At 37.5% G+C, this 57,671-nt stretch carries 60 protein-coding genes, 1 pseudogene and 1 riboswitch (1 of these 62 running past the window's edge); of the genes and pseudogenes, 17 read left to right on the top strand and 44 right to left on the bottom strand.

Features of this window, described 5'->3' with window-relative positions; all coding sequences use genetic code 11:
* Positions 1-393 precede the first annotated feature (393 nt).
* On the bottom strand, positions 394-1,281 hold the full coding sequence (locus ACIQVU_RS14940) for a nucleotidyltransferase-like protein (RefSeq protein WP_340807483.1): 888 nt from the start codon (positions 1,279-1,281) through the stop codon (positions 394-396).
* 149 nt (positions 1,282-1,430) lie between these two features.
* On the opposite strand from ACIQVU_RS14940, the gene ACIQVU_RS14945 reads away from it, so the two are divergent.
* Positions 1,431-1,784 (top strand): YgzB family protein, encoded by a 354-nt coding sequence (locus tag ACIQVU_RS14945; RefSeq protein WP_340807484.1) that lies wholly within the window; start codon positions 1,431-1,433, stop codon positions 1,782-1,784.
* 24 nt (positions 1,785-1,808) lie between these two features.
* On the opposite strand, the gene perR is transcribed toward ACIQVU_RS14945, so the two are convergent.
* From perR to bcp, 3 genes are all read right to left on the bottom strand, one after another.
* A complete protein-coding gene (perR, locus tag ACIQVU_RS14950; RefSeq protein ID WP_340807485.1) occupies positions 1,809-2,252 on the bottom strand; it encodes a peroxide-responsive transcriptional repressor PerR in 444 nt (147 codons plus the stop codon).
* 119 nt (positions 2,253-2,371) lie between these two features.
* The gene (locus ACIQVU_RS14955) at positions 2,372-3,316 is read right to left on the bottom strand and encodes a D-2-hydroxyacid dehydrogenase (RefSeq protein WP_402896174.1); all 945 of its coding nucleotides are present in this window, start codon (positions 3,314-3,316) and stop codon (positions 2,372-2,374) included.
* Entirely contained in the window at positions 3,313-3,789 is a 477-nt protein-coding gene (bcp, locus tag ACIQVU_RS14960; RefSeq protein WP_340807487.1) for a thioredoxin-dependent thiol peroxidase, read from the bottom strand. The genes ACIQVU_RS14955 and bcp overlap by 4 nt, the downstream gene beginning before the upstream one ends.
* A gap of 132 nt (positions 3,790-3,921) precedes the next feature.
* Here bcp and ACIQVU_RS14965 point away from each other — a divergent pair, with 132 nt between their 5' ends.
* The 3 genes from ACIQVU_RS14965 to ACIQVU_RS14975 all read left to right on the top strand — a co-directional run bounded on the left by ACIQVU_RS14965 (position 3,922) and on the right by ACIQVU_RS14975 (position 7,191).
* Positions 3,922-5,208, top strand: a complete 1,287-nt coding sequence (locus tag ACIQVU_RS14965; protein ID WP_340807488.1) for a glutamate-1-semialdehyde 2,1-aminomutase — start codon at positions 3,922-3,924, stop codon at positions 5,206-5,208.
* A gap of 141 nt (positions 5,209-5,349) precedes the next feature.
* Positions 5,350-6,438 carry an FUSC family protein gene (locus ACIQVU_RS14970; protein WP_340807489.1) on the top strand — a complete coding sequence of 363 codons (1,089 nt, stop codon included), beginning with the start codon at positions 5,350-5,352 and terminating at the stop codon, positions 6,436-6,438.
* Positions 6,439-6,558: 120 nt separating this feature from the next.
* Positions 6,559-7,191, top strand: a complete 633-nt coding sequence (locus ACIQVU_RS14975) for a TerD family protein (RefSeq protein WP_340807491.1) — start codon at positions 6,559-6,561, stop codon at positions 7,189-7,191.
* 66 nt (positions 7,192-7,257) lie between these two features.
* Here ACIQVU_RS14975 and ACIQVU_RS14980 read toward each other — a convergent pair whose 3' ends face one another.
* The 18 genes from ACIQVU_RS14980 to mutY all read right to left on the bottom strand — a co-directional run bounded on the left by ACIQVU_RS14980 (position 7,258) and on the right by mutY (position 26,785).
* The gene (locus tag ACIQVU_RS14980; RefSeq protein ID WP_340807492.1) at positions 7,258-8,277 is read right to left on the bottom strand and encodes a toxic anion resistance protein; all 1,020 of its coding nucleotides are present in this window, start codon (positions 8,275-8,277) and stop codon (positions 7,258-7,260) included.
* A gap of 26 nt (positions 8,278-8,303) precedes the next feature.
* Positions 8,304-9,935: a YceG family protein gene (locus ACIQVU_RS14985; RefSeq protein WP_340807493.1), complete on the bottom strand. Its 1,632-nt coding sequence runs from the start codon at positions 9,933-9,935 to the stop codon at positions 8,304-8,306.
* A gap of 71 nt (positions 9,936-10,006) precedes the next feature.
* Positions 10,007-10,819: an HAD family hydrolase gene (locus tag ACIQVU_RS14990; RefSeq protein ID WP_340807495.1), complete on the bottom strand. Its 813-nt coding sequence runs from the start codon at positions 10,817-10,819 to the stop codon at positions 10,007-10,009.
* A 12-nt stretch (positions 10,820-10,831) separates the two neighbouring features.
* The gene (locus ACIQVU_RS14995; protein WP_340807496.1) at positions 10,832-11,920 is read right to left on the bottom strand and encodes a cysteine protease StiP family protein; all 1,089 of its coding nucleotides are present in this window, start codon (positions 11,918-11,920) and stop codon (positions 10,832-10,834) included.
* The gene (locus ACIQVU_RS15000) at positions 11,917-13,272 is read right to left on the bottom strand and encodes a phosphoribosyltransferase family protein (protein ID WP_402896176.1); all 1,356 of its coding nucleotides are present in this window, start codon (positions 13,270-13,272) and stop codon (positions 11,917-11,919) included. Before ACIQVU_RS15000 ends, ACIQVU_RS14995 begins: the two co-directional genes overlap by 4 nt.
* The gene (locus tag ACIQVU_RS15005) at positions 13,253-14,446 is read right to left on the bottom strand and encodes an HpcH/HpaI aldolase/citrate lyase family protein (protein ID WP_340807500.1); all 1,194 of its coding nucleotides are present in this window, start codon (positions 14,444-14,446) and stop codon (positions 13,253-13,255) included. The genes ACIQVU_RS15000 and ACIQVU_RS15005 overlap by 20 nt, the downstream gene beginning before the upstream one ends.
* A gap of 176 nt (positions 14,447-14,622) precedes the next feature.
* Complete coding sequence (locus tag ACIQVU_RS15010; protein WP_340807502.1) at positions 14,623-15,198, bottom strand: TerD family protein; 576 nt, start codon at positions 15,196-15,198, stop codon at positions 14,623-14,625.
* 34 nt (positions 15,199-15,232) lie between these two features.
* Positions 15,233-15,814: a TerD family protein gene (locus tag ACIQVU_RS15015; RefSeq protein ID WP_340807503.1), complete on the bottom strand. Its 582-nt coding sequence runs from the start codon at positions 15,812-15,814 to the stop codon at positions 15,233-15,235.
* A gap of 27 nt (positions 15,815-15,841) precedes the next feature.
* The gene (locus ACIQVU_RS15020) at positions 15,842-16,459 is read right to left on the bottom strand and encodes a TerD family protein (RefSeq protein ID WP_340807505.1); all 618 of its coding nucleotides are present in this window, start codon (positions 16,457-16,459) and stop codon (positions 15,842-15,844) included.
* Positions 16,460-16,731: 272 nt separating this feature from the next.
* Complete coding sequence (gene nikC / locus ACIQVU_RS15025) at positions 16,732-17,628, bottom strand: nickel transporter permease (RefSeq protein ID WP_340807506.1); 897 nt, start codon at positions 17,626-17,628, stop codon at positions 16,732-16,734.
* Between the two features lie 12 nt (positions 17,629-17,640).
* A complete protein-coding gene (locus tag ACIQVU_RS15030; RefSeq protein WP_340808623.1) occupies positions 17,641-18,645 on the bottom strand; it encodes an ABC transporter permease in 1,005 nt (334 codons plus the stop codon).
* Positions 18,646-18,869: 224 nt separating this feature from the next.
* Positions 18,870-20,486, bottom strand: a complete 1,617-nt coding sequence (locus tag ACIQVU_RS15035) for an ABC transporter substrate-binding protein (RefSeq protein ID WP_340807507.1) — start codon at positions 20,484-20,486, stop codon at positions 18,870-18,872.
* Between the two features lie 30 nt (positions 20,487-20,516).
* On the bottom strand, positions 20,517-21,497 hold the full coding sequence (locus ACIQVU_RS15040) for an ABC transporter ATP-binding protein (RefSeq protein WP_340807509.1): 981 nt from the start codon (positions 21,495-21,497) through the stop codon (positions 20,517-20,519).
* Positions 21,472-22,485 carry an ABC transporter ATP-binding protein gene (locus ACIQVU_RS15045; RefSeq protein WP_402896179.1) on the bottom strand — a complete coding sequence of 338 codons (1,014 nt, stop codon included), beginning with the start codon at positions 22,483-22,485 and terminating at the stop codon, positions 21,472-21,474. Before ACIQVU_RS15045 ends, ACIQVU_RS15040 begins: the two co-directional genes overlap by 26 nt.
* Before the next feature lie 271 nt (positions 22,486-22,756).
* On the bottom strand, positions 22,757-24,481 hold the full coding sequence (locus ACIQVU_RS15050) for an ABC transporter ATP-binding protein (RefSeq protein ID WP_402896218.1): 1,725 nt from the start codon (positions 24,479-24,481) through the stop codon (positions 22,757-22,759).
* 184 nt (positions 24,482-24,665) lie between these two features.
* Positions 24,666-25,214 carry a nucleoside tri-diphosphate phosphatase gene (gene ntdP, locus ACIQVU_RS15055; RefSeq protein WP_274794505.1) on the bottom strand — a complete coding sequence of 183 codons (549 nt, stop codon included), beginning with the start codon at positions 25,212-25,214 and terminating at the stop codon, positions 24,666-24,668.
* A gap of 291 nt (positions 25,215-25,505) precedes the next feature.
* Complete coding sequence (locus ACIQVU_RS15060; protein WP_340807513.1) at positions 25,506-25,679, bottom strand: gamma-type small acid-soluble spore protein; 174 nt, start codon at positions 25,677-25,679, stop codon at positions 25,506-25,508.
* 62 nt (positions 25,680-25,741) lie between these two features.
* Positions 25,742-26,785 carry an A/G-specific adenine glycosylase gene (gene mutY / locus ACIQVU_RS15065; protein WP_340807514.1) on the bottom strand — a complete coding sequence of 348 codons (1,044 nt, stop codon included), beginning with the start codon at positions 26,783-26,785 and terminating at the stop codon, positions 25,742-25,744.
* A 189-nt stretch (positions 26,786-26,974) separates the two neighbouring features.
* Here mutY and ACIQVU_RS15070 point away from each other — a divergent pair, with 189 nt between their 5' ends.
* On the top strand, positions 26,975-27,961 hold the full coding sequence (locus ACIQVU_RS15070; protein ID WP_340807516.1) for a metal-dependent hydrolase: 987 nt from the start codon (positions 26,975-26,977) through the stop codon (positions 27,959-27,961).
* A gap of 52 nt (positions 27,962-28,013) precedes the next feature.
* Here the strand turns inward: ACIQVU_RS15070 and ACIQVU_RS15075 are convergent, their stop codons facing one another.
* Genes ACIQVU_RS15075 through recX form a run of 3 tightly spaced genes read right to left on the bottom strand, consistent with a single transcriptional unit; the run spans position 28,014 to position 29,413 of the window.
* Positions 28,014-28,283, bottom strand: coding sequence for a YfhJ family protein (locus tag ACIQVU_RS15075; protein ID WP_340807517.1), 270 nt, complete (start codon positions 28,281-28,283; stop codon positions 28,014-28,016).
* Positions 28,284-28,613 carry a YfhH family protein gene (locus tag ACIQVU_RS15080; protein ID WP_340807518.1) on the bottom strand — a complete coding sequence of 110 codons (330 nt, stop codon included), beginning with the start codon at positions 28,611-28,613 and terminating at the stop codon, positions 28,284-28,286.
* Positions 28,610-29,413, bottom strand: coding sequence for a recombination regulator RecX (gene recX / locus ACIQVU_RS15085; RefSeq protein WP_340807519.1), 804 nt, complete (start codon positions 29,411-29,413; stop codon positions 28,610-28,612). The genes ACIQVU_RS15080 and recX overlap by 4 nt, the downstream gene beginning before the upstream one ends.
* A 254-nt stretch (positions 29,414-29,667) precedes the next feature.
* Between recX and ACIQVU_RS15090 the strand changes: the two genes are divergently transcribed.
* Genes ACIQVU_RS15090 through rlmD form a run of 3 tightly spaced genes read left to right on the top strand, consistent with a single transcriptional unit; the run spans position 29,668 to position 32,889 of the window.
* The gene (locus ACIQVU_RS15090) at positions 29,668-30,573 is read left to right on the top strand and encodes a TIGR01777 family oxidoreductase (RefSeq protein ID WP_340807520.1); all 906 of its coding nucleotides are present in this window, start codon (positions 29,668-29,670) and stop codon (positions 30,571-30,573) included.
* Between the two features lie 56 nt (positions 30,574-30,629).
* Positions 30,630-31,454, top strand: coding sequence for a polysaccharide deacetylase family protein (locus ACIQVU_RS15095; protein WP_340807522.1), 825 nt, complete (start codon positions 30,630-30,632; stop codon positions 31,452-31,454).
* A gap of 37 nt (positions 31,455-31,491) precedes the next feature.
* Positions 31,492-32,889, top strand: coding sequence for a 23S rRNA (uracil(1939)-C(5))-methyltransferase RlmD (gene rlmD / locus ACIQVU_RS15100; protein ID WP_340807523.1), 1,398 nt, complete (start codon positions 31,492-31,494; stop codon positions 32,887-32,889).
* 274 nt (positions 32,890-33,163) lie between these two features.
* On the opposite strand, the gene ACIQVU_RS15105 is transcribed toward rlmD, so the two are convergent.
* Positions 33,164-33,355 (bottom strand): hypothetical protein, encoded by a 192-nt coding sequence (locus tag ACIQVU_RS15105; protein WP_053995525.1) that lies wholly within the window; start codon positions 33,353-33,355, stop codon positions 33,164-33,166.
* 412 nt (positions 33,356-33,767) lie between these two features.
* On the bottom strand, positions 33,768-34,943 hold the full coding sequence (locus ACIQVU_RS15110) for an MFS transporter (protein WP_402896186.1): 1,176 nt from the start codon (positions 34,941-34,943) through the stop codon (positions 33,768-33,770).
* A gap of 370 nt (positions 34,944-35,313) precedes the next feature.
* On the opposite strand from ACIQVU_RS15110, the gene ACIQVU_RS15115 reads away from it, so the two are divergent.
* The gene (locus ACIQVU_RS15115; RefSeq protein WP_340807526.1) at positions 35,314-35,499 is read left to right on the top strand and encodes an SE1561 family protein; all 186 of its coding nucleotides are present in this window, start codon (positions 35,314-35,316) and stop codon (positions 35,497-35,499) included.
* 42 nt (positions 35,500-35,541) lie between these two features.
* Here the strand turns inward: ACIQVU_RS15115 and ACIQVU_RS15120 are convergent, their stop codons facing one another.
* Positions 35,542-36,345 carry a YwqG family protein gene (locus tag ACIQVU_RS15120; protein WP_402896189.1) on the bottom strand — a complete coding sequence of 268 codons (804 nt, stop codon included), beginning with the start codon at positions 36,343-36,345 and terminating at the stop codon, positions 35,542-35,544.
* A 228-nt stretch (positions 36,346-36,573) separates the two neighbouring features.
* Here ACIQVU_RS15120 and ACIQVU_RS15125 point away from each other — a divergent pair, with 228 nt between their 5' ends.
* Together ACIQVU_RS15125 and ACIQVU_RS15130 are read left to right on the top strand one after the other, a co-directional pair.
* A complete protein-coding gene (locus ACIQVU_RS15125) occupies positions 36,574-38,112 on the top strand; it encodes a fumarate hydratase (protein WP_402896191.1) in 1,539 nt (512 codons plus the stop codon).
* Positions 38,113-38,376: 264 nt separating this feature from the next.
* Complete coding sequence (locus tag ACIQVU_RS15130; protein ID WP_402896193.1) at positions 38,377-40,281, top strand: heavy metal translocating P-type ATPase; 1,905 nt, start codon at positions 38,377-38,379, stop codon at positions 40,279-40,281.
* 56 nt (positions 40,282-40,337) lie between these two features.
* Here ACIQVU_RS15130 and ACIQVU_RS15135 read toward each other — a convergent pair whose 3' ends face one another.
* Both ACIQVU_RS15135 and ACIQVU_RS15140 read right to left on the bottom strand, forming a co-directional pair.
* The gene (locus tag ACIQVU_RS15135) at positions 40,338-41,255 is read right to left on the bottom strand and encodes a YihY/virulence factor BrkB family protein (RefSeq protein ID WP_340807531.1); all 918 of its coding nucleotides are present in this window, start codon (positions 41,253-41,255) and stop codon (positions 40,338-40,340) included.
* Between the two features lie 24 nt (positions 41,256-41,279).
* The gene (locus tag ACIQVU_RS15140; RefSeq protein WP_340807533.1) at positions 41,280-41,606 is read right to left on the bottom strand and encodes a YtxH domain-containing protein; all 327 of its coding nucleotides are present in this window, start codon (positions 41,604-41,606) and stop codon (positions 41,280-41,282) included.
* 177 nt (positions 41,607-41,783) lie between these two features.
* Here ACIQVU_RS15140 and ACIQVU_RS15145 point away from each other — a divergent pair, with 177 nt between their 5' ends.
* On the top strand, positions 41,784-42,005 hold the full coding sequence (locus ACIQVU_RS15145) for a DUF1128 domain-containing protein (protein WP_340807535.1): 222 nt from the start codon (positions 41,784-41,786) through the stop codon (positions 42,003-42,005).
* 53 nt (positions 42,006-42,058) lie between these two features.
* Here ACIQVU_RS15145 and motB read toward each other — a convergent pair whose 3' ends face one another.
* Together motB and motA are read right to left on the bottom strand one after the other, a co-directional pair.
* Positions 42,059-42,823: a flagellar motor protein MotB gene (motB, locus tag ACIQVU_RS15150; protein ID WP_340807536.1), complete on the bottom strand. Its 765-nt coding sequence runs from the start codon at positions 42,821-42,823 to the stop codon at positions 42,059-42,061.
* Positions 42,807-43,610 (bottom strand): flagellar motor stator protein MotA, encoded by an 804-nt coding sequence (motA, locus tag ACIQVU_RS15155; protein WP_402896196.1) that lies wholly within the window; start codon positions 43,608-43,610, stop codon positions 42,807-42,809. Before motA ends, motB begins: the two co-directional genes overlap by 17 nt.
* A gap of 193 nt (positions 43,611-43,803) precedes the next feature.
* Between motA and ACIQVU_RS15160 the strand changes: the two genes are divergently transcribed.
* From ACIQVU_RS15160 to ACIQVU_RS15170, 3 genes are all read left to right on the top strand, one after another.
* Complete coding sequence (locus ACIQVU_RS15160) at positions 43,804-45,045, top strand: aminopeptidase (protein ID WP_340807539.1); 1,242 nt, start codon at positions 43,804-43,806, stop codon at positions 45,043-45,045.
* 140 nt (positions 45,046-45,185) lie between these two features.
* Positions 45,186-45,320 (top strand): hypothetical protein, encoded by a 135-nt coding sequence (locus tag ACIQVU_RS15165; protein WP_340807541.1) that lies wholly within the window; start codon positions 45,186-45,188, stop codon positions 45,318-45,320.
* Positions 45,321-45,557: 237 nt separating this feature from the next.
* The gene (locus tag ACIQVU_RS15170) at positions 45,558-46,127 is read left to right on the top strand and encodes a beta-class carbonic anhydrase (RefSeq protein ID WP_340807542.1); all 570 of its coding nucleotides are present in this window, start codon (positions 45,558-45,560) and stop codon (positions 46,125-46,127) included.
* Positions 46,128-46,177: 50 nt separating this feature from the next.
* On the opposite strand, the gene ACIQVU_RS15175 is transcribed toward ACIQVU_RS15170, so the two are convergent.
* Together ACIQVU_RS15175 and ACIQVU_RS15180 are read right to left on the bottom strand one after the other, a co-directional pair.
* Positions 46,178-46,765: a GNAT family N-acetyltransferase gene (locus ACIQVU_RS15175; RefSeq protein WP_340807544.1), complete on the bottom strand. Its 588-nt coding sequence runs from the start codon at positions 46,763-46,765 to the stop codon at positions 46,178-46,180.
* Positions 46,766-46,931: 166 nt separating this feature from the next.
* Positions 46,932-47,747, bottom strand: coding sequence for a polyphosphate kinase 2 family protein (locus ACIQVU_RS15180; protein ID WP_340807546.1), 816 nt, complete (start codon positions 47,745-47,747; stop codon positions 46,932-46,934).
* Positions 47,748-47,938: 191 nt separating this feature from the next.
* On the opposite strand from ACIQVU_RS15180, the gene ACIQVU_RS15185 reads away from it, so the two are divergent.
* On the top strand, positions 47,939-48,652 hold the full coding sequence (locus tag ACIQVU_RS15185; RefSeq protein ID WP_340807547.1) for a hypothetical protein: 714 nt from the start codon (positions 47,939-47,941) through the stop codon (positions 48,650-48,652).
* Between the two features lie 28 nt (positions 48,653-48,680).
* On the opposite strand, the gene map is transcribed toward ACIQVU_RS15185, so the two are convergent.
* The 7 genes and pseudogenes from map to thiT all read right to left on the bottom strand — a co-directional run bounded on the left by map (position 48,681) and on the right by thiT (position 52,024).
* Positions 48,681-49,436, bottom strand: a complete 756-nt coding sequence (map, locus tag ACIQVU_RS15190) for a type I methionyl aminopeptidase (RefSeq protein ID WP_340807549.1) — start codon at positions 49,434-49,436, stop codon at positions 48,681-48,683.
* Between the two features lie 136 nt (positions 49,437-49,572).
* A pseudogene (locus ACIQVU_RS15195) lies at positions 49,573-49,806 on the bottom strand (DUF3169 family protein); the annotation flags it as partial.
* Between the two features lie 30 nt (positions 49,807-49,836).
* Complete coding sequence (locus tag ACIQVU_RS15200) at positions 49,837-50,022, bottom strand: hypothetical protein (protein ID WP_340807551.1); 186 nt, start codon at positions 50,020-50,022, stop codon at positions 49,837-49,839.
* 232 nt (positions 50,023-50,254) lie between these two features.
* Positions 50,255-50,458: a helix-turn-helix transcriptional regulator gene (locus ACIQVU_RS15205; RefSeq protein ID WP_340807554.1), complete on the bottom strand. Its 204-nt coding sequence runs from the start codon at positions 50,456-50,458 to the stop codon at positions 50,255-50,257.
* A 141-nt stretch (positions 50,459-50,599) separates the two neighbouring features.
* The gene (locus ACIQVU_RS15210; RefSeq protein ID WP_340807556.1) at positions 50,600-51,031 is read right to left on the bottom strand and encodes a hypothetical protein; all 432 of its coding nucleotides are present in this window, start codon (positions 51,029-51,031) and stop codon (positions 50,600-50,602) included.
* Positions 51,032-51,107: 76 nt separating this feature from the next.
* On the bottom strand, positions 51,108-51,410 hold the full coding sequence (locus tag ACIQVU_RS15215) for a hypothetical protein (protein ID WP_340807558.1): 303 nt from the start codon (positions 51,408-51,410) through the stop codon (positions 51,108-51,110).
* A 59-nt stretch (positions 51,411-51,469) separates the two neighbouring features.
* Positions 51,470-52,024, bottom strand: a complete 555-nt coding sequence (thiT, locus tag ACIQVU_RS15220) for an energy-coupled thiamine transporter ThiT (RefSeq protein ID WP_340807560.1) — start codon at positions 52,022-52,024, stop codon at positions 51,470-51,472.
* 134 nt (positions 52,025-52,158) lie between these two features.
* Positions 52,159-52,266: riboswitch (TPP riboswitch) on the bottom strand.
* A 128-nt stretch (positions 52,267-52,394) separates the two neighbouring features.
* On the opposite strand from thiT, the gene ACIQVU_RS15225 reads away from it, so the two are divergent.
* Positions 52,395-52,715 (top strand): magnetosome magnetite crystal formation protein family, encoded by a 321-nt coding sequence (locus tag ACIQVU_RS15225; protein ID WP_340807561.1) that lies wholly within the window; start codon positions 52,395-52,397, stop codon positions 52,713-52,715.
* Between the two features lie 218 nt (positions 52,716-52,933).
* Here ACIQVU_RS15225 and ACIQVU_RS15230 read toward each other — a convergent pair whose 3' ends face one another.
* The 3 genes from ACIQVU_RS15230 to ACIQVU_RS15240 form a co-directional block, all read right to left on the bottom strand.
* A complete protein-coding gene (locus ACIQVU_RS15230; protein WP_402896202.1) occupies positions 52,934-56,014 on the bottom strand; it encodes an AAA family ATPase in 3,081 nt (1,026 codons plus the stop codon).
* Entirely contained in the window at positions 56,011-57,168 is a 1,158-nt protein-coding gene (locus ACIQVU_RS15235; protein WP_340807564.1) for an exonuclease SbcCD subunit D, read from the bottom strand. Before ACIQVU_RS15235 ends, ACIQVU_RS15230 begins: the two co-directional genes overlap by 4 nt.
* Before the next feature lie 150 nt (positions 57,169-57,318).
* Positions 57,319-57,671 carry the 3' end of an SGNH/GDSL hydrolase family protein gene (locus ACIQVU_RS15240; RefSeq protein WP_340807565.1) on the bottom strand. It continues 547 nt past the right edge of the window, so 353 of the gene's 900 nt are visible here — the last part of the coding sequence; its start codon lies beyond the right edge, outside the window; it ends in the stop codon at positions 57,319-57,321.

Below are 57,671 nucleotides of genomic sequence, written 5' to 3' on the forward strand. Positions count from 1 at the left end.
GCGTTCGTCCTGAGCCAGGATCAAACTCTCCATAAAAAGAAATTTGATTTGCTCAAATTGTTTTGCTGGCATCTCATCTTCATTCGATGTCCAAATTTATTTCGTTCACTTACCAAAGTAAGCTACTAAAATTTATTGATTACGTTTTGCTTGTTCAGTTTTCAAGGTTCATATTTTGCTTCAGTCGTTTTTCAGCGACTTCTTCATATTAACATTTCACTCAAATCATGTCAATCACTTTTTTTAAAAAAGTTATTTGCATTTTATTATTGAGTTTTCCGTTATGTCTTAGCGACAATTAATATAATACAATACCAAGATAGTATTCGTCAACTATTTTTCTAAAAAAATATCGAGGCATTTTTTTATACCTCGATTACAAGCATACTACAATCATTGCCCTATTTCTAGAGCATCTTTATTTACCTTGTAGTGACGATGAAAAATCATATCATTTTTCGCAACAACTGGTTCTACTTGAATATAGCCTTTATCCACCAAATACTCTACAAACACTTCTAAATCTACTGAATAATTTACAAGCTCATGATGATCATGTAGCTCTTGAATTGACCATGTTTCCTTCGATTGCATAACCTCTAGTATATGTTGTGCACCATCTCTTGTGCGAGAGTGAATTAAAAACTCACTTGCTAAAAATAATAGCTCTAGTCGCTTTTCAATTGGTTCATTACTCGTTATAAGCTCCTCGTACAGCTTATAGATCGCTGGCTCAATTTTTTTTACCTGTGCCCAAACAGTTACTTCTGGATAAAGTCCACTATCAATGATTGATAAACGCCCTAAATGATGTAAGGAATCAACTACATGATTATAAGCATCTAAGTAGCTTCCTTTATCAAAGTATTCTTTCCCCTCTAAATAACGTCGAATAAGCTTTGAGAATTGAATACCTGTTTTTATTTTACGACCATTGAAAGGGAATTCCTGTAACTCTATTTTTAACTTATGCAAAAATTCATTGCGATCAAATAATACTCTGCCAAAGAATATCCAATCGACTACCTTCTTATTAGAACCAATGAGTAACCATTTTCTTATCAATTTCTCCGTAACAGTATGTAGAGCGACTTTATTTCCTTCATATAAGTAATGTTTCGAAAAAACTGGCTGCTCTGCTTCTTTTACAATAATCAGCAAAACTGTATCGAATGTATCTGTAACATTACTTTGCTCTTCACGCTTTTCCACTAAAATAACGCCTAACGTATTCGACTGACTTGCACGCTCTTGATAGATTGGACGCAATACTTGTTCCACGCTCAGCCCTCCTTTATTTCTTTAGCTCCCTGTGTTCCGTTAAAAATTCGACATACTCTAAAAGTATTCCTGCTTTCATCCATCTCAAAGCTAAAATACTTTGTCCTTATATGTTATAGTAGATTTTAGATTGGGAGGCAAGATGAAAAATGAAACCTTATAAAAGTAAAATTAATAAAATTCGTTCATTCGCATTAGCGTTAATCTTCATCGGCTTTGTTGTGATGTATGGGGGCATTTTCTTTAAAAATAGCCCGATACTCGTGCTAATTTTCATGACATTAGGGGTACTATGCATTATTGGTAGTACAGTTGTTTACGCTTGGATTGGCTTGCTATCAACAAGAGCTGTGCAAGTTGAGTGCCCTAATTGTCATAAACATACAAAAGTTTTAGGTCGCGTAGATATGTGCATGTACTGCAATGAACCGTTAACGCTTGATCCTACTCTTGAAGGTAAAGAGTTTGACCAATCCTATAATAATAAAACAAAAAAATCCTAGCCCTTTTTTAGGAGCTAGGATTTTTTATTGTACCTTAGCAATAGCACCTTTACATGATGGACAAGTGCCGTATATCTCTAAACGATGCGAATGCACATCAAAGCCTGTAACCTGTGATGCAAATTGCTCAATTTCGTCGAGTCCAGGATAATGGAAATCAACAATCTTACCGCAACATTCACAGATCATATGGTAATGATCATTTGTTACAAAATCAAAGCGGCTTGAGGCATCTCCATAAGTAAGCTCTTTTACAAGACCTACCTCACGAAATACACGTAGGTTGTTATAAACAGTTGCTACACTCATATTAGGAAACTTTCCTTCAAGTGCTTTATAAATTTCATCGGCAGTAGGATGTGCCATTGATTGAATCAAATATTCCAAAATAGCATGACGTTGAGGGGTAATACGTACACCAGTTGTTTTTAACGTGTCAAGTGCATCTTGTAAATGCGTTGCAGACATCGTCATGCACCTCTTCCATAAGTATTATTAATTTATAATTGTTATAAATAGTGTATCGAATTCCCCCTGCTTCGTCAACAATCATACATTTCTTCTTCCCACTCAATCTTAAAAATTTCTTAGTATCCTCTTGATAAATCCATGACATTTTCTAAATCGGTTTCTCCCTTTAACCATTTAGCTAAGCTTGGTTTAAAAATCTCTAAACTGCGCTCCACATAACGAGATGAATGGCTTGATATATGTGGGGATACAACAACATTTGGGAATGTCCATAATGGATGATCCGCTGGCAAGGGTTCTTCCTCAAAAACATCTAACACAGCATAGCCAAATTCTTCCGCCTGAATAGCTTGAATCAATACCTTTTCATCAACTAAGTTACCTCGGCCAAAATTCATAAAAATAGCATTGTTTTTCATAGCTACAAAATGCTCTTCTTTTAATAAATGTGTCGTTTCCTCTGTTTTCGGTAGTACCGAAATAACAATATCCGCACTTGGCAATGCTTCGATTAATTGTACAAAGCTAACCATTTTATCCATATAAGGTGCTTCTTTACCGGAACGATTACAGCCCACTGTTGCTACACCAAAGGCTTGCAATAAGCGACCAACCTCTGAACCAATCGCACCTGGTCCTAAAATAAGCGCTGTGCTATCACGTAATTCTGTTTGTTTTGCTTTTTTTGACCATTCACTCATTTTTTGTTGCTCATATATCCAAGGCAATGCACGCTTAATAGCTAAAATATGTGCTAGCATCGATTCTGCCATTGGTGTTTTATGAATACCACGAACATTCGATACTAAAATTCCTCGCTCCATAATGGCTTGCGCAGGCATTTTTTCAATGCCTGCGGATGCTACAAAAATCCACTTTAAGTTAGTTGCATATTGGATATTATTTTCTGTTAAATCTTCACCATATGTAACTAACACATCTGCTTTAGCTAGCTCTTCATTCGATAAACCATTTTCAAAAATAAAGTCCACCTGTGGAAATTGTGCTAGCAATGGCTCACGTAAATCAGGTCTTGGTTCAAACGTAAAATAAATTCTCATGTTGTCGCCTCCTGCTCTGCTAAATAAGCATACACTTCTTCAATATGATTTTTCACGCGTACTTTGCGCCAAGCTTTCTCTAGCTTTCCTTCCGGATCAATCAAAAATGTTGAGCGCTCAACCCCCATAAATTCACGTCCATACATTTTCTTGAGCACCCAGACACCATAAGCTTCAGCCACCTTATGATCCTCATCTACCAACAATGAAAATGGTAGCTTATGCTTATCAATAAACTTTGTATGTTTGTTAGCATCATCTGGACTTACGCCGAGAATAACAGCATTCAACTGGCTGAAATCCTCAAATTTATCACGAAAATCACATGCCTCTGTTGTACAGCCTGGTGTCATATCCTTTGGATAAAAATATAAAATCACATATTGTCCTATGAAATCTGCTAAATGCACTAACTCCCCTTTTTCATTTATTAAAGAAAAGTCTGGTGCTTTTTGTCCTTCTATTACAGTCATGTTCATCTCCTCCTTTGTAGGTTCTATTTTACTCTAAGTCATAAATCAAGTCATATCTCTTCATTTTTTTTGGATTTCTTACACTGATAGGTCTACAATAGATAGCAGATAAAATTTTAGGAGGCAATACTTATGAATCATGCAAAATCCGAAGCACTACATGCAGAGGCACTACAACATATCGTTGGTGGGGTAAACAGCCCCTCACGTTCATATAAGGCAGTAGGTGGCGGTTCTCCTGTGGCAATGGCTCGCGGGAAAGGCGCTTATTTTTGGGATGTAGATGGCAATCGTTATATTGACTATCTTGCAGCATATGGACCTCTTGTAACTGGACATGGTCATCCACATATCGCCAAAGCAATTGCACATGCAGCCGAAAATGGTACATTGTTTGGAACACCAACTGAATATGAAGTGACATTTGCTAAAATGCTGAAAGAGGCAATTCCCTCAATGGATAAAGTGCGCTTTAACAACTCAGGTACAGAGGCTGTTATGACAACTATTCGTGTTGCGCGTGCCTATACAGGACGTACGAAAATTATGAAATTTGCGGGCTGCTACCATGGGCACTTTGATTTAGTATTAGTAGCTGCGGGCTCTGGACCTGCTACATTAGGAACACCAGATTCAGCAGGTGTTACAACTTCTACTGCGGAAGAAGTAATTACTGTGCCTTTCAATAATCCTGAAGCCTTTATAGAGGCAATGGATACATGGGGAGAGCAAATTGCGGCGATCCTAATAGAGCCAATTGTAGGGAACTTTGGTATTGTTGAGCCAAAGCTAGGCTTCCTAGAGCTTGTTCATGCGACTGCAAAGGAAAAAGGTGCTTTAACAATTTACGATGAGGTGATTACAGCATTCCGCTTCCATTATGGCGGTGCTCAAAATTTACTTGGCCTAACACCTGACCTGACAGCACTTGGAAAAGTTATTGGTGGCGGGTTGCCAATCGGTGCATATGGCGGTCGTAAAGATATTATGGAAACAGTTGCTCCACTCGGTCCAGCATACCAAGCCGGGACAATGGCTGGAAACCCTGCATCTATGCAAGCTGGTATCGCCTGCCTTGAAGTGCTACAAACACCGGGTATTTATGATGAAATGGATCGCCTTGGCGGTATTTTGGAGCAAGGCATTTTAGCTGCGGCAAAAAAGCATAATATCACAATAACGGTTAATCGTCTGAAAGGAGCATTGACTGTTTACTTTACCGATGTGCAGGTAGAAAACTATGAGCAGGCAGAAAATACGGATGGTGAAGTATTTGGCCGCTTCTTTAAATTAATGCTTGAACAGGGTATTAATTTAGCACCTTCCAAATATGAGGCATGGTTCTTAACAACTGAACATACAGAGGCAGATATTCTTGAAACGATTAAGGCTGTAGATCACGCTTTTTCCCAATTGTAATTAGGTGACAGTTTAAAGGCGGCTTGCTAACGGAAGTCGCCTTTTTTCATTCCCGCATGCAAATCTATGTATTTTATAAGCACTTCCTTCTATAATGTAAAGAAGCTTAAAAATTTTAGACAGAAAGGACATCCATTTTCTATGAAATTAGGTGCCCGCGTATTTAAAACTGGTGTAGCTATTGTATTAGCACTGTTTATTGCAGAATTGTTAAATCTACCTTCACCTGTTTTTGCTGGGATTGCAGCAATTTTTGCGATTCAGCCTTCTATTTATCGCTCTTATCAAACCATTGTAGAACAAGTACAAGCAAATATTATAGGCGCTGCTATTGCTGTTGTATTTGGTCTACTTTTTGGTCATCACGTTGTTGCTATTGGTATAGCTGTTATTATAACAATTGGTGTCATGTTAAAGTTTAAACTTGAAAAATCGTTGTCACTGGCACTCGTATCTGTTGTTGCTATTATGGAGTTTCAAAGGGATGACTTTCTAACCTTTGGATTGATACGCTTTTGCACAATATTAATTGGAGTATTGGCAGCATTTGTTGTCAATCTTGTGTTTTTACCACCAAAATATGAGGTAAAGCTATTCCGTAAAATTTATATTTTACAGGATGATATTATTCGCTGGACACGACTTGCTGTACGCCAAGCTTCTGAGCATACATCCACAAAGGGAGCATTAAGTAAATTTAAAAGTCGTATGCTGCGAGTGGATGCACTTTATGAATTATATAAAGAAGAGCGAAACTACTTTAAAAATAAAAAATATGTAAAAGCACGCAAGCTAGTTGTTTATCGCCAAATGATTTTAACCTCTAAACGAAGCTTAGAGCTGCTACAACGCTTGCATAAACATGAAAATGAATTAGCTCAACTACCAACGCAATTTCATTTAATGATTCAGGAGCGGCTTGATTCCTTGCTCACATACCATGAGCAACTGCTGTTAAAATATACAGGAAAATTAAAGCCTGAGCATTCGGAGTGGAGTAAAAGCATTGACTATGTCCAAAGAAATGAACTGATGGAGATTTTTATTAAGCAAATTAACTTTGCGCGCGAGGAAGGCGATACAGAGTTTTCAAGCTACCACTTGCTCTATATTTTATCGCGAATTTTAGATTACGAGGAAAACTTAGAGCATCTTGATACGCTCATTGTATCTTATCAAAATCATCACGGACATGAAATTAATGTGGAGTTTGAGGAAGAATTTATCTAATTATAGAAAACGACAGATTGGGAAAATCCAATTTGTCGTTTTTTTATATTTTATCTATAAAATTGTGAATATTTCATCAATTAAGTATAATGTATATAACAATAGGAGGCGATATAGAATATGGTGAATTTAGGGAAAATAGAGTTAACGAAAAAAGGGCAATCAGTAAACTTAACAAAATCACAACAGCAGGAAATTGGGGAAATTCTAATTAACTTAAATTGGAATCAGCAAGCAGCAAAACCCTCTGGCGGGTTTTTATCTTCTTTATTTGGCGCAAAATCAAATGGTCAGATTGATTTAGATTTAGGCTGTTTATATGAATTAACGGATGGTAGCAAAAGCTGTGTACAAGCTCTTGGTAATTTATTTGGTAGCTTGCATACCCCGCCTTTTATTGAATTAGACGGTGATGATCGTACGGGTATGGTAAGTGGTGGAGAAAATTTACGCATTAATGGAAATAAGGTAAGCGATATTAAGCGTGTGCTAGTCTATGCCTTTATTTATGAAGGGGTAGCAAATTGGTCTGAAGCAGATGGCGTTGTAACCGTCAATTACGGAGCAGGCCCTAATATTGAAGTGCGTTTAAATGAACATCGGAATGGCAAAAATATGTGTGCGATTGCTATGATTGAAAATGTCAATAATGAAACCTTTAAAGTGGAACGTCTTGTTGATTATTTTAGTGGACATCAGGATATGGACAAAGCCTATAATTGGGGGCTTTCTTGGCAGGCTGGTAGAAAATAATAAGTGATTTATATATAAAAGCCAGCATCATTTAGGAAAAGCCGATGCTGGCTTGGTGGATAGTGGTTAATGACGTAATGCTATTAGCTGCTGTTCTGCCTGCTGACGCTGGGCTACCTGCTTATCGCGCAATTTACGATAGTTAGTAATACCTGAAATAATTGTATCCCATACTTCTTCAAGTGTTTGTGTTGTAGCTGGCTGCTGTGCCAAAGAAGTGCTTAATTGAACTGCATCATTATTTGCGCCTCCATATTGCTTCATCCGATTTTCAAAGGCCGCTGCTGATTGATTTTGTAATTGCTGACGTTTTTCATTCATAGCATTGATAATACTCATTTTAAAAACAGGGATAGTCTTTACAAAGGCTCCATTAATTTGCTCAATCAGCTCACTATTCCCATTACGCAGCATCTCAATTTGTGGAGCCGCTAAAATTGCAACCATACGTGACTTCTCCAGCTCATCTATCTTCTGTGCCAGCATTTCAGCAATGGCTTGTAGATTATTTAACTCCATCTTAGCCATCTGGTTGCCTGCTGTGCTCTGCTTTTCATACATTGGTATAAGCGTAGTTGTTACTTCCTGTAACTTTAGCTCTGCTGCTACAATATATTTCTCAAGCTCCAGATAAAACGTTAAATCCTCATTATATAAGCGAGCAAGCATCCGATTATCCTTCGCCAATTCCTCTTCCATCAGCACAAATTGATAATGAATCTTTTCAATATCTCTACCAAGTGTATTATATTTTGCAAACAAATCTTCGTCGTTTTTAGGTTTCTGTTTAAATAGCTTTCTAAAAAAGCCTCTCTGCTCAATCACTTCTTTTTTATCGAATTTTGCCATTAAGGCTTCAAGCTGCTTTAATAATTCACCTGACTCATTCACTTTCGAATTTCCTATCATCTTTAAAATTTGATCTGAGAAATGGGATAGCTTCGTTGCAGGCGCTTTTCCTAGTTCCATTAGCTCTAGCTGGTTTTTTATATTAATGCCATTAGCAATTTGCTGTACTTCAGCACTCTCTTTTAATTGCTGCTTCACGGTTGCTGCAGTTTCTGCTGTTAGCTGCTCCAACATCATTATTTTGTAAGCCTCCTTTCTATCTATTAAAAAAATCGATTAAAGAGCTTTTTAATAATAGTATCAGGTGCATTTTTATCTTGCTTTGGCTCTTCATATTGCAGATCAAATAGCATATGCTCTAGTCGATGTATATCGTAGCAATCCTCCTGTAAATGCTTTTCTAAATCAAGCTTGCCTGTTGGATTATAAAAAATAATATCCACACCGAAACGATTTAAAAATGCTAGTAATACAATATCCTCACGTGACAAGGCTGGCTGTTGCGGTGCTTGGTATAAGACAAGTTTAGGTACTTCCTGTGCGTAGTCAAAGCCTTGCAGTAGGCGCAAGATCTCCTGTGGAATCATCGTTAATTGTTTAAAGATAAATAGCTGTAAATGATACAATGTTTCATTTGGCTCTTGCTTGAGCATCGGCTGTTCACACGAAGTTTTGATTGTATGGGCAATGGCACGCTGTAACTCCAATGTTAACTCATCATACTGCCACCAATCACTTTGCATAATACGCTCTATCGATAGCTCACCATTTACTAAGCAGTGTTGATAATGAAAATGGTAATTGGCTTTGCTTGTTTTTGTATATGGAAATTCCTTGATAAAAACAGTTTGTGGATTCGCTAGTAGCTGATGCATATAATACCAGTATTCTTCACGTTGACTTGAAACGCCACTAACCTTTGCAAAGATAACAGGAATCACAACTTCATTCCCTATCACTTCAAATTGTGGACGAACAAGTGCCTTTTCCTTTGCATAGATAAAAATATCATCATAGGTCATTCTTAATGTCAATGAACGTGGCATAAAATCTTTAAATTGCCAAGGCTTATAAACACCTGATTGCTGATCGTGCATCAATTGTTCAAAATGCTGACTAGAACGATAGCCAACAGTTGCTTGCCGATCACGCAGCTTATCAGGGAATGGCTGTAACGTTGTGTGATTTGCATATGAGTATGTAATCGAAAATGTATCTGTTGCATCAATTTCTGCAAATTCATCTATTTTCGCTGGATGGAAAATTAACACATCACATCCAAGCTCCATTAATAATAATAAAAAATAACGTTGACTAATGGTCGTTTCACCATACCAAACCACTTTAGGAAAGTCATCTGTTGGCTTCATTGATTTTGTCCATTGAATCCAATGGTTTTTCAGCCATTTCACCATATCAATTAAAAAGCGGCGAAATTCATTGGCAAGTAGCCCCAATGCCTGCTGCTGTTGAAAAAGCTCCACAACTTTAATGGTTGCTAGCTGTAAATGTCGATTCATGGTACTATCATCATGCTTAGGAATTAACTGATAGCCATACATCATCGCAACTAAACGATTAATTGACAGCCCTTTAGGTGCTTGCTGATGTTGCGCTAAAATCGCTTGGATAGCCTGAAAGTCTTTTTGCTCAATATATTTATTTAATTCTTCACTTAAAATATGGATATGCTCGTTTTGTGATAAATTAAATAATGAATTAAAATAGTCATCTTCTTCGATAGGTACACCTAAAACGCGCACAGCAATTCGGCTAAAGCTTATTTGCTGAGCTGTTTCCTCATAAAATGCACGATTCTTTGGTGAATCTTGAAATGCCTGCAGCCAATCATCAGGATGACGCTCCAACACTGGTTTAATTGTGATTGCTTGCATACAAACGCCACCTCCTCAAAAATCATCCTTCACATCGTTCTTGTGCTATTAAGCAGCTGTTTTTTAATGATCTATACAATCGTTTGTTTTACTGCTAGTTGTAACACGGTTTCTAGTAAATTCTTTGTAAATGCTTCACCAGTATATGTGGAATACGTTGTATTTGCTAGTACAGCTGGCTGCTTATCCTTTAAATCACCATGATATGGCGTAAATGCTACATCAGCCATTGCTAGCATTCCATAATCCATCATTGAATCGCCCGCTGCTATATGCATATCATATGTACAAAATTGTTTGATATATTCTATTGCCGCTTCCTTTGTCAGCACCTTTGGCATTATATATAATTTTGTCCCTTGCAGTAGCACAGACCAACCATATGCATCAAACTCTTGAATCATTGCTTGTAGTTCATCCTGCTGAAAAACATCAATATCTACATGATGTACATAGAAAAGATTATCAATATACAATGAACGCTGCAGCCAAATATCGGATTTTACCGCATCGAAATGCTTTAACATATCCTCACGCGGTATGGAAGAATCCTCAATACGCTGTGCTAACAATGCAGCCCATTTTTCACTCGGCTGACCCTTTTCTAATATTGTACCCCCATTACTTGTAATAGCAAAGGCAGGACATAGCTCGGCAATAAAATGAATTCTCTTATATTGATGCAATGCTCTTGTTGTCACTGGTACAAATAATGTTTGCTGATGTACTTGCTGTAATAGGGGGACCGTGGCATCGGTCATCCTACTCTTCGCTTCATTCCCCTTATGTTCAACAATAACAGGTGCTGTTGCTGGTGGAAACATTTCCAGCATGCGTTGAGAATAAATCAATGTTCGATCTAAATCTGATGTAAATAGTATCATAATTGGACTCCTCTATAATTCTTTGATTAAGCCACAGCATGCATAAGACATATTTGTATATTCTTCAATGGCTACATTTTTTTCCTGTGCTAATAATAAAATATGTTCCAGTTCAACCGTATGCTGCGGATTAATTAAAATTTTCCAAGGTATGCGTCGCAGTAAAACTCTTGTCGTTTCTCCAACACCAGGCTTAATAAAATGAATATTTTCAATATCGAAATCTTGTTGAATTCTTTCAACCGATTGCATGCCCTCCCATGTAATTGGTAAGGGTGGTGGTAATGTAATGTTTTCCTGTACTGCCTCAAAGCAGGCTACAATACGCTCTATATATAAATTTGAAACATCTACAGCCTCTAATTCCTTATAGTATTTTGCACCATGAAAATCATCCTTATCCATAAACTGCAAATTTAATACTGTTCTGCTCACTAATCCAGATACCGTTGAATTTAAACATGCCGATGGAATGAGAAAATCCTCACGCGTACCATAGATGGACGCACAATGTCCAGGGTCAGCTAAGACAGCTAAATCAGCATTTAGCTGTGTGTTATATAGGGCATTAAATTTTTTGCAAGATTGTTGTAATTCATTGGTAATAGCACCTTTACCTGTCCAGCCATCAATAAATTGAAGATAGCCTAAAGGATGCTTTGCTAATATATAACGAATCGCTACTGTATCAAAACCACGACCACGCAAAATCGAAATAGAATAATGAGGTATCTGCACCTGATAGCGCTTTTCAATATAGCGTTTTATTAAAATTCCAATCGGTGTACCTGCTCTTGCTAAGCTTACAAGCACTAAATTTTCTAATCCTCTGCTTTGCACAATTTGCTCTGCCACTACACCAACAGCTAGCGCTATTCTTGCTGCATAAGCATCTAGCGCTTTGTAAAAAAGATTCATATATGTGGCTGATGGCTGCACTTCCACTGGTAGCATTTCAGAATAATGTGTGCCTGATTGAATAAGTTGCTCTCGTCGATCATTCTCTAGCTCAAGTAGTCGATGACCAATATCACGCAATAAAAAAACAACATCCTCTTGTGCATAGCTGCCCATTTGATCTGGCTGTAAAGTTGATATCATTGTGCTACTACCTCCCACTCATGCATACAAATTACATAAATCTTTGCAGTGCTGACTGCTTGCAATGCTGCTACTGCTTGCGCCACAACCTCTTTCTTTGCTATACGTTCCACCATCACGAAAAGTTCCGAATATGGCTGACTTTGCACATTGTATAAATAATTCGTTACACCGTTATTTTCCAGACTATCAAAGGCTAGTTTTTCTGTAATTGTATAGCTATCTTCACCTGTACAATAAATTGGACTACGTGTTGTTGATTGAACATAAACATCCTCACCTAAGTAGGTGGCTATTTGCATAGGAATATACATAAACTCACCTGTTCCAATAACAAGTGCTGGGCCACCTGTTCGCAAGCTTGTTAATTGCTGACCAATTGCCTGCAAAGCTTCCTTTTGTTGAAAATGCTGCTCTGATGTTAGCATAAACCTTCCTGTAGCTGCTAGATAAGGTTGCTGATTCACAAGACCATTTTCAGCAATCGAACGATAAAGCTTCTGCTCCATAGTTTGCTGAATAGGTAACAATGTTATCTCTTGCGCCATATCTGTTGCTATTTCAGGCTGCCTTTTTGTTAAAGCTGGTGTGCCATTGCAGCTAAAATGCCCACACATAATTGCTAGAAAATCAATCGTAATGCCCCATTGCTGCTCTAATTGCTGAAAGACCATTTGCTGCTGCTCAGACCGCCAATCTAAAATAGCTAGCACGGCATAGTGCTTGACGGAAGGGAATTTCTTGCGTAACGTATCAATAATATTAATGACCGTGTTGCCAGTCGTAAGCTCATCATCAATGAGCACAATACGCTGTGCCTGCATAAAAGCTTCAGGCTGCTCTGTATAGATTCGGTGGCTTGTCGCATGTGAATGCTCTTCCTCAAATGTTACAAATGGCTCCAAATCAGGCAGCACCTCACGTGTTGTATGAATATATATAGCATTTGATTGGAATGTATTAAATACGGCATGCCCTAGCGCAGTCGCTGTTTCAGCAAAGCCAATAAATAATGTTGTTTCATCTAGCTTTACATAACCATCCATTCTATTTTCCAGCCTCGTGCCTTCTTTTAAAGCTGCCACAACGTTTGGTGTAGCATCTGCTTGTTGACCTGTAAGATGCTGATGATACATAAGAGCTAACAGACTACCTGTTAATAACGGCACCTGTGGACGGACAGCTAGATGCTTACCAAGAACGGTACTAACAAATAAAAATTGTCTTTTTTTATTGATACGAGCTGCCATTTTAAATAAATCTGTAAGAGCAAAATTATAAGGATTATGGCTGATTGCAATATCGATTGTATAATTTGGTAAAATATTAAGCCTACTCATTGGTTGTTGCATACATACTACCACCTATTTCAGAATTTAATAATAATGAGGCAAAATCAACAGTTTCATGATAAACACCATAGACATGTGCCTGTTGTAAAATTCGCTTTGCCCATCTCATATGTGGTTTAAATTCATTCATTTTATTGGCATAATGACTTTTCATCACACCTTTATGACCATCATTATTTTCAACAATACTTAGTGCATCTAAATACTCCTCATATGAAATGGCATAAAGTGCATGGACAACTCGAATATGACTAGGATGAATAATCGTTTTCCCCATAATGCCATTTTGTTTATCCATTAACACTTCCTTTATTAAGCCATCTAAGCATTCATCGAGCAATGCTTTTCGAGTATTGAGCGCTCCCTTCTCACTAAACGGTGTCACTCTTAACGCAGGCTTTAAAACGCGTGGATGACTAAAATATTCCCACACAGGTCCAGATATAATAAATCCGTCCTCCTCACGTCCTAAAATATTAACAATATCGGCAATACAATCTCGAATAACACTAATATCATAAATGGTCGAATCTATTCTTCGACGAATCCCATATATCCCGCAGAAATCCGTTGCACCTATACGCACATTTAAGACACGCGTCTGGTATTGCTGCAAAATAGCTTTAATCGCTAATAATGCAGCCAGGCGAGATTCTTTATATAATATTTCACGGCTTTCTAAAATGGGCATACCGTATAAAGTTACATTATGTTCTAAAATTGTTTGTTCTAGCAGCTCAAAATAACGTGCTCCCTCCGTGGCTGTAAATTTTGGAAACACATAGCCTGTTAGTATTTCTTGCTTTTTACCTAATGTCGTTGTTAAATGCCTTAATTGCTCTGGATGACGCACCCGTATAAAAATTAATGGTAAGTTTTGTGGCAATAGCTGTTGATCGCTATAGAGTGTATATAATTCACTAATATCATCAATTAGCTTTGCTTCACAAGCTTGCAATTCTGCATCTCCTACAGCATCCTCTAAATCAATGACAAGCGAAGTTAGCTCTTTATATTTTTGAGATTGGATTAAGCTCACAATATTTGGCTTGGAAGCAGGCATATACAATGTTGCCCCTAAGGCATACGCCAAAATATCAGATGTTTCCCATTTCGTAAATGGCTGCGGTTTCTTATAAAAAATTGCCTTGGTGTCTGTTGCAAAATGTTGCATTAAACCCTCTCCTCAGTGGTAGTATGCCTTCTTTGAAAAAAGCACTGTATCAGTCTGTTTTTCCACAGACCAATACAGTGCCTTGTTTACACTGCTGTTTTCTTATTTATTTTGTATACAACAAATATCAATAAGAATGCAGCAATTAAAATCCTAAAAACTATGTCATGTAATAGTTATTGCAGACCGTATGCATTAACCAATGCCCCTAGCCCACCTTGATAGCCTGAGCCTACTGCTGCAAATTTCCATTCGCCATTATGACGGTACAGCTCACAAAATACAACGGCTGTTTCAATGCTAAAATCTTCACCTAAATCATAGCGTAATACCTCTGCTCCTGACTCCTCATTTGTCAGACGAACATAAGCATTTAGCACTTGTCCAAAGTTTTGATGACGACCCTCTGCATCATAGATTGTAACTGTTACAACAATTTTTTCAATTTGAGGAGATACTTGCTTTAAGTTGACAAGAATTTTTTCATCGTCCCCATCGCCTTCTCCTGTACGGTTATCACCCGTATGTACAACAGATTGGTCAGCGCTTGATAAATTATTATAGAAGATAAAATCTTGCTCATTACGACATTTGCCTGATGCATCTAGTAAAAACACAGAGGCATCAAGGTCAAAGTCTTGTCCGCCATCAAATTGCTTAACATCCCAGCCTAAGCCAATTCCAACACTATTGAGGCTTGGATCCTGCTTTGTTAAATCAATACGTTGCCCTTTACTTAATTGTATAGCCATTCAAAATCTCCCTTTCTATGTCAAAGATGAAATTTTAGTTTACACTTAAGCCATAATCATTACATAAAGCAGCTAAGCCACCTTGGTAGCCAGCACCAATTGCATTAAATTTCCATTCTCCATTATGACGGTATAATTCACCTACAACGATCGCTGTTTCAATACTGAAATCTTCACCTAAGTCGTAGCGAATTAATTCTTCATTGGAGGAAGCATTCACAATACGAATGTAGGCATTTGAAACCATACCAAAGTTTTGATTGCGTGTTTCTGCATCATGAATTGTTACCGTAAATGCTAATCGTTGAACATGCGCAGGTACTTGTGATAATGCAACCTTTACAACTTCATCATCGCCTTCTCCTACACCTGTTAAATTGTCACCTGAGTGTTCTACTGAACCGTTGCCGCCTACTGTATTATTGTAGAAAATAAAGTCATTTTGATCTGCTACTTTACCTGTATCTGCAAGTAAAAATACAGATGAGTCTAAATCAAAATCATTTCCGCCATCATATTTATTTGTATCCCAACCTAAACCTACAATTACATTTGTTAACCCTGGATTTGTTTTTGTTAAATCTACCTTTTGCCCTTTTTGTAATGAAATAGCCATTATCTTTATTCCTCCTAGTAATTTTATTTATTGATATCTTCGAACAACGTCGCCAAGCTTCATATCATTTGTGCCTGTACCAACTGCTGCAAATTTCCAATCATTATTATGACGGTAAATTTCACCACAGATTAACGTCGTTAAGTTCGAATAGTTATCTGTTAAATTATAGCGAATTAATTCATTGCCAGTTCTGTCATCATATACGCGAATATATGCATTTTGAATCATGCCAAAATGTTGATTGCGTCCTGCTGCGTCATATATATTTACAACAAACGCAAGCTTATTATATTGTGCTGGCACAGACGATAGCTCAATTGTAATTACTTCATCATCACCATCGCCATCCCCTGTCAAATTATCGCCTGAATGCTGAACAGAGCCACAATTACTTTTTAGCTTACCAAAATAGATAACATCATCACCAGCTAAAATCTTATCATTTTGTAGCATTAATACAGAGGCATCACAGTCAATGTTTCTACTGCTGCCACTATTTCTATTAGAAAATAAACCGCCTAAGAAGCCACCGCTTTTTTCTTGGCTAACAGGGTCCCAGCCTAAGCCTACCTTGATTTTATTTAACCCTGCATTTCCTTTTGTTAAATCGACACGCTGTCCTTTTTGTAAATTAATCCCCAATTAAATCCCTCCTAAATTATGTGTTATCAACTGAAAGATTATATGTACAGAAATAATCTACTAGTAATGTCGAACCTTTTTTAATTTTCGAACTATAAAAAGATAATGGTTTTATCAACATTATATTAAGTCTAAAATAATGTTACATAAAATTCAATAAATGGCTCCGAAAAGGTTTTCACTATTTTTATAAGACGTTTTCTCTTGAAAAGTGTTCCTTTATCTTTATCGTAAAAAAACCTTCTAACTTGTAGAAGGCTATTGGTTGTATACTAGCTTTTCATCTTTGGATCAAGCGCATCACGTAGTCCATCACCCATTAGGTTAAAGCCTAGAACTGTCAGCATAATTGCCAAGCCTGGGAAAATCATTGTCCACGGAGCATTTAATAAAAACTGGCGAGCATCTGCTAGCATTTTCCCCCACTCTGGTGCTGGTGCCTGAGCGCCTAGCCCAAGGAAGCCAAGTGCCGCTGCTTCAATAATCGCTGTTGCAATAGCAAGTGTGCCCTGTACAATAATCGGTGTGATGGAATTCGGCAAAATATGTGAAAATAAAATCCTTGAATCGCGCATACCGATTGCTTTAGCTGCAACAATATATTCTTCTTCTTTTACACTTAATACTTTAGAGCGAATGAGTCGCCCAAAGTTTGGGATATTAATAATCGCTATTGCAATTAATGCATTTTGCAATGATGGGCCTAGCACCGCTACTACTGCAATTGCTAATAAAATACTAGGGAAGGCAAGCATAATATCAAAGATACGTGAAATAATTGTATCTGCCCACTTACCATAATAACCCGCGATAATTCCAAGTAAGCTACCTATAACAACAGATAAAATAACTGCAAAAAATCCTACCCATAGCGATATTCGTGCACCATGGATAACTCTGGAGAAAATATCTCGTCCAAAATCATCTGTACCAAACCAATGCTCTTTAGATGGTGCCAATAAGCGTTTAGTTAAATCTTGCTCATTAATACCTTGCGGTGCAATTAATGGGCCAAATATAGCAAGTAAAATAAAAAATATAACAATCCCTGCACCTAATAGAGAGATTTTGCTTTTTTTGAAGCTACGCCACCCTTCTAGCCATGGGCCTGCCACACGCTCACGACTTGGCGCTGTTTCCTTTTTTACATCCATTGCTCCAGTCATCATTGCAACTCCCTTCTATTTGTATTTAATGCGCGGATCAATCACTGTATAAAGTAAATCCACGATTAAGTTAATCATGATGAAAATAAATGCAACGACAAGAATACCTGATTGAATAACAGGATAATCCCTGAAGCCAATCGCGTCATAAATATAGCGGCCAATTCCCGGCCAACTAAAAATAGTTTCTGTTAAAATAGCGCCACCTAGCAGCAATCCCGTTTGCAAACCGATAATCGTTAATACTGGAATTACTGCATTTTTTAGTGCGTGTTTATAAACAACAATAAACATTTTTTGTCCTTTTGCGCGTGCTGTTCGAACATAATCAGAGCGCATTACTTCTAGCATTGAAGACCTTGTAATTCTCGCAATAATCGCCATTGGAATTGTTGCAAGCGCCATTCCTGGCAAGATAAGCCTTTTTAATACTTCAAAAAATTGGTCAAAGCGCCCTTGTATAAGGGTATCCAGTAAATAAAAATGGGTTATCGAATTGATCGGATTTCGAACATCCTCTCGTCCAGAGGTTGGGAACCAGCCAAGCTGATTTCCAAATACCCACTGCTCCATTAAACCTAGCCAAAATACTGGCACCGATACACCGATTAAAGCAATAATCATCGCTGTATAATCAAACCAAGAATTTTGGAACCATGCAGAAATAATCCCTGCATTCACGCCAATAATAATGGCAATAATCATAGCAAATAGTGCAAGCTCTGCTGTAGCAGCTAAATAAGGAAAAATTTCTTCTGCTACAGGCAGCCTTGTTCGTAAAGATACGCCTAAATCCCCCTGAAAAATACCTGCTAAATAACTAAAATATTGTGTATACCAAGGCTTATCTAATCCTAAACTTGCGTTTAATGCCTCGACCGCCTCTTTCGTTGCCTGTTGTCCTAAAATTACTTGTGCTGGATTTCCAGGAATAGCACGGATCAACATAAAGACGATAAAAGTCATTCCAAGCAAAACTGGGATTAATTGTAGTAAACGTCTTCCCATATAGTGAAGCATTGTTGTCACCTCTCTATTATTTTCATAATATACTTTGAAGTCTTTCATCTACTGTTGAAAGGTTGAGCCTTCACCAAACGGTTTTCATGGTTAAATGATCGTTCTTTCATACAGAAATTCTTTGAAAAATACGGATACTTGAAAAGAATCTGCAAGATTTCTACGGCTTACCCGCAGAAAAGCAAGCAGATTCTTTCAATTTTCACTCATAAATTAATGTAAAACTATTGTATATCTACCTCTACTAAACGATCTGAGCCTTTAGGGTGTGCACTATAGTTAATAACCTTCGCACTAGCACCTAAGATTGGTGTTGAGTGAGCAAGTGGAACCCATGGTGCGTCTTCAGAGATGATAACTTGAGCTTGCTTATAAAGCTCATTACGCTTGTCCTCATCAATTTCTGTTTGAGCAGCTACTAAAATTTTGTGTAGCTCTGGATTATCATAGAATGTATAGTTGTTTGAACCAATATTATCTGCATCTAATAATGTGTATAGGAAGTTATCTGCATCTCCGTTATCGCCTGTCCAGCCAAGTAAGAATGCATCAGCTTCACCATTCTGTGCTTTTTCTAAATAAGTAGCCCATTCAAATGATACAATCTCAGACTTGATACCAACATCTTCTAAGTTCTTTTGAATGGCTTCTGCAATTTTACGACCATCTGGCATATATGGACGTGGCACAGGCATTGCCCATAGCTCAATTTCCTTACCATCATAGCCCGCTTCAGCAAGTAATGCTTTCGCCTTTTCTGGATCATACTCATAGCCTGTAACTTCATCGTTATAGCCAGCAATTACTGGTGGCATTGGGTTTTTCGCAGGCTCTGCTAGCCCTTCATAAAATGCATCAACAATTGCTTGTTTATCAATTGCATAGTTTACTGCTTGACGAACCTTAACATTATCAAATGGAGGGCGTGTCACTGTTAAACCAAGATAACCAATATTCATAGAAGGACGTTCGATTAATTGTAAATTTGCATCGCCTTCAATTGTTGCTCTATCAGACGGATTAATACCATCAGCAACATCAATATTACCTGCTACTAATTCATTTAAGCGTGCTGAGTTTTCTGGAATTGAACGATAAATAACTTTATCTAATTTTGGTAAGCCCTCAATATGGTAATCTGGGTTTTTCTCAATTGTGATCGCATCATTACGCACCCAGCTTACAAACTTAAATGGACCTGTTCCTACAGGATTTGTTGATAAACCTTCGTCATCTGCTTCAAATGCTTTTGGAGAAGCAATCGCAAATGGAGACATTGCAATATTTTTTAAGAAAGGTGCTTGCGGCTGGCTTAGCTTGAAGACAACTGTATAATCATCTTCAGCCGTTACAGATTCAATAATTTGCTCTCCACCAACTGTAAATTGAGAGCTAAAGTATGGGAATTTATCAGTGCTTGATTTCCAGCGTTCAACGTTCTTTACAACAGCTTCAGCATTGAAATCTGTGCCATCATGGAACTTCACGCCTTCTTTTAGCTTAAATGTATAAGTTAGCCCATCCTCTGATGGCTCCCATGATTCTGCTAAACCAGGGTTGATTGTCATATCCTCTTTACCAAAGCTTACTAATGTTTCATAGATATTGCCTGTAATCGAGAACGATTCACCATCTGTTACAACGGCAGGATCTAGTGCTACAGAGTCACCTCCGCGACCATATACTAATGTCTTTTCTCCACCGCTGCTAGCTGAATCGCCACCAGACGAGCTATCCTTGCTGCCTGAATCTCCACTCTCTGAGCCACCGCATGCAGCTAAGACTGTGGAAAGAATAAGGAGCAGCATAACGCCTAAAGTTAAAAACTTCTTGTTCTTCATTGAATTTCCCCCTATATGTTTTTATATCATTTAATGTTGCATTGCCTCATAAAGGTGGCAGGCAACATAATGACCCGGTTTCACTTCTTGCATTTTTGGTACAACCTGTGAACATTGCTCCTTTTTAAAAGGACATCTTGGATGGAATGCACACCCGCTTGGCGGATTTGATGCACTTGGAATATCTCCGGAAATAATAATTTGTTCTCGTTCAAACGTAGGGTCTGGAACAGGAACAGAGGCTAAAAGCGCCTGTGTATATGGATGCAGCGGTTCAGCATACAAATCCTCACTCGCTGTCAACTCTACTAATTTACCTAAATACATCACACCAACACGATTACTAATATGACGTACTACACCCAAATCATGAGAAATAAAAATATATGTGAGCTTTAAATCTTTTTGCAGCTCCTGTAATAAATTCAATACTTGTGATTGAATAGATACATCTAATGCAGATACTGGCTCGTCCGCAATAATTAAACGTGGATTAGTCATTAAAGCTCGGGCAATTCCAATACGCTGTCTTTGGCCACCACTAAACTGATGTGGATAGCGCTTAATATGATATTCATTTAAGCCAACAATCTCCAGTAGCTCCAATACCTTTTGCTTACGCTCTTTTGCACTCCCCATTCCATGCACAATAAGAGGCTCCTCTAGTATTTTGCCAATGCTATGTCTTGGATTTAGAGAAGCGTAAGGGTCTTGGAAAATCATTTGAATATCTCTACGTGCCTTCCTCATCTCATCTTTAGATAATTCTGAAATTTGTTGCCCTGCGAATTCTACTTTACCTTCAGTTGGCTCTAGTAAGCGCATTAATAAACGACCTGTTGTTGATTTACCACACCCTGACTCACCAACAATTCCTAATGTTTCTCCTTCAAATACTTCAAAGGAAACATCATCTACTGCCTTTACATAGCCAACTTGCTTATTAAGAACACCTTTCCGAATCGGAAAATATTTTTTTAAGCCTTCAACTTTCAATAACACTTTCGACACATTGCTCTACCCCCTGCTCCTCTAGTAAAAAACATCTTGATTTATGCTGCTCTGTTGCTACAAATAAAGGAGGTGTTTCCTGTAAACAACGTTCCATTGCATATTCACAGCGTGCCGCAAAACGACAACCGACTTTAATGCTTCCTGGCTTTGGTACGGTTCCAGGAATTGAATATAAATTTTCTTTTTTATACCGCATATCAGGCACTGATTGGATAAGCCCTTGTGTATACGGATGCTTTGGATTGGAAAATATCTCTTGCACAGGAGCCTCTTCTACAATTTGTCCAGCATACATCACAATCACGCGCTCACACGTTTCTGCTACAACGCCTAAGTCATGTGTAATAAGCAATACAGCCGTGTTTAAGCGTTTGTTCAAATCTTTCATCAGCTGTAAAATTTGGGCTTGAATTGTTACATCCAATGCAGTTGTAGGTTCATCGGCAATTAACACTTGAGGATCACAGACAAGTGCCATCGCAATCATTACCCGTTGACGCATTCCACCTGATAGCTGATGTGGATAGTCTTTTAATAATTCCTCAGCACGTGGTAACCCTACTAGTTTCATAATTTCTACCGCTCTTGTAAACGCTTCCTTTTTTGACCACTTTGGATTATGAATTAAAATAGCTTCCTTCAGCTGATCCCCAATTGTAAACAAAGGGTTTAGGGAAGTCATCGGCTCTTGGAAAATCATTGCAATATCTTTTCCGCGTACTTTTTGCATTTGCTTATCTGTATATTTCGCTAAATTTTTCCCATCTAGTAGAATCTCTCCACCTGTTATTTTCCCTGGTGGTGATGGAATAAGTCCCATAATAGATAATGATGTAACACTTTTCCCACTTCCCGATTCCCCTACTATCCCTAATATTTCCCCTTCATGAACAGAAAAATCAATATTGTCTACAGCAGGAATTTGGCCATTATCTGTGAAAAAGGTTGTTTCTAAACCTTTTATTTCTAGTAGCTTTTTCCTCATGTGCAACTTCCCACCCTACCTATTTTTTACTTAAAATATATAATTTATTGATATGATAACATAACTTTCGTTCAATTCCCTATTTTCAAATAATTCTAACAAATTACTATAACTCTTTCAATCACTAATATTCTGTAATTTTCATGTATTTTCTACATGTATCGACTTTGGTATGCATTATATCTTATTAAGCAATACCTTTTATAAATATCAAAAAAATAGCCTTTCATTTAGTACTAAATGAAAGACTTTTGTTAAATAATTAATATTTTTAATCTAAATGCTGTACTTGGAATAAATTATGATAGGTTCCTTGCTTATCCATTAATTGCTCATGTGTACCACTTTCAATTAGTTGTCCATGGTCAATGACAAAAATCTTATCAGCATGTGTAATCGTTGACAGACGGTGTGCAATAATAATCGTTGTACGCTCATGGGCAAGGATATCCAAGGATTCTTGAATCAATGCTTCACTTTCTAAGTCTAATGCAGAAGTAGCTTCATCCAGAATTAAAATCGGTGGATTCTTTAAAAATACACGTGCAATGGCAACACGTTGTTTTTGTCCACCCGATAGCTTCACACCTCGTTCTCCCACTTTGGTGTCATAGCCATTTGGTAGGCTCATAATAAAGTCATGGGCATTTGCTGCTTTGGCAGCCGCTATGATTTCCTCATCTGTTGCATCTGGTTTCCCCATTAAAATATTCTCTTTTACAGAATCGCTAAAAAGAATATTATCTTGCAGTACAATACCAATTTGTGCACGCAATGAATGCAATGTTACATCGCGTACATCATAGCCATCAATTGCGACAGTTCCGCTTGTTGTATCATAAAAACGGGGAATTAAACTAATAATGGTTGATTTGCCGCCACCACTCATTCCAACAAAGGCAACCGTTTCTCCAGGGTTAATGGTGAAATCCATATTATTTAAAATAGCTGAACCGTCTGCTTCATACTGGAAGGAAACATTTTGAAAACGAACCTCTCCATTGACACGAGGCAACTCCTGTGCATGCTCTTTGTTTTTTACTTCATAGGGCTCATCTATTAAATCAAACATTCGATCCATGGAGGCAATCGATTGCGTCAATGTAGTAGAGGAGCTAACAAGGCGGCGAAGTGGACCATATAATCGTTCAATATAGGCGATAAAGGCAACCATTGTTCCCACCGAAAGCGATCCATTAATCACCTGATAGCCTGCATAGGCAATCACTAATAGCGGAGCTATATCTGTAATTGTATTGACGACTGCAAAGGATTTCGCATTCCATTTCGTTTGGTCAAGTGCCTTCTCTAAAAATTCACCATTCGCTTCATCAAATAGTTTTTGCTCCCGCTTTTCCAATGTAAAGCTTTTAATAATGCTCATCCCCGCTACTCGCTCATGCAAATAGCTTTGTACACCAGCAAGTGCCTGTGAGCGTTTGCGTGTTAAAGACCTTAATTTGCCAAAAAAGTATCTCACGCTTAATGCATAAAGTGGAAATGCTATTAAAGCTACTAACGTAAGCTTAACATCCATGGTAAACATAATCCCAACGGCAATAACAATTGTTGCAAGATCAAGCCAAACATTCATTAACCCCGTCATCACAAAGTTTTTTGTTTGCTCTACATCATTAATAACCCTTGAAATCACATCGCCAGCACGTGTATTAGCATAGTAGCGTAAGCTCAGACGCTGTAAATGTGCATAAATTTCCTTACGAATATCAAACAGCACTTTATTACTGACATGCTGTGCAAAATATTGGCGATAATACTCAACTGGTGGACGAATAATAAAGAACACAATAATCGTTCCACCTAGCCAATAAAATAGCTCTTTTGTTTTTTCCGCATCTGTTAGACTCTCCGCTGCAATAATATCATCCAATACGATTTTAATAAGCAGTGGAATAAAGAGTGGAATCGCAAATTTTACAACCCCAATAATAATCGTTAAAACAATTTCCCATGTATATGGTTTAACAAAGCCCATATACCGCTTAATACTTCCCAATGTTATCACTTCCTTAAAAAAGAAACGGGCATTCAAGCATGAATACCCTAATAACGGATTATAGCAATATTTCGGTTAAATTACAGTTAAGATGACTTTAGCGCGCACTATTTCCCAGCATCTTTAAAATAAAAACACCTATTAGTTGAACTAATAGGCGTTTTTAACAATCATCTGACTGCATATCGAGCTGGAACTTATAGCGATTTGTCCAGACATCAATAAAGTCTGGTGCAAAGGGCCCTCTTTTTTGCTGAATCCAGCTAATTAACTTATCGACATTGCGCTTTAAAATTTTATCAATGACATCAGGATAAGACATTTCCTTGCGATGAAGCTCGTACTCATCCTCATCTAACAGCGTATAAGACATATCAGGAAACACTTTAATGTCTAAATCATAGTCGATATATTTAATGGCATTATTATCGAATACAAATGGTGAGCTGAGATTACAATAATAATACACACCATCCTCACGCAGCATACAGATGATGTTAAACCAGTGTTCCGCATGGAAATAGCAAATAGAAGGCTCTCTTGTTAGCCATGTGCGACCATCAGATTCTGTTACAAGTGTCCGTTCATTCGCACCAATCATAATATTTTTAGTACCTTTTAAAACCATTGTTTCTTGCCAAACACGGTGGATGCGGCCATTGTGTTTATAACTATGTATTTGTATTGTTTCTCCTTCTACTGGTAATGCCATTTTGAAGCCCACCTTTTCGTCTATGCTACCTAAATCTAGCAGTCTCTAGTATATTATAGCAATGTGTACGCGAAAGGTGTAGTTAGAAAACCACAAATTTCACTACGCTATTAACAATTTATATGAAATTTCTCATATTACAAACGAATTTTATAATAATATTCGCGCAATTGGTATTTATTGCTTTAGATTAATTCCAATTTTAAACAATTGAAAAGGAGCTGTCTTTGTCATCTTTTCGGATTTTAGACAGCTCCTTAGAGGTAAATGCGATTATGCAATTACAAAGTGTTATTCACCTAGGTCTTGGTTTGTTTTAGAGAAACGACCTGAAGCTGAAGCTTTTTTCTGCTCTGCTTTCGCATTTTGCTTTTGCACTTCATTTACGTCCGTTTCATAACCAAACTCTTCACTTTGACGTTGCATGTTTTTATTCGGTTGGTTTTGGTTGTTTTGTTTTTTCATCCTTCATTCACCTCCACGCTAGTTATTGTGTACAGAGGTGATATCTTTTATGCTTATTATTTTTATTTAATTTGTTTTTTGATTGCTTCCCATATTTTTAACATAGGGACAGGCATTGGCAGCAGCTCGATTTGCTCCTTTGTAAACCAATCGCCCATAGCGGCTGTATCGCATTTTATATAATAGCTATTTAGATGCCATGTTAAATGCGAAAAAACATGCTTAAAGGCAAGTAGCTCCTGCTGTGCTTTACTATTTAGTGCATACTCCTTTACAAAGGCTTCTACTGATTCATGGCTAGTATCAATCATTGGAAATTGCCATAAATTCGCAAGTAGCCCTTCTTGAGGACGCTGCTGCATTAAAAATCGCCCTTGATCATCTTCACAAACAAGCACCTCATATGTAAGATGCTTCATTTTTATTTTTTTAGATTTAACAGGTAGTTTTTCTGGCTCTCCTTCATTGAACGCTAAACAATATTCACGCACTGGGCACAACAAACATTTAGGAGAGGTAGGTGTACAAATAAGTGCCCCAAGCTCCATTAAGCCTTGGTTAAAAGCAGACGCATTCTCAGGATCAATTAATTCCTCTACTGCTGCCTCAAAAATCTTCTTTGTTTTTGGTATGGCTATATCATCATGAATATGAAGCACTCTGCTTAAAACTCGCATAACATTGCCATCCACCGCATGTTCAGGCTTATTATAGGCAATACTTAAAATAGCCCCTGCAGTATAAGGGCCAACACCTTTTAACTTTGATATTTCATGGCGATTATTAGGTACAACGCCACCATAATTTTCGATAACTTCACGAGCCCCTGCTTGTAAATTGCGAGCACGGGAATAATAGCCAAGACCTTCCCAATGCTTTAATAAATATTCCTGTGGCGCTTCTGCCAGCAATTCGATTGTTGGAAAGCTTTCCATAAAACGGTTGTAATAAGGAATAACTGTGTCGACACGTGTCTGCTGTAGCATAACTTCAGACACCCAAATTTTATAAGGGTCTGTAGTGTGTCTCCACGGCAAATCACGTTTCTCAGCGTTAAACCATTCGACTAAAGATTGTCGAAATTCTGTTACATATGGGTAATTCACAGTGACCTCCGATGTTTTTACGATTTAATTTATAATAAAAAGGGTATACAATTAAGAAAGAACATTCGTGTCTAGCTCATAAACATGATCGAATGTCGAAGCATAAAATTTAATACTGCTTTTTACGTATAGAAATAAAGATGTATGCATATTGTACTCGATTTGAATGCATACTAGGAGTGGATATTTTTGGATTCAGGTACACATTTCGTTATGGGTATAGCCCTTGGCGGTCTTGCATTAGCCGACCCTATTGTAGCCAACCATTCAATGACTTTTACAGCCGTAATGGCAGGTACAATTATTGGTTCACAAGCACCTGATGTCGATACAGTGCTAAAACTGCGCAACAACGCTATTTATATTCGACATCATCGCGGAATTACACACTCACTACCTGCAGTAGCTATTTGGCCTATTTTAATTACAGCTGTTTTATCACTTATTTTGCAAGATGTAAATGTGTTGCATTTATGGCTTTGGACATTTCTAGCTGTTGCACTACATGTTTTTGTTGATATTTTTAATGCCTATGGTACGCAAGCAATCCGCCCATTCTCTCGAAAATGGGTAGCATTAGGCGTTATTAATACCTTCGATCCAATTATCTTTTCATTACACTGTCTTGGTATTGTGTTATGGGCATTTGGTACAAATCCAGTTTGGACATTTAGCATCATGTATATTGTTATTGTGCTATACTACGTTTTGCGTTTTGCTGTTCAAAAAGCTGTAAAAAACGCTGTACATCATACATTACAAGATGAAGAATATGTCATTGTCGCACCAACAATGCGCTTTTTCCATTGGCGAATTGCAGCCAAGTCTAAAACACATTATTATGTTGGGCGAGCATACGGGCGAACTGTTAATATTTACGATAAGTTTGAAATTAAACCTTTGCCAAAAACGCCCCTTATTGACGCAGCAATGCAAGATCCGAATTTAGCTGCCTTTGTATCCTTCTCACCAATGTATCGATGGGAAATCTCCGAACTTGAAAATGGCTTAACAGAGGTAAGGCTAATTGACCTGCGCTACCGTAGTGATAATCGTTATCCTTTTGTGGCAGTCGCACATTTAAACGATGATTATAACATCGTTACATCTTACACAGGATGGATTTTTACAGAAGATAAATTGCAAAAAAAATTACAAATTGGTGCAAGCAATTAAATAGCGTAGGGCTGTTGAAAATAATTTTATTATTCTCAACAGCCCTTACTTATTATTGTAACATATCGTCACTAGCATCTAGTAAATGGGCGTATTTTGGGTTGCGCCCTGCAAAGGCATGTAATTTATCGCCATAGCTTGCGATTAATTGACGCACAAGCTTTTCTGTATAATCTGCTCCTCGATAATCATAGCCTGCTTTTGCGGCTGTTGCTTCAAAGTCACTCCACAATAGCTCTACCCAGACACGCGCACGCCCCACTGACATTTGTGGATTTTTGGCAAGTAACTCTGCTGTTAATTGTTCGATTTTTTCTTTCATTTACTTACCCACCTTTACAGGGGATAGCATAGATACTGGTAAAGCCTCTTGGTATCTGTTACCACCTAAACGATAGCCCCAAGCAAAACGTCCCTTTAAATAATCGACTTGGAAAAATTCATTGTCTGAGCCATCGATACGATACATTTCTCCTGGAACAATTGTATCCAAATCCACTAAATAGGCAGCAGCCATTAAAGCCTTACGCTCATAAACAGCAAATTCATTGATGATGCCTAATTGTTCTGCCTTTCGTGCCTTTTCTTTTAGCATAGCGATTTCCTCGCGTAGCTCATGCTCAGACATTGCAGCATAATTTTTTTCGTTCATTCCTCATTCTCCTTCTCTTCGATAAAACGATCTATAACCTCTATCGGAAAACCCTTTTGATAGAGCGCTTGCTTTATTTTCATTTTTAGCTCATAACCAGTATACTTTGATGCGTACTTTTTCCAAATCTTTTCGCCTTGTACATCGAGTAACTGCTGCCAATTATCTTCATCTTGTTCGATCTCTACTTGACTAAGCACCTCTTCCACAATAGAAAATGCATAGCCTTTTCTTAGCAGAAAATCTTGAATTTTTGCCTTTATTTGTGCTGGCGTTTTCTTTTTTTCTGAACGTACAATTTTTTCAGCAAGCTGTGTTGCTAATGTTACCTGCTCCTCAAAGCTATATGTAGCAAGCACTTCATCCTGCAAGCCTTTATCGATGCCTTTTTTGATAAGGTCTTGTCGAATAGCCCTTGGACCTTTTTTCATGGTCGCCTTTTTTGTATCAAGCAAGGCTTTCGAATAATTTTCATCATTAATAAAGCCATAAGATTTTAATTTTTGAATTGCCTCTAACACAACCGCTTCACCAAATTCTAAGGCGAGAAGCTTTTTTTTCACCTCATGCTCACTACGCATTTGATAGGACAGGAAATTTAATCCTTTATTAAAGGCTTTGCGAATCTCATCCTCATAGGCAATTTCCTGAATTTCAAACTCATCCAGTACCTTCCCCTTTGTTAAGCCAAATTGAATAAGAACGGCCTCATCCACAGGAAAAGCATATTCTTCGTTTAAATAAATATTATAACGCTCAGGATTATTTTTTTGACGTGCAATTTTCGTAATGATACGCATAGCAAACACCTCATTGTATATTATAGCATTTCTTTATTTATTACGGTGTTCTTACGGTGTTCGCTCTGCTTCGCGAGCATTCTCATCGTTTCCGCGGGTATTCGTTCTGTTTTCGCGCGTATTTACCCTCGCTTCGCGGGTATTCATCCTGCCCTATCTATTTTATAGTCAATATAAGCCAGATGTTTATATTTTAGTTAAATGGTAAACTTAACTATAAAGTGTTTTATTTGATTGGAAAAGAGGTGCTTCTTATGAAAATCGTTATTGCAGGTGGTACAGGCTTTGTTGGCAGTGCACTTATTCAACTATTGCGGGAAAATGGGCATGAGCTGTTTATTTTAACGCGTCAGCCATCAAGCATTAAAAACGGCATTCACTATATCCAATGGCTGCATCCTGAATCGCAACCAGCACAAGCATTAGAGAGTGCTGATGCATTTATTAATTTAGCAGGCGTTTCATTAAACAGCGGACGTTGGACAAACAAGAAAAAGAAGGCAATCTATTGGAGCCGAATGAATACAACACTTGAAATTGTTCGTATAATGGAAATGCTTACAGCAAAGCCTAAAGTTCTGATCAATGCAAGTGCAGTAGGGATTTATCCTGCTTCTACAGATGCTGTTTATAATGAAAATTGTAATAATTATGCAACTGATTTTTTAGGTACAACCGTTTATGATTGGGAACGTCATGCAATGCGTGCACATTCATTAGGTGTTCGTGTAGCACTTGCTCGCTTTGGTGTTATTTTAGGGCGCGATAGTGGTGCACTTCCCCCTATGCTTCTACCTTATAAAATGCATATAGGTGGCACAGTTGGCTCAGGCCAACAATGGCTATCATGGATACATATTGACGATGTCGCTCGCGCTATTGATTTCGCACTGTCAACTGACAGTATTCGTGGACCCTTTAATGTCACAGCTCCTCACGCAGTCAACATGGAAGAATTTGGACAAACGATTGCAGCGGTAATGGATAGACGCCATTGGCTACCTGTCCCAAGTATTGCAATGCGTTTAGCACTTGGTGAACAAAGCACACTTATATTAGAGGGACAGCATGTACTGCCAACTGTTTTAGAAAAGCATCATTTTACATTTACGTTCCCTTATTTGAAGCAAGCACTGGAAGACCTCATTATAAAAAATTAATTGGATAATTTATATAGATATGACGCATCCTAACGAAAAAGAAAGGATGCGTTTTTATGTGGAAACAACATATTGTTGGTGCGGTAATTGCTACTTTTATTATTGCCGCAGGAATTAGCTTTAATCCATTTTTTGCTGCTGGTTCTGATGAACACCATTGGGGCTTTAAACGTGCAAAAAATGGAGAGCAGGCAGAGGCAGGAGCACAGCTCGATCAGTTACTCGACAAATATGGTGCTATTTATAAGGGGAAGCCTGATAAAAAAATTGCCTATTTAACATTTGATAATGGCTATGAAAACGGCTTTACTGAAAGTATTTTGGATACATTAAAAAAAGAAAATGTGCCAGCAACTTTCTTTTTAACAGGTCATTATTTAGAAAGTGCTAGTGATTTAGTGAAGCGTATGGTCAACGATGGTCATACGATTGGCAATCATTCATATGGTCACCCTAATATGGCTCGCCTTTCACCAGATGGTATGCGTGCAGAATGGCGCAAATTTGATGGGAAATTACGAGAATTAACAGGGATTGATCGCACAACATATGCTCGTCCACCTGAAGGCATTTTTAATGCCAAAGTATTAGAGGTTGGGAATGCAGAAGGCTACCGCCATATTTTTTGGTCTGTTGCCTTCAAGGATTGGATGAAGGATGAACGTCGTGGTGCAGACTATGCCTACAATGCGCTGATGGAGCAATTGCACCCAGGTGCTGTTATTTTAATGCATACTGTTGCACAAGATAATGCTGAAGCTTTGCCAATGTTTATTGCAGAGGCGAAGAAGCAAGGCTATACATTCCTATCTCTTGATGATTTAGTATTGGAATACGAAGATTTCCCTGTTGCTTTGCAATCGTCTGCTCCTTCGTTATAATGGGGAGATGACATTATAAAGCAGGGACGTGGAATGTTTGACACAACAAACAATAATGACCGTGGGGCAAAAATTCCCACTGACAATAAAGAGGCTTGGCATTAATGGTGAAGGTGTAGGCTTTTATAAACGCAATGTCGTATTTGTCAAAGGCGCTATTCCTGGAGAAGAAATTACGGCTCAAGTTACAAAAACAGAGCGAAATTTTGCTGAGGCAGAAATTTTAACGATTCGTAAAGCTTCCAAATATCGTCAGGAAGCACCTTGCCCGGTATACAATGAATGTGGTGGCTGTCAGCTTCAGCATATGACCTATGATAAGCAGCTTATTGAAAAGCGTGATATTGTGATACAAGCATTAGAGCGTTATGCTAAGCCTTTAGCTGCAACAGTTGAGGTGCGTAAAACGCTTGGTATGGAGAATCCTTGGCATTACCGTAATAAAAGCCAATTCCAAGTGCGTAAGGAAGGCAAGCGTGTGTATGCTGGTTTATTTGCAGAAGGCAGTAATAAGCTGCTCAATATTAACGATTGTCTTGTTCAGCATCCTGTTACTTCTAAAATAACAGTTGCTACACGAAAAATTTTACAAAAGCTCAATATTACAATTTATGATGGTCGTACGCTAAATGGTTTAGTGCGTACAATTGTTGTTCGTACAGGTATTCGTACTGGTGAAACACAGGCTGTCCTTGTGACGACACGCAAGGAAATTCCTCATGTAGCGGAGCTAATTGCGCGCATCAAAAAAATTGACCCAAGCATTGTATCGATTGCGCAAAATATTAATCGTGAGAAAACATCTTTAATTTTTGGTGATGAAACGATTGTGCTTGATGGGAAGGAAACAATTCATGAGGAGCTTGGCGAATTAGCCTTTGATTTATCAGCTCGTGCCTTCTTCCAGCTTAATCCAACGCAAACTGTACATCTTTACAATGAGATTAAAAAGGCTGCTGCATTAACAGGAAAGGAAACTGTTGTTGACGCATATTGCGGTGTCGGTACAATTGGCTTATGGCTAGCAGACCAAGCAAAAGAAGTGCGTGGCATGGATGTTGTTCCTGAAAGTATTCAAGATGCTCGCAAAAATGCTCGTAATCATGGCTTTAAGCATACAAAATATGCAGTGGGTACTGCGGAAAGTGTGCTGGCGAAATGGCGCAAGGAAGGTTTTACACCAGATGTTATAACGGTAGACCCACCACGTACAGGTTTAGCACCAGAATTTATCCGCACAGTCTTGAAATTAAAGCCAAAACGCTTTGTCTATACATCCTGTAACCCATCCACTTTAGCAAAGGACTTAAACGAATTAGCGAAGCTTTATGAGGTAGAGTACATTCAACCAGTGGATATGTTTGCACAAACGGCGCAGGTAGAATGCGTTTGCGCCTTAGTTCTAAAAAATAATACTTTGGACCACCTGTTATAGGGTGGTCTGAGAATTATTGCTATATTTATGTTTATTTGCACTATATTAAACATTATCATCTGAATATATGAAATTTCAAAATTAAAAGTACATTAATCTCCATTTATCATATAGATGTCCAGATTCTTTGCATTATTGCTATTGTTAGCTTTAAACTATCTATTCTAAAAAATGAATATTATAAAATCAACAAGGCGCTGCTCCAAATAATAATGGTTGAGCAGCGCCTTTAGTCAAATGTGTCTTGATCTTCGTATGGTTCAATTTTTTCCAATTACTGTGCCTCCTGTAAGAATGTCTTATTATTCTCAAGAAGCTGAATCATCGACTGAAGAATCTTTTCCTCCAATCTTGGTGATGAATTAACCTCTTTCGCAATAATCCTCTTTAAATCTAAAATCGTTTGAACTTCGAGCATATGCTTTTCAGCTAATTTGAAAGCCTGCTCTAACTGACCGGTCACCATGGGCAACACTCCTTTTAAAATGTATTCCTTATTATTATATCAAAAGTCCATAAGAAAATTCACTTTTTTAATCAAAATTTTCTTACAACTTTCGATTTTTTCTGCAATTCCAATATCCAGCAGGAACAATAAATTTTACTCTTCGCTAAAAGTCCAGCATAATTATTACGCTTCTACAATGATAGGCTCTGGCGATAGGGCTTCATTTACTATCGTCTTTTGCTTAAATAGACTAGTAAACTCTTTCTCTAAAATAATATCTATTTCACAAATAGCATGCTATAATAGCAATTAGGTGCCAAACCTATGTAACTTGGACGGAACATCCTTGTTACGCAAAAAACGCCATAACAGCACGGATTTGCTGGGCGTTTTTTTATTTTATGAGCGGGAAGATGAGCCCCGCTCTTTTTTATTTTGCTTGTAATTGTTTCGCTCGCCCAAATACGAGTAACACTATTGCAACGGCTAGTAAAAGCAGTGCTACAAGTAAAAGAAAGCTATAACTTTTAACAACTTCTAAGTAAACTCCACCTAAAAATGGCCCTGTTAGGCTGCCAATGCTTAAGGCAATACCGCATAGCAAATTTCCTGTAGGCAGCAATTCCTTTGGTGTTAAATCAGCCATATAGGTAATCCCCAAAGAAAACATGGAGCCGACCAATGTCCCCGCAAAGAAAAATGCTATAGCCACAGCGATTTGTGAATGCTCTAAAAAGCTAGCAACACCAAAAATCAATGCCGCTCCAAATGAGCCAAGCATTAAAATATTGCGTCTTCCTATCTTATCTCCCAGTGCACCGAGTGGTACTTGCGTCACAATGCCGCCAAATGTAAAGACCGATAGAATAATTGGAATTATCCCTACTTCAAAGCCTTTACGCAATGCATAGACAGGGAATAAGGCATTTAATGAGGATTCAAGAAAGCCGTAAACAAATGGGCCTAAAAAGGCAAGCCAGCCAAATAATATAGCCATTTTATAGCGTTGCCAGCCTCTGGCATTTAAGTCACCTGTTAAACGCTCTGGCTTTTCATTTTTTAGGAAAAAGACAAAAGACCATGCAAATAAACATAGTATAGACGATGCAATAAATGGTAGCGCCTCTGAAATTTCAATAAGCCTTACCATTAGTGGTCCAATTGCAAAGCCTGTACTAAATGACAAGCCATAGATTGCCATTCCTTTTCCTAGACTTTTATGATCGGCTGTACTCGTAATCCATGTTTGTGTGGCAAAATGCAGAGCATTATCCCCTACACCAATTAGTAAACGCAAAATAAACCAAAAGGTCACACTTTGCCACAATGGAAAGGCAAATAATGAAATAAACACAAGTGCACCGCCAATTAAGATAATTGGTTTATAACCCCATTTTCGTAAAGGCTGCTCAATAAATGGTGAGATTAGTAGCGTTCCTATGTATAAACCCGTTGCGTGTAAGCCATTTAACGCCGAGGATACACCATCATGTTCAAAAATAATTGATATTAGTGGTAAAAGCATTCCCTGTGAAAGACCTGAGATAGATACAATTAACACTAGAATGGTAAATCTTTTTTTGCTGTAATCTGAGAAGTACGTCATTATTTCCTCCAACATCCAGTCATTCTTCCAAATAACAGCATACCAAAAAGCCTTAGCGCTCACCACATGTGATTTTACGCTAAGGCCTAACTAATACTTATATTCATTTAATTGTATAAACACGAATTTCGGCTTTTGGCTATTACCGATTACTTGTTTAAACTCCCTCCTTTTCACATTAGAATGATTATGATTTTTTCCAATCAGCTCCTTTACTTTATCTTAAAACAACTTTAACATACGACTTTAATTTTGTAAATATTCTGTTTATTTATTTTTAAAATTAATCGCTTAGTCCTAGATGTTTACCTAATCATTGAAAACTCAGCTTAAATCAGCTACGATAAAAGGGATGAAACGAGGTGTACGAATGTCAAAACCAATTACTGATAAACAGCAGCAAGTAACCTATTTAAAAGAGCGTCTTGAAATATTTTTAGAGGTATTAGATGCCCTTGATCCTGAAACAGCTGAATTAGAGGATATTGATCGCTTAATTCAAATGATGGATGACTTAGAAGACAAGATGGAGCAATTTAATGCTCGTGAACAATAATGAATAAAAACAAGCGAGCATACAATGTGCTCGCTTGTTTCCTTAAAAGCAATCCCAGTTATAAAGTACATTACTAAAATCTTTATTTTTTAGCTCCCTCTCTGTAATAAAGAAGTTGCCAACACCACAATCACCCCAAAGGATATCATCCCCTACACTATCAATTTGTAACAATAAAATAGTAGCGTCTTGATAATCACCATACGCTCGTGGGTCTTCCTGTGTGAAAAATGGATAGCCACCTATTTTATGACCAGTACTAGACAAAGCCTCGTAAAAGGCATTCTCTACTTGACTGTTCCCCTCTAAAGTTTTTAAAATAGTTCCATAAGCCTCTCGCCCTCTAAAATCTCTGATGGATAAAGGCTCCATCCCTACTTTAAAAGCTAATGCCATTTCGCGCTCTACAGGAAAATACAATTCTTCATCCTTATTTTCTATAAATGAAAAGTCCTGTATAAGCTGTGTTTCGTCCTGCACAATCGTATCATGGAAAATTACACGAAAACCATCTTGGTTTTGTCCATTATCAAAGTCCATTCCTAATACATCGTCATATCCATCGATATAAAATTGCAGTATTCCCTCTTCTGGGAAGTTTGAGAGATGCTTAGGTAGCTCTGCAAAGTTAATTTGGGCAAGAAGTTTCAATGGCTGTCCATCAGTGCTGCTTTTAGGATATTCCATTGATAGTGGAAAATATGGGTCACCTGCAAACTTACTTTCAAATAACGTTGTTTTTCGTACATCCGTATCAATCCATACAACAGGCTTTAGCGCTTCTTCTACTATTGATCTGTATTGCTCCAACTCTTTTGGTAATTCAATTAAATTTTTAGCAGACATACAAATTCCTCCTAATAGTGGATTTCCTTCATTATAGAACATTTGTTCTCAAACTTCAACTTTCTACTATAAATTCAGCACATTATTTATCACAATAACTATCAAATCAAAATTATATTAAAATATGCTTTAATTTAGTGCGTACAGAGAAGGACTCTTTTTTTCATTAGTTGAAAAGAGTATAATGTAACGTGGAAATAATCAAATTTTTTATGGGGGGCAATACGAATGAATCTACAAAACTTGGAGAAAAGTCTTTACAATTTAATTACTGAAACATCTACGAATTTACCTAAAGATGTACGCCGTGCTATTAAAAAAGCAAAAGAGGCTGAAAATGCTGGTACGCGTGCAGCAATGAGCTTAGACACAATCTCAAATAATATTATTATGGCGGAAGATAATGTGTCACCAATTTGTCAAGATACTGGTTTACCAACTTTTAAAGTATATACTCCTGTTGGCGTTAACCAATTAGAAATTAAGGCTGCCATTAAAAAAGCAATTGCAGCTACAACAGCAGATGCTAAATTACGTCCAAACTCTGTAGACTCTTTAACAGGACAAAATAGCGGAGATAACTTAGGCGATGGTGTACCTGTTATGAAATTTGAACAATGGGAAAACGACTACATTACAATTAAGCTAATTTTAAAAGGTGGCGGCTGTGAAAATAAAAATATTCAATACAGTCTTCCTTGTGAATTAGATGGACTTGGTCGTGCTGGTCGTGACTTAGATGGTATCCGCAAATGTATCTTACACTCTGTATACCAAGCACAAGGACAAGGCTGTTCAGCTGGCTTTATCGGTGTAGGTGTTGGTGGGGATCGCTCTTCTGGCTATGATTTAGCAAAAGAGCAATTATTCCGCCATATCGAAGATACAAATCCAAATCCTGACCTTGCAAAATTAGAAGAATATGTTGTGAAAACAGCTAACACATTTGGTATTGGTACAATGGGCTTCGGTGGTGAAGCAACATTACTAGGCTGTAAAATTGGTGTTATGCATCGTATTCCTGCCTCCTTCTATGTATCTGTAGCATATAACTGCTGGGCATACCGTCGTATGGCAGTAGATATTGATCCACAAACAGGTGAAATTATTAACTGGCACTATCAAGAGGGCGAAAAAATTACATTTAAAGAAGACGAAGTAGCTGCAACAACAGAAGATACTACTACAGATGTAGTGGAGCTTACTGCACCAATTACAGAAGAACAAATTCGCGCACTAAAAGTTGGAGATGTTGTATCCATTACTGGTCGTATGTATACTGGTCGTGATGCTATCCACCATCATTTAATAAGCCATGATGCACCAGTAGACCTAAATGGACAAGTCATTTATCACTGTGGACCTGTTATGGCAAAGGATGAAGCAGGCAATTGGACAGTAAAAGCGGCTGGTCCAACTACTTCTATTCGTGAGGAGCCATACCAAGGCGATATTATGAAGAAATTTGGTATTCGCGCTGTTATCGGTAAAGGCGGCATGGGACCAAAAACATTAAAAGCACTTAATGAACATGGTGGCGTGTACTTAAATGCTATCGGTGGCGCAGCTCAATACTATGCAGACTGTATTAAAGGTGTAGATGGTGTTGATTTAATGGAATTTGGTATTCCAGAAGCTATGTGGCACTTAAATGTTGAAAACTTTACAGCAGTTGTAACAATGGACTCACACGGTAACTCACTCCATGCAGATGTTGATAAATCATCATTAGAAAAACTTGCGTTACATGCAGAAAGAGTTTTCTAAGCTAACTTCATAAATAGCGGGACTTATCCGCACAATTTTTATAGGCACAGAATATTCTACATGAATAGACTGTGCCTTTTTGCTATTGTTATTTTCTCTAAATAATTTCATTCAAACTTGATACTTTATTTTTATAAATTCCTTTGTTATAATAATTCTAAATAAAGGAGATGGTAATTGAAATCCATTTTCAATTAAACATCACATATAAATACTAATTTATAGATATTTTGATATTGATTTTCATTATCAGGAGGGAAATGAATGGAATACTCTAATCGAGAAAATATAAATTTAATTGAGAAAATAAAAGAACATGCAGAATTAATTGCGGCTCTTATAGCTGGAATATTTATTTTATTAGCTTGGCGTTTAGATATAAATGAGCAAACAACTGCTTCTGTTCTTCTATACATTATCGCATTTTGTGTAGGTGGCTTTGCAAAAGCAAAGGAAGGCATTGAAGAAACAATAGAAGAGCGAAAGTTAAACGTTGAGCTACTAATGGTACTAGCGGCTATTGGCTCAGCAGCAATCGGCTATTGGACAGAGGGTGCGATTCTTATTTTTATTTTTGCAGTAAGTGGTGCTCTTGAAACATATGCGATGAATAAAAGTCAGCGCGAAATCTCAGCACTTATGAAATTACAGCCTGAAGAGGCATGGCTAGTTCGTGGTGGCTTTGAGCCTATGAAAGTAGCTGTTTCTACACTACAAATCGGCGATCATTTACTGATTAAACCAGGAGAGCGTATTCCAGCAGATGGTGTTATTTTTAAAGGGCAGTCCTCTATTGATGAATCGGCTATTAGTGGCGAATCATTACCGATTTCAAAACAACAGGGTGATGAAGTATTCGCAGGCACAGTGAACCTAAATGGCGCGATTACCATTGAAATGACGAAACCCAATTCAGAAACATTGTTCCAAAAAATTATTCAGCTTGTGCAAAGCGCACAAAGTGAAAAATCACCCTCACAACAATTTATTGAAAAATTTGAAGGTACGTATGTAAAATTTGTTTTACTTGCTGTTGCTATTATGATGTTTCTTCCCCACTTCTTACTTGGCTGGGACTGGACAACAACGTTTTATCGGGCAATGGTGCTATTAGTTGTGGCATCTCCTTGTGCTCTTGTTGCATCCATTATGCCTGCTACGCTTGCAACGATTTCAAACGGTGCAAAAAATGGCTTGCTATTTAAAGGTGGCTTACACTTAGAGCACCTTAGTGTGTTACGTACATTAGCTGTTGATAAAACAGGGACATTAACACAAGGAAAACCTGTTGTAACAGATTTTATTGTTCGTAATGGAGCAGATCGTCAAGCAACTTTAGCCATTATCGCAGGAATTGAAGCACAATCAAATCATCCATTAGCACAAGCTATTACTGCCTATGCCAAAGCAGAGGGACTTACAGCATTCCCACAAACAGCCATTGAGGATATTCCCGGCTGGGGCATTAAAGGGATAATTGATAATAAGGAATACCAAATTGGCAAACCTGATTTTGTTGGTGCACAGCTTGCCAATGATTTTGCAGATGGTGCTGCAGCGGCCCTAGCAGCAGAAGGTAAAACAATTATTTTTCTGCGTGATTCGAATGGCATTGTCGCATTAATCGCCTTAAAGGATATTGTACGCAATGAAGCTAAAAAAGCTGTGTCTTTATTAAAAGAGCTTGGTATTCAAGTTGTGATGCTAACAGGTGATAATGAAAAAACAGCAAAGGCGGTCGCTAAAGAGGCTGGCGTAACAGAGTATGTTGCAGAATGTCTTCCTGAAACAAAAGTAACAGAGGTAAAACGTCTACTTACACAGCATCAATTTGTAGGAATGGTTGGTGACGGTATTAATGATGCTCCTGCGTTAGCTACTGCAACAACTGGTATTGCGATGGGTGAAGGGACAGATGTTGCCCTAGAAACAGCCGATGTTGTCTTAATGAAAAATGATCTATCAAAAATCGCCTATGCTGTACGTCTATCTCGCAAAATGCAGCGTATTGTTAAGCAAAATATTTTCTTTTCTATAGGTGTAATTATTTTATTAATAGCTTCTAACTTCCTACAAGTTGTAGATTTACCTTTAGGTGTTATTGGACATGAAGGTAGCACAATTCTCGTTATTTTAAATGGTTTGCGTATGCTTAATAAAAACATCTAGTTCCATAAAAATAACCTTGCTTCTCTATATAAAAGAGAAAAGCAAGGTTATTTTAGTTAGTCTTTTATATCCTTTTGTAATGCTCTTTTTTGCATGGTAGCATTTAGCACACCACCAAAGATTAAAATAATACCTGTAAAATATAGCCATAGCATTAAAATAATTACGCCACCAATACTGCCATATGTCGCAGAATAGTTTCCAAAGTTACTAATATAAAAAGAGAAACCGTATGTGACTGCTAGCCACGCAAGCGTAGCAAACATTGCGCCAGGCCATACACCCATTATTTTTAAACGAGGACTTGTATTTGGCACAAACCAATACATCCCCATTAAGACAGTAAAAATCAATAACGGTGGCATTGACCATCGTAATTTATGCCAAATGGAGGCAAATTGTTCCTCTATCCCAACGATTGAAAATAAAAAATTTCCAATTTGTTGTCCAAAAACAGGTAATAAAAGAGCCACCGCAATAACAATCACAAGCGCTATTGTAAAAACAAGAGATAAGCCCCTATCAAATATACCTGCTCTACTCTCTGTATCATAGGCTTTATTCAAGGCTCTAATTAATGCATTAATGCCTTTAGAAGCAGACCAAATCGTACCCAAAACCCCAATTGACAATAGACTACTATTACGATTTGTTAAAATCTCATTTAACGTATTTTCAATAAGACGATAAACCTCATCTGGCAACACATTCACTAAAAATGCATATACCTGTGTTGTTTGTAAGTTCAAATATGGCAATAGCGTAACTAAAAAGATGAGTAATGGGAAGAATGATAGCAAAAAGAAATAGGCTAATTGTGCGGCAAGCGCAGATATTTCCACTCGCTTTAGCCTACTAATTAAATCTTGGACAAACCCTTTAGAGGTCATAACATCAATCGCTTCCTCGTCTGGTGAAACAAATGATTTAACAAGTCCAAGCGTATCATGCATTTTTGCCTTTTTCTTTTCCATACAATTTTCCTCCTAAAGCTGCCATTACTCCTTTTCTGGTAATGTAAAGGCTGATTTCGTGTCTTCAATCATCTCCTGTACTGTAGAAGGTACATCTTTAAACTCCTCTACTTTTTCAACAATCATATTAACATTATCTGACACATTTTCATAAAGCCCCTTCGCAGCTGATAGCTTTTCCTCAATAAGCATTTGCAATTCCTCACGATTTGCAGCATAGTACGAAATGGCTTCTTTCATTTTTTTAGTTGTAGCAACTGTGTGTTCACGAGTAGTACGATCAAGCATACTTAATGCCGCACCAACTGTTGCTCCTGCTATAATCGAAATAAATAATTTACTTTGACCCATAGTAAAACCTCCTGCTTGTATAATTATGTATTCCCTGCTATTTCATAAATAAACAACTTCCTGCATTTATTCTACCCAATAACAGTGTATTTTTAAAGCAATGCTCAAATACATAATTGACATTTTTTATATTCAATGAAATGATATGTACGATAAGTGCGAAAGGTAGGGTAAAAAATGAATTTATCAGTTCCGTCTAAAGAAAATGTTATTTATATGGTTGAGCAAATGAAGGATAAGCTTCGTATGGTAAATGTGGATGCAATGAAATCGGAAAATTTTGATGAAACAAACTATGAAGATTTAGTGTACTTATATGAAATGGTCATGAAAAGAGAGTCCTTTAGCCCAAGTGAAATGCAGGCGATCGTTGCTGAATTAGGCTCTTTACGTAAATAAGCAATGAAAAGCTATTAGCAAAAGACTAGTGTCTAGTGCTAATAGCTTTTCTATTATTGTGTATTTGTTGCTTCTGAGCCATCTTCAGTTACTAATGGCTGAATTAAAACTTCCACGCGGCGGTTCTTTGCACGACCTTCTGCTGTATCATTTGGTGCAATTGCACGGTTTTCACCATACCCTTTAGCACTAAAGTTTTCAGACTTTAATTCAGGATTACTATTTAATAAAACCATATAAAAATTCGATGCACGCATTAATGAAAGCTCTAAGTTCGATGAAAAATTAGGACCTGCTGGAACATTATCTGTATGCCCTGTTATAACAATATTACGTGGTGGATTAGACACTAATACATCCGCTAGCTCTTTTGCGATAGGAAGATATTCTGGTTTAATTGTCGCTTGTCCAGAATCAAATAAAATGCTATCACGAATTGTCACAAGCAAACCTTCATCCGTCATTTCTGTCGCAAATTGATCCTCCATTTCATTAACAGCAATAAAATTATCTACGCTATCTTTAATAGCTGCTAGCTCCTGCTGGTCTTTTAAATAGGCAGAGTTTTGCTGTGGCGGATTGCTACTATCGGCATTAGGATTTGAGATAGGAGCTGGCTGGTCTAAAAAGCCTGTTCCACCATCAAATACTTGATTAAAAACTTCTGACATTCTCTCTAGCTTTTCTTGGTCAACAGAGCTAGATGCGAAGAGTACGATAAACAATGCTAGTAAAAGTGTTAAAATATCCGCATAAGGAACAAGCCAGGATTCATCCACATGATCTTCATGCTTATGCTTTTTACGCCTCTTTGCCACCGATATCACCCTCATTTCCGCCTATAACTTTACGACGCTCCTCCATCGTTAAGTAAGAAGCTAGTTTTTGTTCAATCACACGTGGAGCTTCTCCTTCTAAAACGGATAAAATACCTTCAATCATCAACCTTTTCTGCTTCACTTCTATCACGGATTTACGTTTAAGTTTATTTGCGAATGGATGCCATAAAACATATCCTGTAAAAATCCCTAATAATGTCGCCATAAAGGCAGCAGAAATAGCATGACCTAATTTTTCAATATCATTCATATCAGCTAATGCAGCAATTAGTCCTACTACCGCGCCAAGTACCCCTAAAGTTGGTGCATATGAACCAGCTTGTGTAAAAATAGCTGCACCACCTGCATGGCGCTCTTCCATTGCCTCAACTTCCTCTGTTAAAACATCTCGAATATAGTCTGCATTTTGCCCGTCAATGGCTAAAGTCAATCCATTTTTCAAAAATGGGTCTTCAATCTCTGAAGATTTACTTTCTAACGCTAGTAAACCTTCACGACGCGCTAAATCCGCCCATTGCGAGAACATTTTAATAAGTTCAACATCATCGACTAATTTTGTTTCTTGCATTAAAATTTTAAACAGTTTGGGTACACGCTTTAGCTCTTTCATAGGAACCGCGATTGTTACTGCTGCAATTGTACCAACAATAATGATAAGAATGGCCGCTGGATTATAAAAGGCAGCTAAACTTACTCCCTTCAAGACCATTCCGGTTAATAATGCTACAAATGCTAATATTAACCCTACAACTGTTGATATATCCATTTTAGAAACCTCCAAATCTACTACTAATCTTAATTTCGCCTATATTTCCATATTTTAAAATATATATAACACTAGTATAAATGTATTTGCTTAATTTTTCGATGAAATAAATACTTTTTATTCACATTTCGACCATATTTGATTATATTGAATTAAGAATATTACACTAAACTTTCTTAATTTGAAGGGAGATATGATTTTGTTATTATCATTTGATACAAAATTATTAAAATATGCCGAATTGGCTGTAAAAGTAGGAGTAAATATCCAAAAAGATCAGTACCTTTATATAAGCTGTTCGACCGACAACATAAAACTAGCACAAATAATTACTAAAACAGCATATAAAAATGGCGCGAAACAAGTATTTGTGGACCTATCTGATGATGAGCTTGTACGTGCTCGCTATGAATATGCTTCTGAAGACTCATTCGATTTTTTCCCTCCTTGGAAAGTACAGGAACGAGAATGGTTGGCGGAGCATGGTGCAGCATTTTTGAGTATTACCTCACAAAACCCAGATTTATTAAAAGGAATTGAGCGCGACAGAATTATGACATTCCAAAAAGCATCTGGTAAAGCATTGGCAAACTATTATCAATGGCTACAGGCAGATAAATTTAGCTGGTCTGTTATTGCCGCACCTTCCAAAGCATGGGCAGCAAAGGTGTTCCCTCACCTGCCTGAAGAGCAGCAAATCGATGCATTATGGGATGCTATCTTTGCAGCAACACGTATCGATATTGAACATTCCGTTGAGGCTTGGCATGCACATGATAAAGAATTACATAGCAAAGCTGATTATCTCAATCATCAGCAATATAAAGCATTACACTATACAGCTCCGGGTACAGACCTTACAATCGACCTACCAGCACAGCATATATGGACAGGTGGTAGTAGTGTAAATATGCAGGGGCAATCGTTTATGGCAAATATGCCAACAGAAGAAATTTTTACAGCACCATTAAAAACAGGTGTGAATGGTTATGTCACAAGCACAAAACCATTAAGCTATGGTGGCAATATTATCAACAATTTTACATTAACTTTTAAGGATGGCCGTATTGTTGATATAAAGGCAGAGCAAGGACAGGAAATTTTAACTGCTCTTATTGAAACAGATGAAGGGGCTCATTACCTAGGTGAAGTTGCCTTAGTACCACATCAATCACCTATCTCACAAGCTAATTTATTATTTTACAATACATTATTTGATGAAAATGCTTCAAATCATTTAGCAATTGGTAGCGCTTATGCATTTTGTATTGAAGGCGGCAAGAACATGTCCACCGAAGAATTAAGTGCACATGGTCTTAATCGAAGTTTAACACATGTAGACTTTATGATTGGATCAAGCCAAATGAATATAGATGGTATTACTCACAATAATCAAAAAGACCCAATCTTCCGGAATGGTAATTGGGCATTCTAAATCATCCATTTTTACTAGTAATATTCTAGGCTAGGTATGTTATGGTTGTCATAAATTATCCTTAGATTTTCCTAATAACCTATTGTATAATTAAATCAGGTAATTTAGTAGATCATTTAAGTAAGAGAGGGGCTCTAATCATGTTTATTACAACTGTTCTTGGTTTTTCAGCAGTTTTATTAATTTCTACAGGATTCTTCATTCATTACCTACAAGTAGGTTTAGATGGTAAATCTTCAGTAACTGTAGACCCAAAACCAGAAAATGAATATTAATCTATAAAAAACAGCTACCAAAAAGTAGCTGTTTTTTTATTTTGTACTATCACTTCACAAATCGAAGGGTGAAACAGCTATTTCATACAAGGAGGCGTATCAGGTTGGGCTAGATGCATAAGTAAATATGCATCAAGATACTTGTTTCGTGTAAAAATTTATATAAATAACGTCTTTATTGTTTGCATATTGAACTTTTTCCTCTACAATATTTTTGTAAGGAAGGGAGCAATTTTCATGACAATGTTACAAGATATTTTAGAGTTTAACAAAGACTTTGTACAAGAAAAAAAATATGAACCATTTATTACAACGAAATATCCTGATAAACATATTGTTGTTTTATCTTGTATGGATACTCGTCTTGTAGAGCTTTTACCTAAAGCAATGAATTTGCGTAATGGCGATGTCAAAATTGTTAAAAGTGCTGGAGCATTAGTCAGCCATCCTTTTGGTGCAGTTATGCGTAGTTTATTAGTTGCTGTCTATGGTCTACAAGCTGATGAGGTATATGTAGTAGGACACTATGACTGCGGTATGAGTGCAGTTGACCCTGAAGCAATGCTTAGTGAAATGGTTGCTAGAGGTGTTGATCCAGAAACAATTAAGATGTTAGAATATTCCGGTTTCGACTTAAAAGACTTTTTACGTGGCTTTGGTGATGTGGCGACAAGTGTTAAGAAAAGCGTTGATACAATTCGTAATCACCCATTAATGGTAAAAAATGTACCTGTTCATGGCTTAATCATTGACCCTAATACAGGTCGACTTGATGTAATTGAAGATGGTACAAAAGAATTAAAATAATGAATAAAATAGTGCCTATCCTTCGCCCTGAAGGATAGGCACTTAACCTGCTATGCATCCTCTAAACGTGCATACATATAATGGTCTACCCATTGACCATTAATATACAAAAGCTTTCTTAAAAGACCTTCTTGTTGAAATCCTGCCTTTTCTAAGACACGCATAGAAGCCATATTTTGTGTTGATACATAAGCTTCTACCCGATGTAGACCGATTTGATCAAATGCAAATCGAACGACCATATTCACCGCCTCTGTTACGATGCCTTTTCCTATATATAATTCATCCATAGCATATCCAATAAATGCACTTGAATATGGTAAACGCTTCACAGCATAAAGTGCAATATGTCCTATTAAATTATTTGTGCCATGCTCAAAGATACCAAAGGTAAACTCCCGCTTTGATTCCATTAAATATAAGCTTTCTTGTATTTTTTTATACTGCGCCTCAATTGTATAGTATTCAGGTCTTTGTAGCGGCTCATATATCGACCAAAAATATTTATTGCGACTGACAAGCCCCGCTAAACTTTGTGCATCTTTTTCTTGGAATGTGCGGATGTAGCATTTTTCCCCCTGAATTGTGACCACATTCCCACCCTTTTTTCTTAATAAGTTCCAAATTTTAAGCACCATTTCTCCACACTAGCCTTCCAATCAATATCTATATAGCTTACGCTTTTACTGGCAGTTACTATGCCTATCTATTGCCAGCCAGTATTAGTTATTTTATTGTATGTAAAAAAAGATGCTGCTACAACTAAAACAACCTATGTCTTATTGCCACAGCATCATTATTGTATTATTTTGCTTGTTGTTTTTCTTTTTTTTCATCCACTGTTTCTTGAGTGGATGATTCGGCTTGTTCGTTCTGTAAGACATTTGTTAAATGCAGACCACGCTTTTGTGCCTCTCGCTCAATATGGGCAATTGTTTCTTGTAGTACATGTACACGTGCATATTTTTTATCGTCCCCAGCTACTAAAATCCAAGGTGCATTTTCCTTATCTGTTTTTTCGAACATATCATTTGCTGCTTCAATATACTGCGGTGTTTTATCACGATTTCGCCAATCCTCATCTGTTAGCTTCCAAGCTTTATAAGGATTCTGTTCACGCTCTGTAAAACGCTTTAATTGCTCTTCATCTGAAACATGTAGCCAAAACTTAATAATTATGTAATCCCCTGCAGTTAAAATTTTCTCAAAATTATTAATTTCTTCATATGCACGAGACCATTCATCCTTTGTGGCAAACCCTTCAATACGCTCTACTAGCACACGTCCATACCAAGAACGGTCAAAAATTGCTACTTGTCCATGCTGCGGTAATTTTCGCCAAAAACGTTGTAAATAATTGTAGCGCAGTTCATGGGGCTGTGGAGCGGCAATAGGATGTACAACATAGCCTCGCGGGTCAATGCGTTCAACTAAGCGTTTAATAGCGCCTCCTTTGCCGGCTGCATCTAAGCCTTCAAATACTAGAATTAAACCAATTTTATTTTTTAATAAAAATTGTTGTGCATTCAGCATTTCATATTGTAAAACCTTTAATTTCTTTTTATACATCTTTTTGTCTAGCTCAATTGATAAATCAAGATTTTTCAAGTTTTTTGCCATGTCAGCTTCCACTCCTTTTATTTGGATAATTTTATTGTACTAAAGAAATATATGGATGCCTATCAACATGTGAAATATAAAGAAAACAACACAATACATCGTTGGAAATTTCCGCTATAATAGAAAAAGTGACAGTAGCTATACATATTTGTCTTTTCCCTATACAATCTAACACGAAGGGAGAGGAAAGCATGCCTCAGTTTATATTGATGACAATGTCCTATATTGTGTCACTTATCCTAACCTTTTCATCCTTTTTTATGCATATAAACGGTCAATCTTCACTCGAAATTGCTAATCGCTTTTCTGTTGTATTTGCACCTATTAATATAAGTTATGTAATATGGATCGTTATTTACGTATTCCTTGGTTATTGGTTAGCTATGAACATTAAAAAGACATCTATGAAGCAAACTGCGCTCTTTAGCTGCATAAATATATTGCAAGCATTAACGATATATGTATGGCATCATGAGCTATTTATTGTTTCTCTTGGTATTACATTATTATTAGTGTTGTATTTATTTATGCTTTACAGTACGTATCCTCTGTACGATCAATCGCCATCTGGTCGACTGCCTTTTGCCTTTTATTTCGCATGGGCAACATTTACACTTATCACAAATATTAGTTTTACATTAACAGCTTATGGCTGGAACGGCTTTGGTCTTAGCATCCCTCTTTGGGCAGTAATATTATTGACATTGGGAGGAGCTATTGCACTACATATCCGCTTCCATCACTTTGATAGAGTATATCCAAGTGTTTTTATTTGGGCTTATATAGGAATCGCCTTACATAATGGTTTTGATGAGTTACTTGTCACAACAGCTGCGCTATTTTTATGTGGCGTCCTCTTTGTCGGTATTTTATTTATGAAAAAAAATCCTGCCCACCAAAAATAATTGGTTAGCAGGATTTTTTGTATTTCTATTATTCCTCATCTAATGAAGTTAAAATAATTGGTTTGTCTTTTGTTACAATGATGGAATGTTCAATTTGAGCAACAAGTGATTTATCAGGTGTTACAAATGTCCAGCCATCGCCAGCTTCTACAACATGCTCTGCCTTTGCGGAAATAAACGGCTCCACCGCAAGCACCATGCCTTCCTTCATAATGGTAGAATCCCATGCATCATAATAGTTTAAAATATGATTTGGCTCATCATGTAAAGATTGCCCTAAGCCATGACCTGTTAAATTCATAATAACCGTTAAGCCATTAGCATTTGCCTCACGCTCAACTGCTTTCCCAATTTGATTTAATTTGGAGCCAGCTTTTACCTTTGTCATTGCTCGATCAAAAGCACTTTTGGCAACGCGACATAGCTTTTCTTTATCCTCGTAGCCTTCACCTACTACAAATGAAATACCAGTATCCGCAAAGTAACCGTTTAAAGAGCCAGATACATCAATATTCACAATATCCCCTTCTTTAATAACACGTTTCCCTGGAATACCGTGTGCCACTTCCTCATTAACGCTAATACAAGTATAGCCTGGGAAATCATATTCTCCCTTTGGCCCAGAAATAGCGCCAGCCTCTGCAAACATACGACCTGCCATTTCATCTAGCTCAAGCGTTGTGACACCTGGTTTTGTAGCTGCCTTCATCGCCTCGCGAATCTCAGCACAGATACGGCCAATTTTTTTAAAAGCTTCAAGCTCCTCTTGTGTTTTTACAATCATCTTTAACGATCCTTTCCTGTTAAATGTCTACCCTTAACTATAACATAACTTCCCAAGCATAGAACTCAAAACGCTTGAAATATTGTATGCTTGGCACAATGTGCAAATAAGGGCATATACATCACTTTCAGTAGGTCTATTTATTACGAATCGTTAGCATATATTGTGTATTCGTAATAACTAATATAAAGACAATCAGGAAAATAGCCATTAGCTGAGATACACCTGAAATCACAGAATATGCAATTAGGAAAAGTATAGCTAGTAGCAATAGCACATTTAAGCTACGAAAAGAGCCGTACAAGCCGTTAAGTATAATATGATGTCCACCTTCATCACTAATTGTCATTATACTTTTAGCATAGTCTTTATCATTGAGAGACGACCAATTACGCTCTGGCTAAACCACTTTCGCTAGCTCTAAAAAAATCATATCCAGTATAAAACTAAGTAATACACATCCTATGCCAATAAAAATAAAAATCGTTGGTACATCTGTTAAACTAGCAATTGCTAACATCAAAATAGAAAAATAAATAGCTATATTTGACGCAAGCATGATGTCCCCTAAACGTCTATATTGCAACAGCTCGAACTCATCCTATTCATCACCAACCATATTTTCCTATAATATACTTTTATCCTGTTATATCCAATCAAGCTTATAATCATCAATAAAATGGAAATAACCGTAAAAATGACTGTTAACTCAAGTTTCATTGATGGAATATTTATATCAAACGCTAGTCGTCCAAGCAATAAATACACTACTGTAAAGCCGACTAATACACTAATCAACATTCCGCCTATATGTTTTTTCATAGTTCACCCTCCTCAAAAAAGAAAATATTTTCAATAGGCTCCTTAAATATTTTTGCAATACGTATAGCGATTAATAATGATGGAATAAGTTCTTCTCTCTCAATTAAACTAATTGTTTGGCGCGAAACCTGTGCCAATTTTGCTAACTCTGTTTGATTCAAGCCATCACGTGCCCGAAGCTCCTTTAATCGAGTTCTCATTCGTCCACCACCTAGCTATTGTTCATCATTTTGACAATTATATTTTACAAAATGATTTATTTATTAGTCAAAATGCAATTTATTTTATTCAAAAAAAGCATGTATGCCTATTGTTGGCTACATGCTTTAGTTTAATTTTATTTACCATGTCTTAATAGCTACTGTACTAGTATATGCCTGATTGTTAAATGTAACTTTCGTAGTTGCTGTCTTTTCTAACAATATAACAGAGGTACGGACTTTCTCCACGGCAAAGCAATCCAAAGGTTCATTCTTTTCCTGTTTATAGTCCAGATTTATTTGCATAACTTTATTAGATTGCGTAATCGTTGTAATATCTAATTGGCAGCCTGCCTCAACATATTTAAAAAAATAAACATCATTGATGGCAAAATCAACGGTTGGTAGATCATCCTGTACCTGGAAATATGCCCATAGATTTTGCATTTCCTCCATTGTAGAAGCCTTATAGCTTAACCAGTTATTCTGATGATCCTTAGGTCCTGTATTCACTGAGAGTAATGTTGTAAAGGCTATTTGTTCCTGAGGCGGCTCTTTTGCGCTACAACCCATTAATAGTGCAAGTATCAAAAAAGGTAGCTATATGCTCTCATAAAATCACTCCTAATCTGTATACTACTCTTGAATTTCAATTAACTTTAACATTACTACTCGATTTATGCAAAGATATTCCGTAATATGGTTGTACATCCTGATATTTAGTAACCCATCCTCCAATAATGGCATTACCAATAATACGGTTACCTGTAACAACACCAGCAAAATTAACATTAGTATTAAGACCATCTAATACATAAACAGCACCACCACTGTCACCTCCTAAGGAGAAATTATCACCTTTAACATATGCTAACTTATACGATATATTATCACCAAAATTTTTATTAGTTGTATTAGCATATAGGACTTCACCACATGTAACATGTGTCAACCTTTAACACACTGATCGTATAGTAACGACCTTTGTATAAAATAACTTTTTTTGAGAAATTAATATTGTATCAATTGTGGTCTTGCTGTAAATACTAATACACTGACAATTGCTGTTAAAATGGTTGCAGGCAGCATGTACGTACCATTATAAATAATGGCATAAAGCCATGCATTTTGATCGCCCGCATATTCTGCAAAAAATACTGCACCTGCACAAGTATGTGCTACATAGCGTAAAAAGCCAGCAAACACAGTGCCTATTATAATATAACGTACCATTTTTGCCTTATCATTATGTTTAGCAGCCTCTAATAATGGCTGACGTACAATTGCTGCTAGTCCAACAACTGTAAAGGCAACACCATAATCCAATAGTCCCTGAAGCCAATGTACAATATAAGCACCAAACATTGTTTGGATAACACCTACAAGTAAACCAGTTGTAAGCCCAGCGGTTAATCCCCAACGAAATGCCATTAGTACAATGGGAACCATCACAAGACTAACAGAGCCGCCTTGTGCCCATACTTTAAAGGAGATTTGATCGAGTACAAGACCAATCGCAGCAAATATTGCAATCTCCGTAAGCATTAGTAATCTTTTTTTGTCCATAGATATTCTCTCCTTTGTTCCGATGTAGGATACAAGAGCAGGAATAGAAATGCACGCGTGTATCTGCTACTGACATTTTTTCATTTAAAAAAATGAAAAAACGATGTCAGGACAGAGCCTCACATCGTACGAGTGTTGGTTTCTATCCACATCCCTACGCAAGCGTTAACTTACAGGTTCAAAGAGTCAAGGCATTACGTGCCCATTCTCAGCTGACATCATCAGCTCCCCTTGTGGTCATTACATCTGAAATTTTTTGAACATCTCCATTGTAAGCAAATACAGCTAGGATAACAACCTCTTTCACTTATAATTTTTTTGAAACTTTGCTGTTTTTGATGCGTAAATATTAAAAAAAGGAGGTACAACTATGGAGAACCCTAAAATTTTATCTGCCTTTAGCTATCTCAGTATTTTCTTTGCCCCTTTTATCGTGCCATTAATTGTTTATTTTGTTGTAAAAGATAGCGATGTCAAAAGACATTCTATTCGTGCCCTTGTTTCACATTTAATTCCTTTTGTTTTTGGCATTTTATTTATGATTGTCTTTATTTTTTCTACATTTAGTTTGGACTCAACATCTGGCAATACATTTCTTATCGTCTGGATTGTATCGTTCGCTCTTTATGCCATCGTATCACTTGGCATTGTAGTTTGGAATATTATTCAGGCAATTCGTGTTGCTCGTTAATGTTTTAAACGTAACACAAACAGGTAGTAGTAAATGTAAAAGGAGCTGTTTTTTAAATGAAAGTATCGAACGTTGTGAAAACTGCTGTAAAGTTAGCGCCTATTATCATACCTATTGTAAAAAAGGTCATGGCCTCAAAGAAAGGAACAACTCCTAAAGCGCCTCCACGTACGAAATAAAGGAGCGGCTCAATATTATTTGAGCCACTCCTTTTCATCTTACTTCACTTCAAAATATGTTTGACTATAGCCATTCAATGTTTTTTCCACATGTAATACGGCTGGCATTGCCGTTTTTAATTCGGGAACATGCGAAATAACACCGATCATCCGCCCTGAATTCTGTAAATCAATTAATGTATCAATCGCTTTATTTAATGACTCCTCATCAAGTGAGCCAAAGCCCTCATCAATAAACATCGTTTCAATATGAACATTGCCTTGGAAGCTTTGAATCACATCAGCCATCCCTAAAGCAAGGCTTAAGGAGGCATTAAACTTCTCCCCACCTGATAATGTTTTAACATCTCGAAGCTGGTCTGTATAAGCATCATAAACATCTAGACCAAGACCGCTTTGCTTCGCATGCTTTTCAAGTCTATCTGAGCGCCTTAGCTCAAATTGACCATTCGATAAATGATAAAGGCGCATATTTGCAGCTTCTGTAATTTTATCTAAATAATTAATTTGAATATAACGCTCAAAGGATAGCTTTTTCGAGTTTTGTCCATTTAATAGCCCATAAAGCTCCTTTATTCGACCTGCCTCTTGTTCCAGTGAACGAAGCTCCTTTGCTGTTTCCTCTACTTTCTCTATAAAGGCTTGGCATGCTTGTGCAACATCATTTAACTGCTGTAAGCGTTTAAAGGCTTCCTCATAAATAATACGCAGATTTTCTATCTTTGCTTCCATAGCTGCTAAATCCTGCTGCTCTTTTCCTTGAAGATGTTTAGCACCTTCCGCAATCTGAATTTTTAAGGTATGAACTTGTAACGTATAATCACTACATGCCTTGCGAAGTGCCTCTAGCTCCATACTGCTTCTTTTAGCAGCTTGGTAATCCTTATCATCTACAAAGCCCGCATCCTTTATGCTAACTGCCAATTGCTCCTGCTTCGTCGTTATTTTTTGCTTTACTTCCTCAATAGCTTGCCATGCCATTTCTACAGCCATATTTGCGTTACTTCTTGCTTGCTGTGCTGTCTGTAAATATTGCTGACTCTCCTGCCATTGTTGTTGAAGTTGAATTTTTTCCTGGCTAATATCCGTCAGCGCTTGCTTCAATCGCTGTAATGTTGGTAAATCTGCTGGGATTTGCTTGCGTTGCTCCTCTACAACTGCCTGTAGCTTTGTCCATTTTTGCATCTGCTCTGTTAAATATTGCTCTAATTCTACTTGCTTATGCTGTAGCTGTTCAATTTTAGGACGTTGATTTTTCAGCTCTAATCGCATATCTACTAGCTGGTGATTAACAATTTTTAACCTTGTAATCTCCTGCTCAGCTTGCTGTAAGGACGCCTCTATAGCTGCTTGCTCTTCTTGCTTAATAGCATGCGCTGTCAATTGCTGGTGCGCCTCTTGAAGTAGCTGCTGTGTAGAGGTAACCAGCGCTTTTTTCTCTACATATATACGCTCAGCTGAAGAAGCTTTTACTCTTAATGCTTCCACCTGTGCTAGGTCAACCGTTGCCAATTGCTGGTGGTCTGTTTTAGGATGCGTTGTACTACCGCAAACAGGGCAAGGCTCCCCATCCTTTAATTGCTTGGCCAGTATACTAGCCTGATTGGTTAGCCATTGTTGCTCCATCCGCTGCAACGTTTGTTTACTTGCTTGATAAGCAGCATTTAAAGTATCAACATCCTGCTGCGCTAGCTCGACTGCCTTTGTATATTTTTCAACCTGTTTTAATAAAGATACCTGCTCACGTAGCCTTGGTAACTCCTCTAAATACCCTTCATATGGTTCAACCTGCTGTTCAAGCCGTTCAATTGTTTGTGAAAGCTGCTGTAATTGTAATTGCTCCTGTTCTACTAGTGTAAGATTATCTGCTACTGCTTGCTTGGCTGTTTCAACATATTGCTCTATTATTTGTAGCTGCTGTACATTGTTCTCGTAAGCCTCGAATTTCGGCAGCAATGCCTGTAGCTGTAATTCCTGCTGAGCAACTTGCTGACGCTCAGCCTCCTTCGCTTGTTCTAATTCATACGTTTGCTGTGCCTGCTGCAATTGCTCAATAGCCTGCTGTTGCTTAGTTTGTGCTTGCTGATGTGCTTGTACCTTGACATCATATTCAGCACGCAAATCCAGACATTGTTGTTCAAGCAGCACGAGTCGCTCTGCTTGTTCTGCTAAAGCAATCTCCTGCTCCTTTGCACGATAATTCTCCTGCTCCTGTAACAATATTTCTAAACGTTGCTGACGATTCTCCTGTTCAGCAAACTGCTCATTAAGTGTTTTTGCTAAACGATAGGATTCCTGCTCCTGCTGATGTTGTTTATACGCTTTCTGATAGTGCTGCTGTTCTGTTGCTATACATTGTGTATAGTAAATATGCTCCTCCTCAAGTGCCTGCTTAAGCTGATGCATATTTTCCGTATTGTTTGCTAGCTGTGTAAATAAAGTAGATGTACGCTGTGGCAGTGCTCCTGCAATTTGACCAAGTAAATGCTTTTTTAATTGCTTGGCACGCTCAAGATTACCTTCTGCCTCTTTCCGCTTAGCATCAAGCTTTTTCGTGATAACACCAAAGCGGTCTGTTTTAAAGATTTTTCGTAAAATAACTTCTTTATTGCTAGAATCAGAGGTAAGTAGCTTGCGAAATTCTCCTTGTGGCAGCATGACAATTTGGCTAAATTGATCTTTTGTTAAACCAATAATTTCTTGTAGCTTTTTATCTACCTCAAGCGTTTGCTGCTTCTCAACAATACTATAATCGAGCTTGCCATCTTTTATTTCTGCTAGCTCTATTTTCTTCCCTGTCACTGTTTTATTTTTTTGCTTAATATGCCCTGGCTGGCGTAATATTTGATAGGTCTTGCCATGCATTTCAAATACCAGTTCTACGGCTGTATAAATTTCATCATTCGCAAAGCCGCTTCGTAGCAAAGTGGTATCTTGGCGGTCTTCCCCACTGCCAGCCCCATAAAGCGCGTAGCAAATCGCATCAAAAATAGTGGTTTTCCCAGCACCTGTTTTACCAGAAATCGCAAATAAGCGATGCTCGCCTAGCTGTTGAAAATCAATAACCTCTGTGTTTTTATATGGACCGAATGCAGTAATCGTTAACTTTAATGGCTTCATTCTACTGTTTCTCGCTCCTCATCTAGTAATTCCTGTAGCATCTCATTAAATAAACGTTCCGTATCTTCATCAGGCTGTATACCTATAACATCTGTAAAAAATGACCGGAATAAATCAATATCCTGCTGCTGTTCACTTTCGATAGCCTGTATTGCATGCGTTATTTCTTGACGTGTTATTTTACGTTCAATATGCATTGCATAAGGAAAAACTGTACGAATACGCTCCATTGGAGATGTTACGGGTGCTGTATCTGTCAATCTTACAAATATATAGTCCTCACTTGGCGGTAGCTTTAGCAAATCCTCTAATTGTCCCTCCACTACACGTAAATCTCTTCGTGGCACAAGCTTTCTTTTCATTACTGTGCAATTTCCTTGCCCGTCTAAATCAATAACTAAAAAGCCCTTTTCATGCAAATGCTCTGATAATGAATATTTTAATAGTGAGCCCGCATAGCGAATTGTTTCATTTAATACAAAGTGCGCCTTATGTAAATGACCGAGAGCTGTATAATGAAATGGCTTAAATAAAGCTGCATCTACGCAATCTGAGCCTCCAATGGACAATGGTCGCTCCGAATCACTTGTATTCGCTTCCTCTGCACCATATTTTGTGACAAAGGCATGCCCAATAAAAACATGACGTTTACTTGTATCCATTTCCTGCGTTATATGCTCAATGATTTTTTGCATCGCGTCTTGATGGGAGCGAATTGTGTCATCTCCTAAAATACTACGAATTGCTGCTGGCTCTGCATATGGTACAAGGTGAAAATGCACTTCTCCATAGTCATCATGGATAATAATAGGTGCATGCTCCTTTGTAAATTGCCCCTTGATATATAGACCACTATCTTGCATTAAGCGACTACCAAAATTTAAGCGCCCTGCACTATCATGATTCCCTGCAACAGCGAGCACAGGAATTTTTTTCTCTAAAACAATTTCTGCTAACACATCATTTAGCAAGTTTACCGCTTCAATTGGAGGCATGGAACGGTCATATAAATCACCTGCTATGATAATCACATCTGGCTGCTCCTCATCTATTGCTTGTATAAATTGCTGTAAAATATACTGTTGATCCTCTGTCATATAGACACCTTGAACAAGCTTTCCTAAATGCCAATCAGCTGTATGAAAGATTTTCATTGCTTGCAACCTCCTGTTCTCCTATTATTATAATTTTTGGGAGCTATCCACCGCTTTGTGTGCGCTATCCGTCACCTTTGAAGCTCTATCCACCACTTTGCCCATTCTATCCGTCATATAAAAAAAGCATCCTAAAAGTAAGATGCTAATTTATATATGTTCTATAAAAGCTGTGTAGCCCGGGAAGCCCTGCATACTATATGCGATACGAGCATGCTGCTGTGGTGCTGTTGCTTCCTCTGATTTTACCGATGCTTGTTGCCTTAAAATTTCCTCAAAGGATAAAGGATTCGGTTTCGGTAATTCAGATGGAGCGATATTGAAGGCATGACCACCACTATATGCTTGTAAAAAAGCATTAGCCATTTGTCGATAGCCTTCCATATTAGGATGCACATCCGCATTATTTGGTAAATAGTTTGTAGCATTTAATCCAAAGGCATCATAAACATCTACATAAATCGCTACAGCCTGCTCTGCCTGTTGCTGCAAAATCGCATTTA

The organism is Lysinibacillus sp. NPDC098008, from assembly GCF_044760715.1.
Classification (GTDB): Bacteria; Bacillota; Bacilli; order Bacillales_A; family Planococcaceae; genus Lysinibacillus.

Coding starts and splice junctions, on each gene's coding strand:
- ACIQVU_RS14945 (WP_340807484.1), top strand. CDS start 1,431: ATGAAACCTTATAAAAGTAAAATTAATAAAATTCGTTCATTCGCATTA.
- perR (WP_340807485.1), bottom strand. CDS start 2,252: ATGTCTGCAACGCATTTACAAGATGCACTTGACACGTTAAAAACAACT.
- ACIQVU_RS14955 (WP_402896174.1), bottom strand. CDS start 3,316: ATGAGAATTTATTTTACGTTTGAACCAAGACCTGATTTACGTGAGCCA.
- bcp (WP_340807487.1), bottom strand. CDS start 3,789: ATGACTGTAATAGAAGGACAAAAAGCACCAGACTTTTCTTTAATAAAT.
- ACIQVU_RS14965 (WP_340807488.1), top strand. CDS start 3,922: ATGAATCATGCAAAATCCGAAGCACTACATGCAGAGGCACTACAACAT.
- ACIQVU_RS14970 (WP_340807489.1), top strand. CDS start 5,350: ATGAAATTAGGTGCCCGCGTATTTAAAACTGGTGTAGCTATTGTATTA.
- ACIQVU_RS14975 (WP_340807491.1), top strand. CDS start 6,559: ATGGTGAATTTAGGGAAAATAGAGTTAACGAAAAAAGGGCAATCAGTA.
- ACIQVU_RS14980 (WP_340807492.1), bottom strand. CDS start 8,277: ATGATGTTGGAGCAGCTAACAGCAGAAACTGCAGCAACCGTGAAGCAG.
- ACIQVU_RS14985 (WP_340807493.1), bottom strand. CDS start 9,935: ATGCAAGCAATCACAATTAAACCAGTGTTGGAGCGTCATCCTGATGAT.
- ACIQVU_RS14990 (WP_340807495.1), bottom strand. CDS start 10,819: ATGATACTATTTACATCAGATTTAGATCGAACATTGATTTATTCTCAA.
- ACIQVU_RS14995 (WP_340807496.1), bottom strand. CDS start 11,920: ATGATATCAACTTTACAGCCAGATCAAATGGGCAGCTATGCACAAGAG.
- ACIQVU_RS15000 (WP_402896176.1), bottom strand. CDS start 13,272: ATGCAACAACCAATGAGTAGGCTTAATATTTTACCAAATTATACAATC.
- ACIQVU_RS15005 (WP_340807500.1), bottom strand. CDS start 14,446: ATGCAACATTTTGCAACAGACACCAAGGCAATTTTTTATAAGAAACCG.
- ACIQVU_RS15010 (WP_340807502.1), bottom strand. CDS start 15,198: ATGGCTATACAATTAAGTAAAGGGCAACGTATTGATTTAACAAAGCAG.
- ACIQVU_RS15015 (WP_340807503.1), bottom strand. CDS start 15,814: ATGGCTATTTCATTACAAAAAGGGCAAAAGGTAGATTTAACAAAAACA.
- nikC (WP_340807506.1), bottom strand. CDS start 17,628: ATGATGACTGGAGCAATGGATGTAAAAAAGGAAACAGCGCCAAGTCGT.
- ACIQVU_RS15030 (WP_340808623.1), bottom strand. CDS start 18,645: ATGCTTCACTATATGGGAAGACGTTTACTACAATTAATCCCAGTTTTG.
- ACIQVU_RS15035 (WP_340807507.1), bottom strand. CDS start 20,486: ATGAAGAACAAGAAGTTTTTAACTTTAGGCGTTATGCTGCTCCTTATT.
- ACIQVU_RS15045 (WP_402896179.1), bottom strand. CDS start 22,485: ATGAGGAAAAAGCTACTAGAAATAAAAGGTTTAGAAACAACCTTTTTC.
- ACIQVU_RS15050 (WP_402896218.1), bottom strand. CDS start 24,481: ATGGGCTTTGTTAAACCATATACATGGGAAATTGTTTTAACGATTATT.
- ntdP (WP_274794505.1), bottom strand. CDS start 25,214: ATGGCATTACCAGTAGAAGGAGAAACAATACAAATACATAGTTATAAA.
- ACIQVU_RS15060 (WP_340807513.1), bottom strand. CDS start 25,679: ATGAAAAAACAAAACAACCAAAACCAACCGAATAAAAACATGCAACGT.
- ACIQVU_RS15075 (WP_340807517.1), bottom strand. CDS start 28,283: ATGAAAGAAAAAATCGAACAATTAACAGCAGAGTTACTTGCCAAAAAT.
- ACIQVU_RS15080 (WP_340807518.1), bottom strand. CDS start 28,613: ATGAACGAAAAAAATTATGCTGCAATGTCTGAGCATGAGCTACGCGAG.
- recX (WP_340807519.1), bottom strand. CDS start 29,413: ATGCGTATCATTACGAAAATTGCACGTCAAAAAAATAATCCTGAGCGT.
- ACIQVU_RS15090 (WP_340807520.1), top strand. CDS start 29,668: ATGAAAATCGTTATTGCAGGTGGTACAGGCTTTGTTGGCAGTGCACTT.
- ACIQVU_RS15095 (WP_340807522.1), top strand. CDS start 30,630: ATGTGGAAACAACATATTGTTGGTGCGGTAATTGCTACTTTTATTATT.
- ACIQVU_RS15105 (WP_053995525.1), bottom strand. CDS start 33,355: ATGGTGACCGGTCAGTTAGAGCAGGCTTTCAAATTAGCTGAAAAGCAT.
- ACIQVU_RS15110 (WP_402896186.1), bottom strand. CDS start 34,943: ATGACGTACTTCTCAGATTACAGCAAAAAAAGATTTACCATTCTAGTG.
- ACIQVU_RS15115 (WP_340807526.1), top strand. CDS start 35,314: ATGTCAAAACCAATTACTGATAAACAGCAGCAAGTAACCTATTTAAAA.
- ACIQVU_RS15120 (WP_402896189.1), bottom strand. CDS start 36,345: ATGTCTGCTAAAAATTTAATTGAATTACCAAAAGAGTTGGAGCAATAC.
- ACIQVU_RS15125 (WP_402896191.1), top strand. CDS start 36,574: ATGAATCTACAAAACTTGGAGAAAAGTCTTTACAATTTAATTACTGAA.
- ACIQVU_RS15130 (WP_402896193.1), top strand. CDS start 38,377: ATGGAATACTCTAATCGAGAAAATATAAATTTAATTGAGAAAATAAAA.
- ACIQVU_RS15135 (WP_340807531.1), bottom strand. CDS start 41,255: ATGGAAAAGAAAAAGGCAAAAATGCATGATACGCTTGGACTTGTTAAA.
- ACIQVU_RS15140 (WP_340807533.1), bottom strand. CDS start 41,606: ATGGGTCAAAGTAAATTATTTATTTCGATTATAGCAGGAGCAACAGTT.
- ACIQVU_RS15145 (WP_340807535.1), top strand. CDS start 41,784: ATGAATTTATCAGTTCCGTCTAAAGAAAATGTTATTTATATGGTTGAG.
- motA (WP_402896196.1), bottom strand. CDS start 43,610: ATGGATATATCAACAGTTGTAGGGTTAATATTAGCATTTGTAGCATTA.
- ACIQVU_RS15160 (WP_340807539.1), top strand. CDS start 43,804: ATGATTTTGTTATTATCATTTGATACAAAATTATTAAAATATGCCGAA.
- ACIQVU_RS15165 (WP_340807541.1), top strand. CDS start 45,186: ATGTTTATTACAACTGTTCTTGGTTTTTCAGCAGTTTTATTAATTTCT.
- ACIQVU_RS15170 (WP_340807542.1), top strand. CDS start 45,558: ATGACAATGTTACAAGATATTTTAGAGTTTAACAAAGACTTTGTACAA.
- ACIQVU_RS15175 (WP_340807544.1), bottom strand. CDS start 46,765: ATGGTGCTTAAAATTTGGAACTTATTAAGAAAAAAGGGTGGGAATGTG.
- ACIQVU_RS15180 (WP_340807546.1), bottom strand. CDS start 47,747: ATGGCAAAAAACTTGAAAAATCTTGATTTATCAATTGAGCTAGACAAA.
- ACIQVU_RS15185 (WP_340807547.1), top strand. CDS start 47,939: ATGCCTCAGTTTATATTGATGACAATGTCCTATATTGTGTCACTTATC.
- map (WP_340807549.1), bottom strand. CDS start 49,436: ATGATTGTAAAAACACAAGAGGAGCTTGAAGCTTTTAAAAAAATTGGC.
- ACIQVU_RS15205 (WP_340807554.1), bottom strand. CDS start 50,458: ATGAGAACTCGATTAAAGGAGCTTCGGGCACGTGATGGCTTGAATCAA.
- ACIQVU_RS15210 (WP_340807556.1), bottom strand. CDS start 51,031: ATGGGTTGTAGCGCAAAAGAGCCGCCTCAGGAACAAATAGCCTTTACA.
- thiT (WP_340807560.1), bottom strand. CDS start 52,024: ATGGACAAAAAAAGATTACTAATGCTTACGGAGATTGCAATATTTGCT.
- ACIQVU_RS15225 (WP_340807561.1), top strand. CDS start 52,395: ATGGAGAACCCTAAAATTTTATCTGCCTTTAGCTATCTCAGTATTTTC.
- ACIQVU_RS15230 (WP_402896202.1), bottom strand. CDS start 56,014: ATGAAGCCATTAAAGTTAACGATTACTGCATTCGGTCCATATAAAAAC.
- ACIQVU_RS15235 (WP_340807564.1), bottom strand. CDS start 57,168: ATGAAAATCTTTCATACAGCTGATTGGCATTTAGGAAAGCTTGTTCAA.